Genomic DNA, 56,841 nt, shown 5'->3' with positions numbered 1-56,841 from the left:
ACCCGCACCGGCAGGCCGATGGCTTTCGCATGCTGCGCATCAAAGGCGTTGACCAGAAGGTCCTTGCGTAGAATGCCGAGGAACAGCGTGGCGAAAAGCGCGATCAGGCCGGTCTCCAGCATGTCAGAGGGCGCAATGCCCAGCATGTCGCCGAAGAGAATATGGTCGAGATGCATGTCGCTCTGCACCTTCACATAAAGCACCAGCCCCAGCCCGAACATGCCGGAAAAGACGATGCCGAGCACCGTATCTTCCTTGATGCGGCTGTTTTCCTTGATGAAACCGGTGCCGAGCGCACAGATCATGCCGGCAATGAAGGCGCCGATGGAGAGCGGTATGCCGGCGATATAGGCCACCACCACGCCGGGCAGCACGGCATGGGAGACGGCATCTCCCATCAGCGACCAGCCCTTCAGCACCAGAAAACACGACAGCATCGCCATCGGCACGGCGATCATCAGCGTGATGATGAAGGCATATTGCATGAAAGGTAGCTGAAACGGCAGGATGGCGAGTTCGAGATAGTCGCTCATGGCGTTTCCTCCAGTGCCTTGCGGGCCTTGGCGCGGGATGCGAGCAGGCCGTGCTTGGGCGCAAAAACGAAGGCTGAAAGGAAGATCGCCGTCTGCAGCACGACGATGACCCCGCCGGTCGCGCCGTCGAGGAAATAGCTGAGATAGGCGCCGACGAAGCTGGTGCCCGCGCCGATGATCAGGCTCATCAGGATCAGCCGCTCGAAACGGTCGGTCAGGAGGTAGGCGGTGGCGCCCGGCGTCACCACCATGGCGACGACGAGGAAGGCTCCGACCGTCTGCAAAGCGGCAACCGTGGAGGCAGCCAGCAGGGTGAAGAAGATCACCTTCAGCACTTCCGGCTTCAGCCCCACGGTGCGGGCATGATTCTCATCAAAGAACACCACCATGAAGTCGCGCCATTTCAGCGCCAGTACCAAGAGGCTGATGCCGCCGATCAGCGCCAACTGGATAGTGTCTTCCGCCGTGATCGCCAGAATATTGCCGAGCACGATGGTCTGGATATTCACAGAAGTGGGCGAGAGCGACACCATGAACAGGCCAAGCCCGAAAAACGATGTGAAGATCAGCCCGATGATCGCGTCTTCCTTCAGCCGCGTCTTCTGGTTCAGGAACAGCATGGAACCGGCTGCAAGGCCGCCGGAGAGGAAGGCACCCAGCGAAAAGGGCAGGCCGAGCATATAGGCCCCGGCCACACCGGGAACGATGGCATGGGAAAGCGCATCGCCGATCAGCGACCAGCCCTTCAGCATCAGATAGGCGGAGAGAAAACCGCAGACGCCGCCCACCAGCGCGCTGACCCAGATGGCGTTCAGCATATAGCCATAGGTGAAAGGCTCAAGAAGGCTGTTTATCATCGGTTTTTTCTTTCGGAGCCTGTGCCTCATGCCCGTTCTGGCCATTCTTGCCGTAGATCACGAAGGGACGCTCGTCATCGGTAATCACCTTCACCCGGCGCGGATCGGCATCGTTATGCAATTCGGCACCGCCGAGAACGAAGTGGCGCAGGCTGCCGCCAAAGGCCTTTTGCAGGTTCTCCTCGTTGAAGGTATCCGCCGTCTTGCCCGATGCCAGAACCGTGCCCTTGACGAACACGGCGCGGTCACAGAATTCCGGCACGTTGCCGAGATTATGGGTGGAGACCAGCATGACCCGGCCTTCGTCGCGCAGCGCTTTCAGCAGCACGACGATCTGCTCTTCCGTCGTCACGTCGACGCCGGTGAAAGGCTCGTCCAGCAAGATGACCTGACCTTCCTGCGCCAGCGCGCGGGCAAGGAACACCCGCTTCTTCTGCCCGCCGGAAAGCTCGCCGATCTGCCGCTTGCGATAATCGAGCATGTTGACGCGTTTCAGCGCTTCCTCGACCATATGGTGATCGCGTTTCGACGGGATGCGCAGGAAATTCATGTGGCCGTAACGGCCCATCATCACCACATCCTCCACCAGCACCGGAAAACTCCAGTCCACCTCCTCGGCTTGCGGCACATAAGCGACGAGGTTTTTCTTGAGCGCGTCCTTCACCGGCAGATCGAAAATCGAGACGGAACCGGCGGCCAGCGGCACGAAACCCATGATCGCCTTGAAAATCGTGGACTTGCCGGCACCATTGACGCCGACAAGTGCAGTGATCGTTCCGCGGGGGATGGAAAAGCTGGCGTTTCTTAACGCTGTGTGGCCGTTGCGATAGGTCACTGTCGCATTTTGAACCGTCAGGCCGCCGCCGGATTTTTTACTGCCCATTCTCATGAGGACAGTCCCTTGGCGATGGTTTCGCTGGTCACGCGCAGAAGGTCCAGATAGGTCGGAACCGGGCCGTCCGCCTCGCTCAGCGAATCCACATAGAGGATGCCGCCATAGGCCGCACCGGTTTCCTTGGCCACCTGCTGGGCGGGATCGGCGGAAACGGTGCTTTCGCTGAAGATGACCTGGATATTGTGCTCGCGCATGGCGTCGATCACACCGCGCACCTGTTGCGGCGTGCCCTGGCTATCGGCATTGACCGGCCAGAGGAACAGTTCCTTCAGGCCGAAATCGCGGGCGAGATAAGAAAAGGCGCCTTCGCTCGTCACCAACCAGCGCTTGTTTTCTGGCAGAACCGAAAGCGTATCGCGGATCGGCTGCACGGTGGCCTTGATCTTGTCCGAATAGGCCTTGGCGTTGGCAGCATAGACATCGGCATGGGCGGGGTCGATCTCGGCAAGGCCCTTGCGGATATTTTCCACATAGATCAAGGCGTTATCGGGCGACATCCAGGCGTGTGGATTGGGTTTGCCCTGATAGGCGCCGCCGCTGATCGCCATGGGTTCCACGCCCTCGCTCACCGTCACGCTCGGCACGCCGGAAAGGTTGGCCAGGAATTTCTCAAACCACAATTCCAGATTGAGACCGTTGCGCAGCACCAGATCGGCCTTGCGGGCTTTCAGAATATCGCGCGGCGTCGGCTGGTAATTGTGAATTTCCGCACCCGGCTTGGTGATGCTCTCCACATCCGCCGCATCACCCGCCACGTTGCGCGCCATATCGGCGATGATGGTGAAGGTGGTGACCACCTTCGGTTTTTCCTGCGCGACGGCAACGGCCGGCAGGAAAAGCGAAAAAGCAAATAGGGCATGGCGGATTTTATGCAGGTTCACGTCTGTCACCAATTTTTGTTGCGATTAACTCGCAATACCATCTGTTATAGAATCACAGATGTCAACGCTATTGCAAATCATTCGCAATTTAGTTGATTTCAGAAATGTCCGAAATTGGTGCGTTTTTGGCGGCGCGGTGGCGGCCGGGTTAAACTTTTTTCAATGAGAAAGCGGCACTATCGCAGGGCTCGGACAGCGACGTCCCGAGCTTGTCCCGCGTGTGTTCCTCATGTTTCGAGCCACGTTTCGGGGTGAGGGCGATAGGCGGGGTAGTTGATGGCAGGATGTTGCGGGTGAAAGCTGTATTCGGACGAATGCGGTTTTCGCGCAAACTCGTTATGATTGGAGGCGGGATCCTGCTTTTGGCGGGTGCGACCGGTTCTGCTGCCGTGTTCATCGGCAGTGATCGGCTGCTTGGTCCATCCTATGCTTCCAGCAACGGGCTTTCCTGCGACGCAGTCCAGACGGTCAACATCCGCAAGAACGGCGCCTTATGGGTGCGCAAATTCATCCGCACCGGAGGCGGAGACGGCCCCGAGCGGCTGAAGACCGCGCTTCGTGTTGCAAAGGCGGTCTACGACAAGCAGAAACCCGATCTGGTGCAGGTTTCCGTGCTGGACAAAAACGGACCGCAGCTGCGCTCGGAAATGCGCGGCCGCGCCATTGCCGCACAGGTGGTCTTCATTCCCGATCCGGCAAAAATTCCCGAAGGCGCCAACGCCCACCGTTATTCCGCCTTTTATTACGATGGCGCGGCCAATGGCAGCGGCCAGTTCTACGGGCTGCGCATCGATCTGCCGCTCGAAGATACCGAAGCCATGGCGGCAAGCCTCAGCGATTCCGCCGACTGCGCCACCCCGGCCTCGGATGCCGGCTCTGAAGGTCACGAGGGCAAGTCCGCGAAAGGCCACGGCGAAAACAAGGGCGCCGCCGGTGGCGAACACGGTGCTGCCCCGGCCGAGAACGGCCATGGCGAAGCGAGCCCGGAAACCAACGGCGAAACCCCGTCTCCCGAAGCACATGGCGAACCCGCCACCGACGAGCTTCTGACCTCGACACCGGAAGCGGAGGGCAGCAGCGTCTTCAGCCTGTCCTATCTGAAATCACTGATCTTCGGAAAAGGCTCAACGACCGCCCAGGCGGCGGAAGAGAAGACAGCCGCCGAAAATGTGCCGGCGGAAGAACCGGGCGGTGAGAAAAAGTCCACGAGCCACTAAGCACACGCCACTAACGGGAGAGGCTTCTCCCCCGAACCCTTGCAAGCCATCTTGCACCCGACGTGTCAGATATCCGGCCCGATCCGCAAACGGCCAGCCGGATTTGGAAATTTCTTGCGCTTGTTGACAATTGCCGGAGAGAAACTCTGTGAGAGGGCGGCAAAGGCGGCAATTCGGGCGATCAGCTTTTCCCGATCCCCCTTTGTCACGGCTTCGTAGCTTTTGATCTCGTCGATGTAGCTGGCCAGCCAGTCTTCGTATTTGCGTTCGCTCCACAGGTGTTGCGTCGCAAAAACCGTGTCCTCCAGCCGATCATAGGCAACAAGCGTCCGGCGCCAGCGATGCTCGTCAAAATCCAGCGCGCCATTGGCGAAAAGCGAGCCGACTTCGAGACCGTAACTCATCAGTTTTGCCGAGCGCTCCGGCGGCATGGTGAGATTTAGTCCGCCTTCTTGCTCGTCAAGAAAAACGCGGGCGATGCGCTCTCTTTGGCCCGGCATGGTGGCAAGAGATTGATCCTGCCAGTCCTTCGCCGAACTGAGAATGCTGCCGAGAAAACCGCTCATTTTTTCCATCTTGTGAACGGGTACACCTATTCCTTCGCCCGCCGCCTGCGGAATGGTAACGCGCTTCATGCTGTTGGCGACGGATTTTGGCAATTCATCGAGGCTGAGTGCGAAAGTGGGGCGCGATGGAAGCAGGGCGTCGAAAAGGTGAATGGGAAAATTGCTGCTGATGCCGCCGTCGGAGAACCATATTTTCGCCTTCATGACGGGCCGCGCGTCGCCACTGAGACGTCGAACAATATCCAGCGTGCCGCGATCATTGGTGTAGGCCGGGATGGCCTTGAAAAGGAAAGGGAAACTCAGGCTCATGCGCGTTGCGATGATGACCGGCAACTGCTCCGGCTCCGGAAAGGCCTTGAGTTCGGGAAAGGGGCCGCCCGGCATTGCGATCTGCTTCAGCCAGATCGTCACGGCAGCGGGAAACAGCTGGTTCCATTCCTTCGGGTCGTAAGCCACCATTAAATTGGTGTCAGGAAGCGTGTGCGGCCGGCGCATCGACAGGTTCGTCGTGACCATTTTCAGGTTGATGGCCTCTTCCGGCTTGCCGCCGGCGAGATGACCGAAGGTCAGCGGTGGCGCTGTCGCAGCGTCGCTGCCAAAAGCGATGTCCTGAATCGACGCATGCAGCCAGTCCGTCAGGCCGGGAACATCCGGATCGGAAACCGTCAGTCCCGAACAAAAGCCGAAGCCATCCCTCGGTAACCGATGGAAGACCAGCCACAGGATCTGGCCGAGCATTCCAGCCAGCAACCCCACCAGCCCGCCCAGAATAGAGCCGGCCCACCCGCCGCCCAGAGCCCACAGGAGGCTGGCGCCGATTAGTATGCCGGCGATGGCCGCCAGAGGAAAGGCCATCGGCAGGCCCAGAACCTTGCCCGGCCAGCCGCCGGCCTGTGCCCACAGAAGATAGCGCATCAGAGGGCGAAAATGGCGCTGTGGCTGGAAAAGCCTGTCCAGAATAGCGGGTATCGTGTCGCAACGGGCCTGCAGGCGGGTGAACCCATCAGGATCTTTTCTGACAGTGCGGGAATATTCCGCCGCAGCCGCGAAAGCGGCGGCAATCGCCCCGGCCGATGTGCCGCCTATCGAGCGGAAACGGTATTGGCGTGCCAGTTCCAGAACGGCATAGGGATAAACGACGCCGGAGGTGATGCCACCCTTCATCACTATGTCGCATTCCTTCTCAGGCGCTGCAAACATGTCGGGCTTGTATTTGGGAAGCTCATTCTCAGGCATGCGTATATCCCCCGCGGCCCTTGGTCGAAAGCCGTCAAACACAATGCGAATGATAGGGAATGGGTATCACAAGTTGAGGTTATTTCGCCAGTATATTCTACTGAAAGTTAAATAATTCACTCGCAGCCTCTGCCAAAAGCTAGGCAAACTACTTGCGCATGTCTTTATGTCGACCGGAAAACCGGGAAGTAGCAGGCGGCCTGAAGGCCGCCTGTGGTTTATTGACTCAATCCGCCTTGTTGCGGCGGGCCGGGAAGAGGATGACGTCGCGGATGGACGGAGCGTTGGTGAGCAGCATGATCAGGCGGTCGACACCGATGCCGAGACCACCGGCGGGCGGCATGCCCTGGTCGATGGCGTCGAGGAATTCGTCGTCCAGCTGCTTGTCCTTTTCGCCGCGGGCGTGCGCCTGTTCCAGCTGCTCCACCATGCGGCGGCGCTGTTCTTCCGGATCGTTGAGTTCCGAGAAGGCGTTGCCCACTTCCCAGGCGTTGCAATAGCTTTCGAAACGCTCGACGAGGCGCGGCTCACCCGGCACTTCCTTGGCGAAGGGCGAGATGTCCTTCGGGAAATGCGTGACGTGGCTCGGCTGGATCAGCGTGCCTTCCACCTTCTCTTCGAAGATGAAGGCAAGGCATTCGCCCCAGGTCCAGTCCTTCTCTACGGCGAAACCGGCAGCCTTGGCGGCGGCGCGGGCCTCTTCGTCGGTCTTGATGGCAAGGAAGTCGATACCGGTTTCTTCCTTCACGGCATCAGGCATCGGCACGCGCTTGAAGGGACCCTTGAAGGAGATCGTCTGGCCCTGGAATTCAACCTCGGTCGTGCCGTGCAGGGCAATCGCCAGCGTCTCGAACAGCCGCTCCACGAGACCCATGATGTCCTCGTAGTCGGCATAGGCCCAGTAGCACTCCATCATGGTGAATTCAGGATTGTGCCTTGTGGAGACGCCTTCGTTGCGGAAGTTGCGGTTGATTTCGAAGACCTTGTCGGAAAGACCCGAAACCAGCGTGCGCTTCAGGAACAGTTCCGGCGCGATGCGCAGATACATGTCCATCTTCAGCGTGTTGTGGAAGGTCTTGAATGGATCGGCCGTTGCACCGCCATAGACGGTCTGCAGCATCGGCGTTTCCACTTCGAGGAAGCCTTCGGCCTCCATGAAGCGGCGGATGCCGGAGAGGATCTTCGAGCGTTGCAGGAAGCGAAGCTTGGATTCCTCGTTGGCGAGGATGTCGAGGTGACGTTTGCGGTAACGCAGCTCGATGTCGGAGACGCCATGCCACTTTTCCGGCATCGGCAGCAGCGACTTCGTCAGCATGGTGATTTCTTCGGCATTGATCGTCAGCTCGCCGCGCTTGGTGCGGCGCACCTTGCCGGTGACGCCGATGATATCGCCAATGTCGATCATCGGCAGCAGGTTGCGCGCCGCTTCCGGCGTCGTATCCTTGTGGGAGAAAATCTGCACCTTGCCGGAGGCGTCATGGATATCCATGAACATGCCGGAATTGCGCGAGGAATAAACGCGGCCCGCCACCGTCACCGTATCGCCGGTCTCAACGTCGGCTTCGATATCGGCATATTTTTCCGCAAGCTCGGCATTGCTCAGCGTGCGGTGGAAATGCGCCGGATAGACGTCGCCGATCTGCTCGCGCAGCAGCGCAAGTTTCTGGCGGCGCACTTCTGTCGCGTCGGAGGAAAGGGCGGTGGTTTCGGTCTTGGTGTCGGTCATGTTTTTTGCCTTAAGCGGGCTTGTTCGTTGCGGTTACCCTTTGCGCTCGGGGCTACCCCCCTCTGTCCTGCCGGACATCTCCCCCTCAAGGGGGAGATGAGATGCCGCGCCCGCCCGTTCCATGGGCAAAGTGCCAGCCGCTTGTCAATCTCCCCCCTTGAGGGGGAGATGCCCGGCAGGGCAGAGGGGGGTACCCCAAGCAGAGGGGTATATTTCAGGATGCCGGCGTGACCGCCAACACCAAATTATCAGCTTCCGCTGCCAACCATCGTGGCCACAACGGCAATCGCTACCTTCAGTCGCTGGCGAACCACGGAGCGGCCGAGAAGCGCCATACTGTCAAACAGCGGCAGCGAGCGCGATGAACCGGAGACGGCGACGAAAAGCGGCGGCGTCACGACGCGCAGCTTCTTGCCTGTGCGTTCGGCCACATCGCGCAACTCGGCTTCGATGGCTTCCACATTCCAGTCCGGCATTTTTTCGAGGTCGGCGGCAACCGTGGTGAGGATCTCGTGGATTTCCTCCGGTTTGCTTTTAAGACCCGCAAACGAAGCCGGTGTCAGGCCAACATCGCTCGACACCAGGAAGCCGGCGAGGTTCGGCAATTCGCCGAGCCTGGAAATGCGGCTCTGGGCAAGCTTGAGGCCTTCGGTCAGGCGGGCATTTTCCATCGCCCATTCCAGCGTGCGGGAAATGAATTCTTCCGGGGAAAGCTTCTCGCGCAGCCAGCGGCCGTTCAGCCAGTCCAGCTTCTGGATGTCGAAGATGGCGCCAGCCTTTGAAAGCGCTTCCGGGTCGAATTTTGCGGCGAGCTCTTCCATGGTCAAGAGCTCTTCGCCTTCGGCGATCTGGATGAAGAACAGGCCAAGGAAGTTCATCAGCGCTTCCGGCAGGTAACCGAGCGCGGAATAATAGGAGATCGAGGTCGGGTTCTTGCGCTTGGAAAGCTTCGACTTGTCGGCGTTGCGCATCAGGGAAAGATGCATGAACACCGGCTCCTGCCAGCCGAAATAACGGTAAAGCAGGATGTGCTTCGGCACCGAGGCCAGCCATTCTTCACCGCGCGCCACATGGCTGATCTTCATCAGATGGTCGTCGATGACGTTGGCCATGTGATAGGTCGGCATACCGTCGGCCTTGATCAGTACCTGCATGTCAACCGAATCCCAGGGGATCGAGACATCGCCGTACACGCCGTCGTGGAAATCGCACGAACCTTCGGTCGGGATTTTCATGCGCACGACATTGGCCTCGCCGGCGGCAACGCGAGTGGTCACTTCTTCAGCCTTCAAGTGGAGGCAAAGGCCGTCATATTTCGGCGGCTTGCCAGCAGCGCGCTGCGCTTCGCGCATCTGCTCGAGCCGCTCGGGCGTGCAGAAACAGCGGAAGGCATGGCCTTTTTCCAGAAGCTCTTCGGCGTATGGCCAGTACATCGGCTTGCGCTCGGACTGGCGATAAGGGCCGTAAGGGCCACCGACGTCAGGGCCTTCCGACCATGTCAGGCCGGTCCAGCGCAGGGCCTCCAGCACCTTCTGCTCATATTCGAGGGTCGAGCGGGTAGCGTCGGTATCCTCGATGCGCAGGATGAACTCGCCGCCGTGTTTCTTGGCGAAGAGATAGTTGAACAGCGCGATATAGGCGGTGCCGACATGCGGCTCGCCGGTGGGGGAAGGTGCGATGCGGACGCGAACGCCGGAAGTGGTCATGAAATTCACTCGTCGTGACGTGGCAGTGACATCGGGGCGGTTCACCCTGATATCACGGAGTTTTCGTTTGGATGCGGCAGGACATCATGTCGAAAGGCGAAAGGAAAGTGCCTTTTTCATATTCCCGTTCGGCTTCGGCTTAGGCCATATTCTGCCGCAGGCGTCAAGGAAATATGGAGTCCCGAAGGGTTGGCCGGTCCCGCCGCCCGGCCTCAGTTCACCGGCCAGACGTAAAGCAGCATCGGAATGCTGGCAATGACGATCATGATCGACAGCGGCAGTCCGAGGCGCGGATAATCGCTGAAACGATACCCGCCCGGGCCCATGACAAGCGTGTTGCACTGGTGGCCGATGGGGGTGAGGAAATCGCAGCCGGCGCCGATTGCCACGGCCATCAGGAAGGCCTCCGGGCGGAAACCGAGCGTGGTGGCAAAACCGGCGGCGATGGGGGCCATGACCAGCACGGTGGCGGCATTATTGAGGAAGGGCGTCACAGCCATGGCGGTGAGCAGGATCATGCCGAGCGCCGCGAAAGGCGGCAGCCCCTGCGCCGCACTGCCGAGCCAGCCCGCGATCAGTTCACTCGCCCCGCTGGTGCGAAGCGAATCGCTGACGGGAATAAGGGCGGCGAGCATGACGAGGATCGGCCCGTCGATAGATTTATAGACCTCGGCAAGCGGGATCGCGCCGACAACGATCATCAGGAAGGCGGCGGCGAAAAAGGCAACCGAAACCGGCACCAGCCCGCTGCCGGCAGCCAGCATGGCAGCGGCCAGCACGATAACGGGCAAAAGCGCGCGGCGCTGCACGCCAAGCAGGATTTCCCGCTGGGCGAGCGGCAGCAGCGAAAATTCCTGCAGCACCTGCGGCAAGTTCTTGCGGCTTCCCTGCAAAAGAATGACGTCGCCCGCCTGCAAGGTGAGGTCGGAGAGCCGCTGGCTGACACGCTGGCCGCGGCGGCTGACGGCGATCAGATTGACGCCACGCGTGTAGGACAGGGAAAGCTCACGCGCGGAAATGCCTGACAGCACCGATTCATTGCTGATCACTGCTTCCATGGAAATGAGATCGACGGTTTTCTGGCCATTCTCCATCAGCGGCTTGCCGGATAAAAGCAGCTTCGCCTGAGAGACGATGCGGTCCAGTCCCTCCGGGCTGCCTTCGAGCAGAACGGTGTCGCCCGGTTTCAGCTTGACGTCGGGGAAGGGGGAGATGCGTCGCGGCCCGCGCAGGATGGTGCTGGCGATCACGTCGCCATCGGCCTGTTTCAAGAGTTCGCGCAACGGCCTGTCGGCAAAGGTGCTGTCGGCCGGCAGCGTTGCCTCCGCCGTATAGGCCGACTGATCGAGAGCATCCTCCACGGATGCCTGCTGGCGGTTGCGCACAGGCAGCAGGCGGTAACCGAAGGTCAGGAAGATGATGCCGATCACCGTCAGGCCCGCGCCGACGGGGGTAAAGTCGAACATGGAAAAGCTCTGCCCGGTCATTTCCTCGCGCAGCCGCGAGACGACGATATTGGGCGAGGTGCCGATCTGCGTCATCAGCCCGCCCAAGAGCGCGGCAAAGGCCATCGGCATCAGATAATAGGAAACGGGGCTGCCGGACTTGCGGGCAAACTGGAAGGCGACCGGCATCATGATGGCGAGCGCGCCGATATTCTTGATGAAGGCCGACATGATGGCGACGACGATCATCAGAAAGGCCAGCTGCAGGCTCTTGGAATGCATTTCCGGGAAATATTTCTTGATCGTCATATCGACGACGCCCGACCGCGCCACGGCCGAACTGACGATCAGCGCACTGGCCACGATGATGACGATATCGTCGGAAAAGCCGGAGAAAGCCTTGTTAAAGGGCACGACACCAAGCGTTACCGCCACCAGCAATGCGCTGCAGGCGATGACATCGTAACGGAACCTGTCCCAGATGAACGCGACCATCATGCCGGCGATCACGACGAAAGCGAGGATCTGGTCTGTCGTCATGCTTGCTTATGCTTTCGAATGAGAGGCACCGGGGGAGGGCTCTATCGGTGATGATATCGAAGAACGCGAGGCGGGGTGAAGCGGTTCCGGGCCGGAGTTGGGATTCGCCGTGTTCTCCGTCATACCGGCCTTGAGCCGGTATCCAGCCGACGCGCGTCTGCGCGGCGGGAAGAGTCTTTCCAGCCCAAAGACTTGGGCTGGCTGGATGCCGGATCGGGTCCGGCATGACGGAAGGAATGCGGTCAATGCGTCTCGCCCGCGCGCGCCTTCTTGCGGCGACGCGCATTGCGCGCCAGCATGTTGAGCAGCTCCACCAGCGCCGAAAAGGCCATGGCGGCATAGACGTAGCCCTTGGGCACATGGAAACCCATGCCTTCGGCGATCAGCGTCGTGCCGATCATCATCAGGAAGGCGAGTGCCAGCATGACGATGGTCGGATTGCGCTCAATGAAGTTGGCAAGCGGGGTTGCGGCAAGCAGCATCACGGCAACGGCGACGATGACGGCGACGATCATGATCGGCAGGTGCGGGGTCATGCCGACGGCGGTGATGATGCTGTCCACCGAGAAAACGAGGTCGAGCAGCAGGATTTGGCCGATGGCGGCGCCGAAATTCATCGCGGCCGGGCCGCCCACCATGTCTTCCTTGTGGTCTTCCGGGTCGACATTGTGGTGGATTTCCTTGGTGGCCTTCCACATCAGGAAGAGACCGCCGGCGATGAGGATCATGTCCTTCCACGAGAAGGCATGGCCGAAGATTTCAAAGACCGGCGTGGTGAGCTGCACGATCCACGCCACGGTGCCGAGCAGGCCGAGGCGCATGATGAGCGCAAGTCCGATGCCGATCTTGCGGGCTTTTTCGCGTTGTTCCGGTGGCAGCTTGTTGGTGAGGATGGAGATGAAGATCAGGTTGTCGATGCCGAGCACGACCTCCATGACGATCAGGGTGACGAGCGCCACCCAGGCAGCGGGGTCGGACAGGAGAGGGAGAACGGACTCCATCAGGGGATTTTTCCTTTCAGCAACAAGGCCACCCGAATATTCGGTGGGTGGAATTTATAGCGCAATACGCGAGAAACAAGGAGATGGCTCCTGTGTTTGGCAAGATTTCATCGAAATTTCGCGCAAGCCGCGTATCGGGCGTCATTCCGTTGCCGGCCCGTTGCCACTCAGGCCGCCCGTTGCTGAATGATCTCAGTCCCTGTCGGTTCCGTAAGCCGCCATGAATACATTGATGGCGCTGCCGATCACCCGGTCCAGTTCCTCTTCGGGAACCGGGCCTTCCAGCTCGCCGAACAGCCGCAGCTTGAAGAAGGTGCCGGTGGAAAGTTCGATATATTGCCGGGCAGCCAGCTCAGGATCATCTACCTTCAGATGGCCGATCTCGACCTGATGTTCGATGAAATCCAGGAGCACGGTGCGCACATTGTTCGGCGCGGAGAGGAAAAAACGCTGCGCCAGTTTCGGCATGCGATCGATGACGCCGATCACCGAACGCATGGCGGGGATCATGTCGGAACAGATCATCTTGTTGGCAAAGGCCTTGCCGAATTGTTCAAGCCCTTCGCGCACCTCCTCGGTGCCCTCGAGAATATGGCGCATGGAGGTGGCGAATTCGTTGCGGTGATGGTCGACCAGGGCGACGAACAGATCCTCCTTGTTGGAGAAATAGACGTAGATCGTGCCCTTGGAAACGCCGGCTTCGCGCGTGATGTCGTTCATGCTGGCCGCGTCGAAGCCCTTGCGTTTGAACACACGCCAGGCGCCCGCCAGAATCTGATCGCGTTTGGCGGGGTCTTCACCCGCCGCAAAACGCCCGGCGGTGTTACCCGGACAGCCCGTTTCCGTTTCCGTCTCCATATCCCTGTCTTCACCTGCCATCACTGATGCCCCTTAGCATCGTAATGACGTAAAAAAAATTAACCGAACGTCGAACCAATCGGTTCGATAACACTTGATATGTGTCAGGAAAGAGCTTATGTCAATCGAACCGAACGGTTCAGTTCGAAAAATTTTTCTTCAATCTATCACGGTAATCTCTCATGTCGGCCCAGAAGAATAGCGCGGTTCGCGCCGCCAACGATGCGGAAGAGGTGGATGTTTCCGCCAAGGCCGAGACCTCTCCCGCAAAGCCGGTTGAGGCTCCGCCACAGCAGCCGCCCCAAACCGTTGCAGCACCGAAGGCCAAGAAGCGTTCGCCGCTTCTGCCGATCTTCGCCCTTGCCATTCTGGCCGGTGCCGGCTGGTATGGTTACAACTGGTGGATCGACGGCCGCTTCATGGTGTCGACGGATGACGCCTATATAGAAGGTGATATCGCGGTCATCGCGCCGAAGGTCTCCGGTTACGTCGCCAAGGTTAACGTTGTCGAGAACCAGGAAGTCAAGGCGGGCGACCCGATGGTAACGCTTGACGATGGCGATTATCGCATCGCGCTTGATCAGGCCGAAGCCCAGATTCGCACCGAGGAACTGTCGCTGAAGCGCATCGATGCGCAGATCATCGGCGGCGAGGCCGCGCAGGAACAGGCCGTTGCCCAGAAGGGCGCGCTGGACGCCGCGCTTCGCGGCGCCGAAATCACCCAGAAGCGCGCCAGCGAGTTGCAGGCCAAGGACGTCGGCACGGTTGCCGCTTCCGACAATGCGCAGGTCGCGCTTGACCAGGCCAGGGCAAATGTCGTGGCCGGTGATGCCGCCATCGCCTCGGCCAAGGCCAATGTCGAACTTCTGCGCGCCCAGCGCGAGGAAGCCGAAAGCACCATCCGCTCGCTGGAGCTTTCGCGTGACAAGGCCGCCCGCGATCTGTCCTTCACGGTTCTGAAAGCGCCCTATGACGGCGTCATCGGCAATCTGGCGGTGCAGAACGGCGATCTGGTGTCCGTCGGCAAGCGTCTGGCTTCGCTGGTGCCGATGAACGAGCTTTATATCGACGCCAATTTCAAGGAAACGCAGCTTGCCCGCGTCGTGCCCGGTTCGAAGGTGCGCGTGCATGTCGACGCCTTTGACGATGCGACGATCGAAGGCACTGTGCAGTCGATCTCGCCCGGTTCGGGTTCGGTCTTCTCGATGCTGCCGCCGGAAAATGCCACGGGCAACTTCACCAAGGTCATCCAGCGTGTGCCTGTTCGTATCGTCTTCTCTAAGGAAGACCTTGCAAAGCACAATCTGCGCGCAGGCCTGAGCGTCGTGGTCGATGTCGATACCCGCACGGCGCCGGAAACCACCAGAACGGCGCAAGCCAACCCGGAAGCCAAGTAAGACGCGTCTTTGACGCACCGTTGAGGGCAAGATCATGGCGGCTACGGTTGTCGGTACGGGCGGGGCGTCCATCCCCGCCGATCCCCCGATGGACAGGCGCAGGCTCATCGCGTTCTTCGCGATGGTCTTCGGCATGTTCATGTCCATTCTCGACATTCAGATCGTCTCCGCCTCGCTGGCGGAAATCCAGGCCGGCCTTGGTGCCGGCTCGGATGAAATCGCCTGGGTGCAAACCTCTTATCTGATCGCGGAAGTGATCATGATCCCGCTCTCGGGCACGCTGGCGCGTATTCTGTCCACGCGCGTACTCTTCGCCACCTGTGCTGCGGGCTTCACCATATCGAGCGCGCTCTGCGCCACTGCCACCAATATCGACCAGATGATCGTCTATCGCGCGATCCAGGGCTTTATCGGCGGCGGCATGATCCCTTCGGTGTTTGCGGCGGCCTTTACGATCTTCCCGCCGTCGAAGCGCTCGGTCGTCTCGCCGATCATCGGTCTGGTCGCCACGCTTGCGCCGACCATCGGCCCGACGGTTGGTGGTTATCTCTCCAATGCCTTTTCCTGGCACTGGCTGTTCCTCGTCAACATCATTCCCGGCATCATCGTCACCATCCTCACCTGGAGCCTGATCGATTTCGATAAGCCGGAAAAGTCGCTCTGGAAGAAGTTCGACTGGTGGGGGCTTATCTCCATGGCCGTCTTCCTCGGCTCGCTGGAATATGTGCTGGAAGAGGGCAACAACAAGGACTGGTTCAACGACGAACATATCGTCCTCGGTTCGGTGGCCATGGTCATCGGTGCAGTGGTGTTCTTCTGGCGTGCCTTCAAGGTGGAATTCCCTGTCGTGGATATCCGCGCCTTTGCGGACCGCAACTTCTCCATCGGCTCGCTGTTTTCCTTCGTTATGGGCATCGGGCTTTACGGGCTGACCTATCTCTACCCGCTCTATCTCGGCCGGGTCAGGGGTTACGATGCGCTGATGATCGGCGAGACGATGTTCGTGTCCGGTCTTGCCATGTTCTTCACCGCGCCGATTGCCGGCAAGGTCTCCACCAAGCTCGATCCGCGGGCGATGATGGCCATCGGCTTCATCAGCTTCGGCTGCGGCACATGGATCATGACGCATGTGACGACAGACTGGGATTTCTACGAGCTGCTGATCCCGCAGATCCTGCGCGGTTTCGGCCTGATGATGTGCATGGTGCCGATCAACAACATCGCGCTCGGCACCCTGCCGCCGGCCCGTATCCGCAATGCGTCCGGCCTGTTCAACCTCACCCGTAACCTCGGCGGCGCGGTCGGCCTTGCCGTCATCAATACGCTGCTGTCGCAGCGCACGGATGACCATTATGTGCGGCTGGCCGAACATATCAGCTATTCCAACCCGAAGGCGCTGGAATGGCTGAACAGTGTGGGCGCCAACTACGATTCCTACGGGCTGGACGGCGCGTCCGTCGCGGTCAAGAAAATGGTCGGCATGGTCTCGCAGCAGGCCTGGATATTGGCCTTTGCGGATGTGTTCTTCGCGCTGACGATTTTGTTCTCCAGCCTGATCTTCATGACCGTGCTGATCCAGAAACCCAAGGCAGCGCCGCCACCAGACGCGGCGCACTGATAAAATCCCCTCCCATCCACCGCAGTGCTGGGGCCGTCGAGAATGACGGCCCCTTTTTTTGCCTTTCCTGGCAAAAGCGTGCGTGCCGAGCGCCGGAGGTTGGCAGGACAAATCCGGCTTCTTGCTGTTGATCACAATGGGCAAGCCGTGTATATCAATTCTTGAGGTACGTACCTCAAAAAACTCAGGAGCGGATGGAAACGGGGCCGGGAGGACGGTTGACCCGGGTTCAGGCCGCATGGGCGGGCAGTTCAGGGGGAGATCATGACGGCCTTGGAACGCAATTTGGAACTCAATCCAGATTTCATCATTGCGGATGAGCAGTCGCTTCGCAGCCTGTTCGAACCGACACATGCGCTGGCGATACAGAAGTGTCAGGACAGGCTTGGCGAACATGCGCAGGAATTCATAAGGCGTTCTCCTTTCCTGTGTATCGGCACCCAGAATCTGGAGGGCAAGGCCGATGTCAGCCCGCGCGGCGATCCTGCCGGATTTGTGAAGGTTCTCGACGGGCGCACGCTGGCGATCCCCGATCGGCCCGGCAATAACCGCCTCGATACGCTCAGCAACATCATCGCCAACCCCAATGTTGGGCTGCTGTTCATCGTGCCGGGTTTTGATGACACATTGCGCGTGAACGGGCGTGCGACGCTGAGTACGGATCCCGAACTGCTGAAGCTCATGAGCGTTGCGGATCGCCTTCCAAAACTTGCCATCGTCGTCAGGGTGGGTGAGGTTTTCATGCATTGCGCCAAGGCGTTCAGGCGTTCCCACCTTTGGGATCCCGCGCATTTCCAGTCCCGCTCGGAAATGCCCTCGCTCATCAAGATCATTCTGGACGAAACGACGGGTGCCCCGACGAATGGGGATGACATGCGCAAGATGGACGAGCAGCTGGAGCAGGACTACCGGCGCACCCTCTATTAGCCGCAGTTCCATTTGATGAAATATGAGGTACGTACATCATTTTTCGATTTACGGCGGCGGCAAAGCTGGATATGCAAGGGGGAGGGAGGAGCCATGAAGCCGACAGTTCACGATATCGCCGAGCGCGCGGGCGTTAGTCTTGCCACCATCGACCGGGTGCTGAACATGCGCCCCGGCGTCCATGCCGCAACGCGTGCGCGGGTGGAAACGGCCATTGCCGAGCTTGGTTATGTGCGCGATATCGCCGCCGCCAATCTGGCCAAGGGCCGAAACTACTCCATGATCTTCATCCTGCCTGGCAATGACAATTCCTTCATGGCGACATTGCGCGCCGAGGTGCGGGCTGCGGCCAGCCGCTCCCATCTGGAGCGCACGGCCATCCGTGTGATCGAAGTGCCGCCTTTTAATGCCGCGGCGCTGACCGAGGCTCTTGACGTTGCGCGGCGGGAAAAACCATCCGGCGTCGCCTTCGTCGCCACAGATTCCGAAGATGTGGCCGAAGCCGCCGACCGGCTGGCGGAAGATGGCATCGCCACGGTGACGCTGGTCTCCGACCTTTCCGACTCGCGGCGCGATCATTATGCCGGTGTGGACAACGTCGCGGCCGGGCGCACGGCGGCGAGCCTGATGGGGCGTTTCCTCTCCGGGCGCGGCGGCGATGTCGCGGTTGTTGCCGGCTCCATGCTGGTACGTGACCATCGCGAGCGTCTGGAAGGATTTCGCGCCGTCATCGAAACCGAATTTCCGCAGGTGCGGCTGCTGCCGGTGCTGGAGGGCAGGGACGATCCGCTCACCGTCGAGGCGCTGGTGCGCGATGCTCTGGGCAATGATGCCCTCTCCGGCATCTACAGTCTCGGCGCCGGTAATCGCGGTCTCATCCGCGCACTTGGGGCCGCAGATGGCGAAAGAGCGCTTTCGGTCATCGCCCATGAACTGACGGAAAACACCGCCAATGCGCTGAGGGAAGGGCTGCTCGATGCCGTGCTCAACCAGGATGCCGGCCACGAAGTGCGCAGCGCCATCCGCGTGTTGAAGGCGCGCGCCGATGGCCTGCCCGTCATCGCCGCGCAGGAACGTATTCGTATCGACATCTTCCTCAGGGACAATCTTCCCTGAGCAAACAGGCTGGAAGTGGCGCACGGAGCGCCGGAATGGAGAAATACATGTATCTCGGTCTCGATCTTGGCACGTCAGGCGTCAAAGCCCTGCTCATGGACGGCGATCAGAAGATCGTCGGCTCGGCCAACGGCTCGCTTGATGTTTCGCGCCCGCATCACGGCTGGTCCGAACAGGACCCGGCGGACTGGATTGCCGCGACGAAAAATGCCGTTGCCGGCCTGAAGCAGAAGTTTGCGAAAGAGCTTGCCGCCGTGAAAGGCATCGGCCTTTCCGGCCAGATGCATGGCGCGACGCTTGTGGATGCCGAAGGCAAGGTGCTGCGCCCCTGCATCCTGTGGAACGACACGCGCTCCCATGCCGAAGCCGCCGCGCTCGATGCCGATCCGCGTTTCCGCAAGATCACAGGCAATATCGTCTTCCCCGGCTTTACCGCGCCGAAGCTTGCCTGGGTGGCGAAGAACGAACCCGAGATCTTCGCAAAAGTCGCCAAGGTGCTGTTGCCGAAGGATTATCTGCGGCTGTGGCTGACCGGCGACTATATCTCGGAAATGTCGGATTCCGCCGGCACCTCCTGGCTCGATACCGGCGCGCGCAAATGGTCCCCCGAGCTGCTTGCCGCCACCGGGCTCGATGAAAAACACATGCCGTCGCTGGTGGAAGGCACGGATGAGGCGGGCGTTCTGCGCACTGAGCTGGCTTCCGAATGGGGCATTTCCGGCCGGGCTGTCGTCGCCGGTGGTGCGGGCGATAATGCGGCGTCGGCCTGCGGCATGGGCACGGTCAAGGAAGGCCATGCCTTTGTGTCGCTCGGCACATCGGGCGTGCTCTTCGCCGCCAACGCCACCTATCTGCCGAAGCCGGAAAGCGCAGTCCACGCTTTCTGCCACGCGCTGCCCAACACCTGGCACCAGATGGGCGTCATCCTTTCCGCCACGGATGCTCTAAACTGGTATTCGCGCCTCACAGGCCAGTCCGCTGCCGATCTGACCGGTGAACTCGGCGAGACGCTTCTGGCCCCCTCCGGCGTCACTTTCGCGCCCTATCTTTCCGGCGAGCGCACCCCGCATAATGACGCGGCCATTCGCGGCTCCTTCATCGGCCTGTCCCATGAAAGCGACCGCAAGGCGCTGACCCAGGCCGTGCTGGAAGGCGTTACCTTTGCCATCAGGGATAATCTCGAAGCGCTGAAATCCGCTGGCACCTCGATTTCCCGCGTCACCGCCATCGGTGGCGGCTCGCGCTCGGCCTATTGGCTGGCGTCGATTGCCACCTCGCTTGGCGTGCCGGTGGATATTCCCGCCGAGGGCGATTTCGGCGCGGCCTTCGGTGCGGCGCGTCTCGGCCTGATTGCGGCGACCGGGGCTGATCCGGTGGCGGTTTGCTCGCAACCGGAAACGGCGCGGACGATCGAGCCGGTGGCTGCGCTTGGCGATGCTTATGAAGAGGCGTATCGGCGGTATCACGCGGTTTATCCGGCTATTCGGGCGCTTTCGCGGTGAGACGCGGAGTGTGGGGCTTACCCCCCTCTGTCCTGCCGGACATCTCCCCCTCAAGGGGGGAGATCGACAAGCGGCTACTTCCCGCCCTCATGCGAGGCTGAGTATGGAGCGATATATAGCGTCCTGCTGATCTCCCCCCTTGAGGGGGAGATGCCCGGCAGGGCAGAGGGGGGTGAACCACACCCTCCAACCTTGAAATTTTCAAACACGATTTAAACCCACCAAGGAGGAACCACCCAATGACGACAGGCTTCTTCGGCGATATTGCCAAGATCAAATATGAAGGCCCCGACAGCACCAATCCGCTGGCCTTCCGCCATTACAATCCCGACGAGATCGTCGCCGGCAAGCGCATGGAAGATCACCTGCGTTTTGCGGTTGCCTATTGGCACACCTTCACCTGGCCGGGCGGTGATCCCTTTGGCGGCCAGACCTTTGAGCGCCCGTGGTTTGAAGACACGATGCAGGCTGCCAAGCTGAAGGCAGACGTGGCCTTTGAATTCTTCTCGCTGCTCGGTTCGCCGTTTTATTGCTTCCATGACGCCGATGTGCGCCCGGAAGGCAAAAACTTCGCCGAGAACACCAAGAACCTCAACGAGATCGTTGATTATTTTGCCCAGAAGCAGGCCGATACCGGCGTGAAGCTGCTGTGGGGCACGGCCAACCTCTTCTCCAACCGCCGCTTCATGTCGGGTGCCGCGACCAATCCGGACCCGGATGTCTTCGCCTTCTCCGCCGCGACCGTGAAGACCTGCATGGACGCCACCAAGACGCTCGGCGGCGCGAACTATGTTCTGTGGGGTGGTCGTGAGGGCTACGAAACCCTGCTCAACACCGATCTTTCCCGCGAGCTGGATCAGCTCGGCCGCTTCCTCAATCTGGTGGTGGAGTACAAATACAAGATCGGTTTTGAAGGCACGATCCTGATCGAGCCGAAGCCGCAGGAGCCGACCAAGCACCAGTATGACTACGACGTCGCCACCGTTTATGCCTTCCTGCAGAAGAACGGGCTGGAAAAGGAAGTGAAGGTCAATATCGAGCAGGGCCACGCCATCCTGGCCGGCCATTCCTTCGAGCATGAATTGGCCATGGCCAATGCCTTCGGCATTTTCGGCTCCATCGACATGAACCGCAACGATTACCAGTCCGGCTGGGATACCGACCAGTTCCCCAACAATGTGCCGGAAATGGCGCTCGCCTATTACCATGTCCTCGCCGGCGGCGGTTTCAAGAATGGCGGCACCAACTTCGATTCCAAGCTGCGTCGCCAGTCGCTCGATCCGCAGGACCTGCTGATCGGCCATATTGGCGGCATGGATTGCTGCGCCCGTGGCCTGAAGGCGGCGGCGAAGATGGTCGAGGACGGCGCGCTGTCCAAGCCGCTTTCCGAGCGTTACGCCAAGTGGGATTCCGCCGAAGCGCAGAAGATGCTGCGCGGCGAGTTGAAGCTCGAGGAGATCGCAGCGCTGGTCGAGCGCGACGATATCAATCCGCAGCCGAAGTCCGGTCGTCAGGAATATCTCGAAAACGTGGTCAATCGTTACGTTTGACGTGATTGTCGGGGTGACGGCAACGTCACCCCCTCATCGCCTCGCTGCGCTCCGGCACTTCTCCCCGGCGGGGAGAAGAACAAGTTTCCTGCTCCTTGCCACATGCGGGGGTACGGCATATTTCTTCTCCCCGCCGGGGAGAAGGTGGCCCGAAGGGCCGGATGAGGGGGCCTGTTCGCTATCTGCTCCCGAAGGTGAGCACAATTCCGCGCCACCCCTCCTTCCTTTTCAGTCACTTCCCGAAAAATACGTCCCCACTCATCCCCATCAGCTCATTTGGCCGCATCATTCCTCCCGCAACCGGAACGGAAGGGCGATACGCGCGGCGCCTTTTGCGAACCGGCTGCCGGCATCGACAAGCATGGTTCTGGCAAACCGTGTTTCGGAGAGGCATCCCGCACGGCCAGAGGCGGGAAGGGCTGATCGGATAGATGTCGTGAAAAGACTGTAAGCGAGAGGCCGTGATGATGGTCTCTATGATGCGGCCCGGTGAATGCAAATGTTTCCACCACTTCCCATCCACCCGCATTCGCCGGGCCTGCCTCTTGCGCCGCCGGCCAATTGCCGCGGCGGCTTTTGTGCATGCAAAGCGCTTTGGACTTGTTAACCGCACAGTCTGAAACGTTGTAGATTTCGCGGAGCCCGGCTGTACCTCGCAGACGACATGGTCTAAACCGCTGCTGATCTTTTTACGCTCGATGGATAGAAAGGCCCTCAGATGACCGATCCCCAAGCGCTTGCCGTCCGTTTCCCCGGTGATTTCCTGTTCGGCGTCGCGACCGCCTCGTTCCAGATCGAGGGTGCAACCAAGGCCGATGGCCGCAAACCCTCCATCTGGGATGCGTTCTGCAACATGCCGGGCCATGTCTTCGGGCGTCACAATGGCGATATCGCCTGCGATCATTACAATCGCTGGGAGGACGACCTCGATCTCATCAAGGAAATGGGTGTCGAAGCCTATCGTTTCTCCATCGCCTGGCCGCGCATCATTCCTGACGGTTTCGGGCCGATCAACGAAAAGGGCCTGGATTTTTACGATCGCCTCGTTGATGGCTGCAAGGCGCGCGGTATCAAGACCTATGCGACGCTTTACCATTGGGATCTGCCGCTGACCCTGATGGGTGACGGCGGCTGGGCCTCGCGCTCCACCGCCCATGCCTTCCAGCGTTACGCCAAGACCGTCATGGCCCGTCTGGGCGACCGGCTGGATGCGGTGGCGACCTTCAACGAACCCTGGTGCGCGGTCTGGCTCAGCCATCTCTACGGCATTCACGCGCCGGGCGAGCGCAACATGGAGGCAGCCCTTGCCGCCATGCACCACATCAATCTCGCCCATGGTTTCGGCGTGGAAGCCTCCCGCCATGTCGCGCCGAAAGTGCCGGTTGGGCTGGTGCTGAACGCCCATTCCGTCATCCCGGCTTCCGACAGCGAGGCCGATCTCAAGGCCGCCGAACGGGCCTTCCAGTTCCACAACGGCGCGTTTTTCGATCCGGTCTTCAAGGGCGAATATCCGGCCGAGATGATGGAAGCGCTGGGCGATCGCATGCCAGTCGTGGAGGCGGAAGACCTCGCCATCATCAGCCAGAAGCTCGACTGGTGGGGCCTCAATTATTACACGCCGATGCGCGTTGCCGACGATGCGACGCCGGGTGCGGAATTCCCCGCTACCACACCGGCTCCCGCCGTCAGCGATGTGAAGACCGATATCGGCTGGGAGGTTTGTGCGCCAGCGCTGCAGTCGCTGGTGGAGACCCTCTACAAGCGTTACGACCTGCCGGAGTGCTACATCACCGAAAACGGCGCTTGCTATAATATGGGCATCGAAAACGGCGAGGTGAATGACCAGCCGCGGCTCGATTATTACGCCGAACACCTCGGCATCGTCGCCGATCTCATCCGCGACGGTTACCCGATGCGCGGGTATTTCGCCTGGAGCCTGATGGATAATTTTGAATGGGCCGAAGGCTATCGCATGCGCTTCGGACTCGTGCATGTGGATTATGATACGCAGGTGCGCACGCTGAAGAACAGCGGGAAGTGGTACAGTGCGCTTGTCTCGGGATTTCCCAAGGGCAATCACGCTCCTGAAAATACGAAGCAGGAAAAATAATAAGTAAACAAAATCATCAGTCATGCTGATTTTTTCGTTGGTTACCCGGCGGTGCCTGCTTGCACCCGTCATCCCGTCCCCTATGTCAGGCAGGCTACGAAGGCGTAGCGTCCGTTTCTGCCGCCCAAGGGGCAGGACGGGCTGGTCCTCCCAAGGGAAAACGAACATGCTTATCGAAAAACTCAACTGGCGTTATGCCACCAAGAAAATGGACCCTTCCAAGCCGGTCGCGGAAGACAAGGTCGAGCGCATTGTCGAGGCGGCGCGGCTTGCGCCCACCTCCAGCGGCCTGCAGCCTTTCGAGGTGATCGTCGTCACGGACCCTGAAGTGCGCGCCAATATCCGCGAGATCGCCTGGAACCAGGCGCAGGTGACCGATGGTTCGCATCTGCTGGTGTTTGCGGCATGGGACAATTACACCGAAGAGCGGATCAACCACATGTTCGATCTGGTCAATGAAGAACGCGGCATCAAGAATGAAGGCTGGGAAGCCTATCGCCAGATGCTGCTCACCACCTATCCGCAGCGTGACCAGCAGGTGAATTTCGAACATGCTGCGCGTCAGGCCTATATCGGCTTCGGCATGGCCGTGGCGCAGGCCGCTTTCGAGGGTGTGGATTCCACCCCGATGGAAGGGTTCGATCCGGCCAAACTCGACGAGATTCTCGGCCTTCGTGAAAAGGGCCTGCGCTCCGTCACCATCCTGCCGCTGGGTTATCGCCAGCCGGAAGGCGACTGGCTGGTGAACCTGAAAAAGGTCCGCCGCCCGCTCGAGGAATTCACCAGCCGCGTGTGATTTTCATATCGTCGCGAAATCTTGACTGCCGCAGGGCCGCCGAGGCGGCTTTGCGGTAGATTTTTTCTCTCTTTTCAGATAATTGAAAAAACATCCCTGTTAAAAGGTGGCGTGTGCGGGCAAGTATGCGCCATCGAATTGCCGATCCCCGGCATTTCTGAGTGAAAGCCTGACGAAATGACCCGGAAAATCAGCTGTCATCGAATGTGCCCGAAGGCTGCATGAAGAGAGCGGTTCAGCACCGCAACAGGATTTTTTGAGACCCGATCCGTCACGCATTCCCAGAGTTCACAATGAGTTTTCCATCCAGTGCGGCCTCGCCCGCGCGTTCAGAACAGGCGGTCCCGGAAGGGGCGGCAAAGGAGCCGATGGTCACGTTTGAAGGCGTGACCAAGACCTTTGGCGGTGCCGACGGCAAGCCGGGCTTCGCAGCCCTTGCCGGTATCGACTACACCGTGCCGAAAGGCTCCATCACCGGCATCATCGGCCGCTCAGGGGCGGGCAAGTCTACGCTCATTCGCCTCGCCAACGGCCTTGAAAAGCCCTCGACCGGCCGTGTGGTCGTCGATGGCGTCGATGTTGCAGCACTCGATGAAAAGAGCCTGCGCACGCTGCGCCGTTCCGTCGGCATGATCTTCCAGCACTTCAACCTCTTGTCCTCACGCACCGCTTTCGACAATGTGGCGCTGCCGCTTGAAATCGCCGGCCTGGGCAAGAAGGAAATCGAGGCCCGCGTCGCGCCGCTGCTCGATCTCGTCGGGCTTTCCGACAAGGCGAAGCGGTATCCGGCGGAGCTCTCGGGTGGCCAGAAGCAGCGTGTCGGCATTGCCCGCGCACTCGCCACCCAGCCGAAGCTGCTCCTCTCCGACGAGGCGACCTCGGCGCTCGATCCGGAAACGACGCAGTCCATTCTCGAACTGCTGAAGCGCATCAATGCCGAACTCGGCCTGACCGTGCTGCTCATCACCCATGAAATGGAGGTGGTGAAGACCATCGCCTCGCAGGTGGCTGTCATCGACATGGGCCTGATCGTCGAGGAAGGCACGACCTTCGACATCTTCACCGCGCCGAAACATGAGACGACCCGCAGTCTGCTGTCGTCCTCGGTCGGTGTGAAGTTGCCGCACTGGGTCACCTCGGGCCTGAAGCCGCAGGCGGCGGAAGGTGACCGTGTTCTGGTGCGCCTTGTCTTCTTCGGCGAGACGGCGTTCCAGCCGCTTACCGCCCGGCTTGTTGCCGAAATCGGCCCAGACGTGAATATTCTCGCCGGCACCATCGAGGAAATTTCCGGCCAGCCCTTCGGCTCGCTCGTGGTCTCCTATCCTGCATCGGCTGAGGTCACGGCCCGCGCCGGCCGCTTTTATGCGGAAACCGGTCTTCACACGGAGGTGCTCGGTTATGTCGCCTGATATGATCTTCAACCTTCTCTTCAAGGGACTCTGGCAGACGCTGCACATGGTTGCGGTGGCCGGCATTGTCGGTTCGCTGATCGGCGTGCCCATGGGTGTGTTCCTCGCCACCAGCGGCAAGGGCGAACTGTTTCCAGCACCGATGACCAACCGCATCCTCGGCCTCATCGTCAATGCGGCGCGCTCCACGCCCTTCATCATTCTTGTCGTGGCGATCATTCCCTTCACCCGTCTCGTCGCCGGCACGTCGATCGGCACCAGTGCCGCCATCGTGCCGCTGACGGTTGCGACCGTGCCTTTCATCGCAAGGCTGGTGGAAGCGGCGATCCGCGAGGTGGACAAGGGCCTGATCGAGGCCGCCCGCGCCATGGGCGCAACACCGTTGCAGATCGTCACCAAGGTGCTGCTCGCAGAAGCCAAGCCCGGCATCACGCTGGCGCTGACGCTCACGCTGGTCAGCCTCATCGGTTATTCGGCCATGGTCGGCGCTGTCGGCGGCGGCGGGCTGGGTGACCTAGGTATTCGTTACGGTTATCAGCGCTTCATGCCTGATGTGATGCTGGCCGTGGTTCTGGTGCTGATCGTGCTGGTGCAGCTGGTGCAGAGCGCCGGCGACCGGCTGGCGCGCAGCTTCGACAAGCGGACCCGCAAGAATTAACTGCGTTTATAATAACAACCCAAGGAGACACCCATGAAGAAACTCATTCTCGCGGCTTCGCTCGCCGCTCTCTTCACCGCCGGTCAGGCGCTGGCGGAAACCATCAAGATCGGCGTCACCCCCGCCGAACACGCGCAGATCATGGAACAGGTGAAGAAGATCGCGGCTGCCAAGGGCCTCGATATCGACATCATCGAATTCTCCGACTATGTCGTGCCGAACCAGGCGCTGAATGATGGCGAGCTGCAGGCCAATTCCTTCCAGCACCAGCCTTACCTCGACAACCAGATCGCCGACCGCAAGTTCGATCTCGTCAGCGTCGGCACCACCATCACCACCCCGATGGGCGTCTATTCCAAGAAGGTGAAGAACCTTGACGAGCTGAAGGACGGCGCGACCATCGGCATTCCGAACGATCCGACCAATGGCGGCCGTGCGCTTCTGGTTCTCGCTTCCAAGGGCGTTCTCAAGGTCAAGGAAGAAGCCGGCCTGAAGGTAACGCCTGCCGACATCACCGAAAACCCGAAGAACATCCAGATCGTCGAACTTGACGCCGCCCAGCTGCCGCGTTCGCTTGACGACACCGACGCTTCGGTCATCAACACCAACTATGCAACAGCTGCGGGCCTCAACCCGAAGAAGGACGCCATCGCCATCGAAAGCGAAAAGTCTCCTTATGCAAACGTCATCGCCGTTCGTGCGCAGGACAAGGACAAGCCCTGGGTGAAGACGCTGGTGGAATCCTACCACAGCCCGGAAGTGAAGGCCTTCATTCTGGAAAAGTACAACGGCACGGTCATCCCGTCCTGGTAAGAAACTGCCGCATGGTGGAATTGAGGACCTCTCCCGTTCGCGGGGGAGGTTTTTTGTTTGGGGAAGGGCGATAACCCGTTTTCCGTGAAAAACCCCTGCCATTTCAGGGAAAGATTTTTCAGCCTCTCGCCCGGACTGTCGTTTTGTACCCGTTGTTTTTTGGGGCGGTGTTACGGGGCGGTTTAACGCCTTTTGAATGTTTCCTTCGCAAGATGATGCTTTCAAAGGGGATTTTATGCGGATTGCGCCGCGCAACATTGGGGACTATTTGCCGGTCGGGCGCAGAACCGCCGTCGGCGTCGTATTGTCTACCTTCGCGCTGGTGCTTCTCATCGTCACCGCGCTCGTCCTCTCCGCTCTCAGCCAGGTCCGCGAAAAGGCCAATCTGCTCGACAATGCCCGCTCGCGCGAGACGACGGCCGGCGCTTTGGTCACCTTCCGCGAGCAGCTTGGCGCCACGCTCAACGACTACGCCGCCTGGGACGATGCTGCCGAGTATGTCTATGCTCCTGACCGTTTCGACTGGGTGGCAAGCAATTATGGCGAGATGACGGTCAATAGCGATCTTTTCGATACGGCCGTCATTGTCGATGAGAACGGCAGCGTCCGCATGGCCTATCAGGACGGCAAGCCGGCCAAATGGGCGTATGACCGCTATTTTGCCGAGGGCCTGAAGGAGATGATCGACCGGGTGCAGGCCATGCGTCCAAGCATTACCTCGCAGGTGACCGGTTTCGTCAAAACCGAAGACGGCATCGCCGCTGCCGGTGTCGCGCTTGTGCGGCTCAAATCCGGGGCGTTGGCCACGGATGGCACTGAGCGCCGTTATCTGATCTTCGCCCGTCACCTCAAACAGGCGACGGTGGACAAGCTTGCCCGCAACTACGTCGTCGAGGGACTGGAACTTCAATATGGCGACGGACCTGCCACCAACCATGTGGATATCGTCAATCCGCTGGGGCAGGTGCTGGCGCGGCTCGTCTGGCGTTCGCATCTGCCGGGGGATGTCAGCTTTCATGAGGCGCGGCCGGTGGTCTTCACCGCGCTCGGTATTGCCGGCACGTTTTTCCTGGTGCTGCTCATCATCGGGTCGGCCACGCTCGACCGGCTGAAGGCGGATGAGGCGGCGGCGCGGGAAGAGGCGTTGCGCGACCGGCTGAGCGGGCTCGACAACCGCGCCGGGCTGTTTGCCCACCTCACCCGCATGGTCGGCAAGGCCCGCCACGACAAGACCGATATCAAGCTGCTCTATCTCGATCTCGACGGCTTCAAGGAAATCAACGATTCCTATGGCCATGCCGCCGGCGACCGGCTGATCAAGGGTGTGGCGGCGGCGCTGCGGGTGCTGGTGCCGGAAGACGCGGTGTTGGCGCGGCTCGGCGGCGATGAATTCGCCATCGCCATTCAGGGCAACGATGTCTGGTCGGAAGGCCGCAAGCTGTGTCTGGCGCTTCTCGAACTCTTCACCGAACCTTTCAGCATTGGCGAAAGGGTGGCGAGCATCGGTTGCAGCATCGGCACGTCCGTCTCACGCGCCGGCGATATCAATGGCGAGGAACTGTTGCGCCGTGCCGATATGGCCATGTACCAGGCCAAGGAGAACGGACGCGGGCGTTACGTCTCCTACGAGCTGAAGATGGATGCGCTGCGCGAAGAAAAACTGCAGCTGGAAGCGGATCTGCGCTCCGCGATCCTGAACGACGAGATACAGGTGGTTTATCAGCCGGTTGTCAGCGCCGCCACGCGCTGCATCACCGGCGTGGAGGCGCTGGCCCGCTGGCAGCGGCCGGGTTATGGTTTCGTGCCGCCGGATATTTTCATTGCCGCCGCCGAGACCAGCGGCCTGATCGACCGGCTCGGCCTGCTGGTGCTGCGCAAGGCCTGCGAGACGGCGCGGCAATGGCCGTCCATCAAGCTGTCGGTGAATATTTCCCCGGTGCAGTTCCGCAATCCGGCCTTTTCCGGTTATGTGGCGGATATTCTCGACGCGACGCAGACGCCGTCCGAAAGGCTGCGGCTGGAAATGACGGAAGGCTATTTCATCCAGCATCCGGAGCGGGCGAGTGCGGCGATCGACAAGCTGAAACAGCTCGGCCTGCACATTGCGCTTGATGATTTCGGCGCCGGTTTTGCAAGCGTCGGTTATCTGCGCCGCTTCGGTTTCGACCGCATGAAGATCGACCGTTCGCTGATCATGGCGCTCGATAGGGGCGGCAGGTCGCTGGAAATGCTGCAGGCGACCGTGGCGCTGGCGAAATCGCTCGATATTCCGGTGACGGCCGAAGGCGTCGAGACGGAAGAGCAGGCGGCCATCCTGCATCTGTGCGGCTGTGATGAATTGCAGGGTTACCTGTTCTCGAAGCCGGTCGCTGCAGACGAAATAACAGCCATGCTGGATGGGCAGGATGCACCGCTATTCGCTCTTCGGGCGGGGGCGTGAGGCTGATTACTTCCACCGATTCTTGATCACCTAAGGGTGCGGTCCATTTCTTCTCCCCGCCGGGGAGAAGGTGGCCCGAAGGGTCGGATGAGGGGGCTAGGTTGCCGGATTTCGGAAAGCTTGCCTCCTCATCCCGCTGCCGCGGACTTCTCCCCGGCGGGGAGAAGAAATATGCGGCACCCGCTCGATCCAAATGCAAATGCAGTCCGATAGCCGAGCCGGCTTACCGCCCCAGATGCCGCTCGCCGCGCGTCTTTGCCAGTTCGATCTGCTGCTGCCGGTCGCGGAACCGCTGGCGGTCTTCTTCGCTGCGTTCGTCGTAACAGCTCGGGCAGGACACGCCTTCTTCGAATTTGGGTGACAGGCGCACTTCCGGCGTGATCGGGTTGCGGCAGGCGTGGCAGAGCTGGTGGTCGCCTTCGGCAAGGCCGTGCACCACGGAGACGCGCTCGTCGAACACGAAACAGGCGCCTTTCCAGAGGCTCTCTTCTTCCGGCACCTCTTCCAGATATTTCAGGATGCCGCCCTTGAGGTGATAGACCTCGTCGAAACCCTGTTCCTTCATGAAGGCGGTGGCCTTTTCGCAGCGGATGCCGCCGGTGCAATACATGGCGATCTTCGGCTTGTTGTGCAGGCCGGGATTGTTCTTCACCCAGTCGGGAAACTCGCGGAAGGTTTTCGTCTGCGGATCGAGCGCGCCCTTGAAGACGCCGATGGCGGTCTCGTAATCATTGCGGGTATCAATGACGATGGTATCCGGATCGGAAATCAGCGCGTTCCAGTCTCGCGGATCGACATAGGTGCCGACGATGCGGTTCGGATCGATGTCCGGCACGCCCATGGTGACGATCTCTTTCTTGAGCTTCACCTTCAGGCGCACGAAAGGCATGTGCGAAGCACGGCTTTCCTTGTGCTCCAGTCCGGCAAATTCCGGCTGGGCGCGCAGGAAGGAAAGCACCGCCTGAACGCCCGCATCCGGCCCGGCAATCGTGCCGTTGATGCCTTCGGCGGCGAGCAGCAGCGTGCCCTTCACGCCGTTCTTCTGGCAGAGTTCGAACAGCTGCTCGCGCAGGCTCTCGAACCGCGGCAGGCGGGCGAAATGATAAAGCGCGGCCACAAGGAAATCACCAGAGACTTCCGGGCGGGGGAGAATGGTCGTGTCGGTCATGGGCGCTGAAATACAGCGACGGCGGGCGCAAAGCAATATTTATCAGCGGATAGCGCTATTTTGAAAATCGTCAAATATCCGACGGAAAGAGACAAATGGGGTGCGGTTCGTGCGTCAACTGCGACATTGATGAGGAAGCAAGACCTCTCTTCCGTCATCCTTGGGCCTGTCCCAAGGATCTAATCACGTCCAACTCAATCGAGACGTGGCAGATCCTCGGGACAAGCCCGAGGATGACGTCTGCGATGGTGGGACCGTTTCCCGCCTGTCAGCCTACTTCGCCGCCTGCCGCCACAGCAGGCCGACGATGCGGCTTTCCGTGCGGGCGGATTCGGAAAACACCTCGTCGGCCAGTTCAAGGCCTTCGGCACGCAGCGCCTGCTGCCGTTCGATGATTGCAGCAAGCAGCAGTGCCAGCCGTTCGCCATTTCCGAAACGCTCCGGTTCCCGGTCGGCGACGGCGGCGAGCACGGAGAGATCATGCTCGTGGCCGAGAATATCGACCAGCCGCTTGGTGTCGGCGCGCTTGGCGCGCATGGCAGACGGCCAGAGGCGGCGCATCAGGCCAAGATGCATCCAGTAGGTCTGGCCCGCCTTGCGCAATTCGTGGAAATGTTCGACATCCGCCTGCTCGCGACAACAGGAGAGCGCCTTGCGCGCTTTGACCCTCTGTTTCGCCCAGCCGGTCCTCACCAGTCTTGCGGTCTTGTTCAGGTCATCAGGCAGGGAAAGGTCCTCCAGCCTTTCGCGTCCTGTTTCGCAGCCGGTGATGGCCGCCGCAATCGCCTCATCGAGACCGGCTTCGTGGTCAAGGGCATCGTCGCGGCGTTCGCGCAGCATCACGGTGACGGACCGCAATGCCTCGCCCTGCGTGTCGGAGAGCGCAAAGGCCTCGAGATATTCCGCGGTTTCCACGAGCGCCGTTGCATCGCGCGCAAAGGCGAGCGAGCGGGCGATATCGCGGAAGCGGGCATTTTCCTCGCGGGCGAAATCGGGCGTTACCCTGCGGATCAGGCGGTAGAGCGCCCGCAACCGCTTGAAGCGCTTGCGGGCTTCGTGCACGGCCTCATGCGATCCCGATGGCTGGTCGCGCAGGATGGTAATCGCATCGCCGATCAATTCTCGCCCAGCCCGGCGGATTTCATCGCCGAAAGGCTTTTTCGGATCAATTCTGAAGGGCATCCGACAGGTCTCCGTTCGGACAGTCCATGGCAAGCGACTGGTTGGAGAAGCGCTTGTCTCCCGTTACTTCCCTGCCCAGCCAGGACGGCAGATCGGGATTGGCATTCTCGTCATTCATCTCGACTTCGGCCACGACCAGCCCGCGATATTGTCCTTCGAAAACATCCACCTCCCAGGTGAAGCCGCCATGGTCCACCGTGTGGCGCGTCTTCTCGATCACCACGCCCGGTGCGCTCGCCATCAGCTCTTCCGCGTCTTTGAGGGGAATGGAATATTCATATTCATCGCGGACAAGCGCGCTTGCGCCGATCTTGATGGTCAGTGTGGCATCACGCCCGTCGACGATCCTGACCCGGACCGAGCGATTTTCCAGCGAGGCGACATATGCCTGCCGAAAAGCCATGCTATATGTCACCTCATCGCGCCATTCACCACCTGCAACAAGAAACTTCCGTTCGATTTCCTTGGCCATGCTGTCTCCGCAAACTGGGGGGCCAGATTATCGCAAGAGAGCTTCATGAAGAAGCGAATTGATTGAAGTATCTGGATAAAAAATGGCCCCGCCATGCCTCGACATCAAAGCCGGGGCAGGCTAATCGGTAAACGGGATTTCAATCGTTTCAATCGCGCAAGGAGGCTCGTCTTGGCCCAGGATTCCGAAAAACTTCTCTCCATCCTCAAACTGCAGCCGGTCGTGCCGGTGCTGATCGTGGATGATGCCGCTTCCGCCGTTCCCCTGGCGCGCGCTTTGGTCGCAGGCGGCCTGAAGGCAATCGAGATCACCATGCGCACGCCGGCGGCACTCGATGCCATCCGTGCGGTTGCTGCGGAAGTGGAAGGCGCCCATGTCGGCGCCGGCACCATCCTGAACGCTAAGGATTTCGAAGCGGCGGCTGAAGCGGGCTCCACCTTCATCGTCAGCCCCGGCATCAACAAGAGCGTGCTGGAAGCTGCGCGCGGTTCCAAGGTGCCGCTGCTTCCCGGTGCTGCCACCGCCAGTGAAGTCATGGCGCTGCGCGACGAAGGCTACAAGGTGCTGAAGTTCTTCCCGGCCGAACAGGCCGGTGGCGCGCCTTACCTCAAGGCGCTGTCTTCGCCGCTTGCCGGCACGGTATTCTGCCCGACCGGCAGCGTGTCGCTGAAGAATGCCAATGACTACCTGTCCCTGCCGAACGTCGTCTGCGTCGGCGGCTCCTGGGTTGCCCCGCGCGAACTGGTGGCGACCGGCGACTGGGCGGGCATTACCAAGCTTGCCGCCGAAGCGGCTGCTCTGCGCGGCTGATTTTGCGTAACTGATGTGCGTTCTGTCAAACCCGTTCACGAAGGCGTGAGCGGGTTTGACATTTGTATTCGGCCCACGGCTTCCTATCTCCCCTGTAGATTTGACCTCTACAGGAGATTTTGATGTTCGACGCCAAGAAGCTTCTTGAACAATTCCTCGGCTCTCAGGTGCCGGGCCTTTCGGGAAGCGTCCGTGACAGAGCCGGGCAGGCCGCCGATATCGCCAAGAATAATCCCCTGAAGGCCGGTGCCCTTGCCGCTGCCATTCTCGGTACCAAGACCGGCCGCAAGCTTGCCGGCAATGTCGCCACCATCGGCGGTGTCGCCGCCATCGCCGGCCTCGGTTATCTCGCCTACAAGAATTACAAGTCCGGACAGGCCCCGGAAGCCGCGCCGAAACCCGAACCGGAGCTTCTTGCCCCGCCGGCCGATTCCGCCTTCCACCCGCAATCTCCGGCCCTTTCCAATGATTTTGCGCTGAAACTCATCCAGGCGATGATCGCCGCCGCCAAGGCCGATGGTCATATCGATGAGAAGGAGCGCGCCAATATCATGGACAAGGTGCAGATCTCCGGTCTCGACACGGAAGCCGAGCGGTTCCTGGAAAAGGAACTCGCCGATCCGCTCGATATCGATGCGCTGGTGGCTGCTGCCCGGACGGAAGAGCAGAAGGTGGAGCTTTATACGGCCTCAAGGCTTGCAATCGAGGCGGATACGCGTGCGGAGCGGGGGTATCTCGACCTTCTTGCCGGGCGTCTGGGGCTGCCGGATGCGCTGGTGGATCATATCGAGGCGACCGTGGTGGCGGCGAAGGTGTAAGTCGGAGTTTGGGGTTCACCCCCCTCTGCCCGGCAGGTAACGCTCGCTCACTCGCAACGTTGAGGATGGCCGAGAGGCCGCCTCAGGTCGATCTCCCCCCTTGAGGGGGAGATGCCCGGCAGGGCAGAGGGGGGTGAGCGCCACCCACCAAGAACGCCGTATCCACTGTTGTCATCCCGCCCCGCTTGCCCTAATCCTTCTCCCAGCAAATGGGGAAGAGAATGCGCGATCTGAGTGATTTCAAAGGATGTCCGGCGCCCAAGCCGGTGGTGCTGAAGGGCCGTTACGTAACCGCCGAGCCGTTCGATCGCGAAAAACATCTCGAAAAGCTCTGGACAGCACTTGGCGGCGAGGGCGTGAATGCGCTGCTCAAATATTTCCCGCAAAGCGCCTTTCCCGATGCCGATGCCTTTGGTGACTGGCTCATCGGCGCAGGCGAAAAGCTCAACTGGGTCACGCTGGTCTTTGTCGAAAATGCCACCGGCGACGTCGTCGGCATGGCGAGCTACATGCGGCCCGATCCCGCCAATGGTGTGGTCGAGGTCGGTTCTGTCGCCCATGGGTCGAAGATGAAGCGCTCGCCGCTTGCGACAGAAGCCCATTACCTGATGGCGAAACATGTGTTCGAGGAGCTGGGGTATCGCCGTTACGAGTGGAAATGCCACAATGAAAACGAGCCTTCCAAGATCACCGCGAAACGGTATGGCTTCACCTTCGAGGGCGTTTTCCGCCAGCACATGATCTCCAAGGGGCAGAACCGGGACACGGCGTGGTTCTCGATGATCGACGGTGAATGGCCGCTGATCGGCAAGGCCTTCGAAGCCTGGCTTTCGCCTGACAATTTTGCCGCCGATGGCAACCAGAAGCGCAAGCTCGAGGATATTCGCGCGGAGCTGACCAATGCCAGCGCCTGAGAAACCGACGTCTGCAAAGCCGACCAGCGGCAAGAAGGATTGGTCGCCGGCCATCGCCGCCGCCCTTATCATCATCGGCTTCGGGATCGTCTTCTTCGTCATGCCGAAGATCATGTTGTGGCTGGGCGATTATTCGCCATGGCTCGCCGCAGGATTCGGCGCGGTTGCCGTGCTGTGTTTTTTCCTGCTGTTCTGGCTGCGGGCGCGGTACCAGCGCCGCCGCGATCATCAGAGCTGAAGCGACGCGCCGAGCAGCAACAAACCCATGATCAGCACGAAAAGCGCGCCGGCGATTTCGATCGCGTGGCTGATGCCGGCGGCCTTGCGGCTGCCAGGGCCGGCGAAGCGCACGGCAAGCCCCTTGGCGGAAACGGCCATGATGGCGAGAGCCGATACCGTGATGGCGGTGCCGAGCGACATGGCGAGCACGGAAAGCACGCCGCCGAGATAAAGCCCGTTCAAAAGTGCAAAGCTCATGACGATGATCGCGCCAGAACAGGGCCTTAGCCCCACGGCGATGATGGCCGACCACGCTTCGTGCAGGCTGAAATTCTTGCCCTTCAACAGCATTGGGTCGGGCGCATGGGATTTGCCGCAGGCGGTGCAGAGATCGCCGGTGCCGTTGTGATCATGATCCGCGAAGACCGGTTTGCCCTGGAACCGCAGCCCCGTGCCCATGCCGGTGGTTCTCGCCACCGGGGCCTCGCCCGCCGTGGCGAAGACGGGAACCGGGCCGCGCCGGATGCGCAGCGACCAGAGCTTTCGCACCAAGAGCCAGGCGCCGAACAAAGCCACCATGGCGAAGCTGGCGATCTCCATCGCCTGCGTCGCCTTGGTCATGGTGATGGAGGTGCCGCGCAGCACCAGCCAGGCAGCACCTACAAGGCCGATGGCCATCAAGCCCTGAATGAGCGCTGAGACGAAGGAAATCAGGATGCCGCGTCTCAGCTGCGTTTCATTGGCGATCATATAAGACGAGATGACGGCCTTGCCGTGACCGGGGCCGGCGGCATGGAAAACGCCATAAGCAAAGGAGAGGCCGATCAGCGACCCGAGCGCCCAGCCATCCTCACGCATCGCCTTCAGCGCGCCGGTCAGCGCCCGGTAGAACATCTGCTGGTGCACGTTGATCCACTGCATCAGCGGCGCAAAGGGCCCGCCGACGGAAAAGGACGGCTCGGCCGAACCGATGCCGAGCGGCGACTGTGCATGGGCCGCGCCGGCCACCGCGATGAGGCCGATGGCGATGGCGGCAAGGCTTGCCCTGCGGCTCAGCATGATATTTCCAGCCGGGTGGCGAAGAGCTTGGTCATGTCGGTGCCGGTCGGATCGTTGAAGAAGGCATCGGTGAGCGAACTCTGGTTCTGCGAGATCACCTCGTCGGGATCGGGGCGCACGATATGGTGCTTGCAGGCATTCAAATCCTTGCCTTCAGTGGCGATATCGCCATCTTTGGCAAAATCGATCGCCGTATACATGGTCGGATCCCAGGCGCCGAAGCTGAGCTTGCCCTTTATGGCCAGAGGCTTGGTCGGCTTCACGGAAAAGAACATCAGGATCTGCTGATCCTTGTAGTCCACATGAATGGCGTCGGGCTTGCCAAATTCCACCGGTTTGCCGTTGGCGGTGATGAAGGTGTAATAGGAATATTCGGCAAGCGATTCCTTGACCGTATTACCGATCTCGGCCAGTTCGTCCTTGTCCAGCTTCAGGTCGCTGTTCTTGTCGTAATCCATCACCACGCTTGCCGAGAACATCTCGTCGAAACGCCAGATATTGCGCACCTCCTGGATGGTGCCGTTCGGCCCCTCGACGATTTCCATGCGGGCTTCCGCAAAGATGTGCGGATGCGCCGAAGCGGCAAGGGGAATGGAGGTCAGGCCAGCCGCAAGGAGCAATAGTCGTCTGTTCATTATCCCGTCTGTCCTGCCTTCGAATCTCGAAGGCCCGACTCTAGCAGAAATTGGGACCGAATTTCGACCTGATCCCGCGCCGCTCCCGGGAGATGTCAGAAGGTGCCGCTGAAACGCGATGTGATGCTGGAGCCGTCATAAGCAAGGTCGGTATCGCGTTCGCCATGCAGCAGGCGATTGAATTCCAGTTCCAGCTTGCTGTTCTTGCCGGTATCGAAGGTCAGTGTGGCGACCAGCCTGCGCTCGCTGCTATCGTAATTGTAATAGATCCAGTCTTTCTGAACGCGCCGCAGGGCAAGATCGAGCCCGACTTTTTCGGTCAGCCTGCTTTTCATGACGAACTGCCAGCGGCGGTGAAATTCGGCGATGGAATCGTCCGGATCAAAAAGCGCATAATCCTGCGAGTAACCGACGCCGAAGGCGAGGCGTTCGGAGGCTTTCATCTCTGCTTCGGCGCGCAGATAAGGCCGGGTGCGTTTCACCTTGTCGCTTATCTCGTCGCCGGAGATGTTGGTGAGACCCGCCTCGGCCAGAACCGCGAAACGTTCGGAAAACTTGTAGCCATAGGCCAGCGAGCCGCGCAGCGTTTGGGCCGGGAAGCGCTCATATTTTTCCTGCTGCCCTTCCGGTACGAGAATGCGGTCATAGGCAATGGTCAATCCCGCCTCGCCGCCGGCGAGCGGCCGCACATGTTCGGCCTTCAGCGATAAAAGCGCCTCGTTGGCTTCCAGCCGGGTGGGCATGAAATAGGCCGGGCGGAACCGTGCTTTGCCTTTCATCAGGCTGGCGTAACTTGCCTTCAGCGTGTTCTTGCCGCCGAGAGCGAGGATGCCGAGCTGGGAGGAGGCTTCCAGCTTGTGATCCAGCCGCCGGTAACCGATGTCTTCTTCCGGCAGATGCAGGAATATATCGCCCGCATCGCTGCGGGTGCCGCGCAGCTCGACGGCCCATTCCAGCTTGTCGGAAAAGCGTTTCGTCAGCCCCAGCGCGGCGATGGTGTTATGCTCATTGGCGAAGCTGTAGCGGGGGAGGCGGACCTCCTCATGCTCGAGCGAATAACGCAGTTCCGCACCCTCAAGCACGACCTTGCCATTGAGCCCCAGACCGGCACGCAGCGAAATTGCGCTCAGCCGGTTGGTGTCGGCGAAATAATTGCTGTCATAGGCGATGCCGGACTTGTAGGTGACATTATGCTCATCGGCGCTTTCACCCGCCCGCGCAGCGGAGGCACAGGCAAGCCCGAGAACAAGCGCGATATATCCCCCCAGCCGCATTCGCATCTCCGGTCTCTAATTAAGCAATATCTTATATTTGGATGGTTAATAAAGTCTCCCCCGCCATTTTACTGTCGCCTCGTCACTGCTGGACACCAACGCGGTAATAGAGGCGAAACGAATGAAAGTTAGATACATAAAATTCTATTAAAATCACCAGTATTAAAGTTAATTATTTATTGTAATATTAGCCTTTGCTTGAATTAGAATCCTCTAAATATACAGTTCAGTTACGCCAGATGGCGTGATCAAACATAAGAGGAGAGAGAAATGATTGCTAAATTTGCTTGTGTCGCCGCTATTCTTACTGTCGCTTCCGTTGGTCAGGCCAATGCGGGCGGTCTTCTGGGCGGCATCCTGTCCGGTAACAGCAACAAGGGCGGCGCCCTTGTCGTTGTCTCGCCGAGCATCGATCTCGGCGTCAGCGGTATCCTGTCCAATAACGGGATTCTGAACGGCAACAAGACCGGTATCCTGAACGGCCTGCTGAACGGCAACAAGACGTCCGTCGATGTCATCGACAACAAGAATGACGGCGGCAAGAAGCGCCGGCACTGAGGGACGAAGAAAGGGATGGCGAAACCCCTGGCTTTCGCCATCCCGCTCTGAAGCAATGGCTCGGGAATCGACAGGGATTTTCGACGCAGACGATGTGCGCAGGACAAGAGCCGGCAAAGACCCGAGTTGCGTATGTATGGCGCATGGCGCTGCCGGCAAGAACAAACGGCGCATCGCATGACTGCAAGGGGGCCTTTGGGCTCCCTTTTTTTGTTTGCGTTGCCGCCGATGACTGCACACATAAAAGTGCGGGATGGCCACTACTCATGATGGTTTTTATGACGCGATGGCAACCACTCTATGTCACGGCGGACAGCCCAGGATCATTCGCGTGAATTCTAATTTATATTTGGTGAATATTGAAAATATTAATCGGAATACGTTCGGCAAGTGTCTTTTTGTCTAGGCCGTTTACGTGAACTTAACCATGATGTTCTTCAATCTAGGGGTGCGTCAACCCCGTCATCACGCTGCGTTTCTGGTCGCGAAAACTCGCATCACGCAGGTGACGGGATGGTATTTTCAAGGAGCTATCGCATGTTGAAACAATCTCTTCTCGCCCTCGGCCTGCTCGGCATCCTTTCCGGCGCTTCCGTTGCCGCCGACGCCGTTGGCGACATTCCGGCAGCACCCGTCGTCAATGACGTTGCGCCTGCCTTTTCCTGGGACGGCGTTTATGTCGGTGCCTCGGCCGGTTATGGCTGGAACCGCGTGAAGTCGACCACCTTCGGTGTCACGACCAAGCACGAATTTGACGGCGGCCGTTTTTCCGGTTTCGCGGGCTATAATTTCGAAGTCGCGCCCTCCGTCATTCTCGGTGTCGAAGGCGATCTCGGTTATGCCTGGGGTGACAAGACCATCGTCACCAGCGAGGTTTCCGCAGGCCTGAACGGTTCTGCACGCCTGCGCGCCGGTTATGCGATCGACCGGGCGCTGATCTACACCGCAGCCGGTTACACCGCGACGGACAGCGAAGTGAAGGCACCCTTCGGTGAGGACAGCAAGGTACTGCACGGCTGGACTGTCGGCGCGGGTATCGACTATGCCTTCACCAACAACCTGTTTGGACGCGTCGAATATCGTTACAACGACTTCGGCAAGGCGACCTACCATACCGGTCCGATCACCTCGAAAGGTGACGTCAGCGAACATGTCGTCAAGGTTGGCCTTGGCGTGAAGTTCTGACGGTTATCCCGTTTTCGACAAGGGGCGGCGCAGGCATTGCGACGCCCCGAGACTACTAGGGGAATGGCAAGGGAAGCACACGCGCCATGTGTCCTGCTTTGCAGGCAGTGAAAACACACATCGCCTTCCGCCCGGGCTTGAACAGAAGACCCTTTTGATGTGATGGTGGCTGCAATCCACTCCCGCTGCCAGTCTCCAGTCGATTCCCATGTTACAGAAAAGCACGTCGCCGGGCGCTTTTGATCGTCAGGCCTATCTGATCGCGCTGCTGGTTTTCATCGCCGGCAGCACCAATGCGGCTGTCGTGCCGTTTATCGGGTTTTATATCATTCAGGTGCTAGGCCACCCGCCGGCCACGCTTGGTCTCTACAGCGTGACGGCGATGGTGGCGTCGATCATCGCCAGCCGTTTCTATGGCGAGCGCGTGGATGCCGGCGTGCGGGTGCGGCCGCTGCTGCTGCTCTCTGTGTTCGGTGCATTTGTCGCAGCGGCGGCGGCGACCTCCGGGCACCTGGCATTGCTGGTGGCGGTGACGGCAACGGGAATGGGGCTTTCCAATGCCGCCAGTACCCTGATTTTCAGCTATGGTCGCTACTATGGCCGGGTGAACGCACTGGATGCGCCTTCATATAACGCCTTCCTGCGCACGATGGTATCGCTGGCATGGATGCTGCTTCCGGCCGCGGCCTACCTGATCCTCGATCTTGCCGGGGCGAAAGCGGTTTTTATGAATGCCATGATGATGGCAGTCATCTGGGCCGGGCTGGCGCTTGCCATCGTGCCGCGCGGCCAGACCTGCCCGATGGAACGGCGGGCAGACGGTGATGCCGATACGCGGCGCAACCTGCCGCTGCTGATGGCGGCGGCGGCCAGCTTCTGCATGTCTTTCGCCCACGCGCTCTGCGCCTCGGCCCTGCCTGTGTTTCTGGTGCGCGAAGTCGGCCTGCCGGATTACGTGCCGGGTCTGTCGCTCAGCGTCAAATGTGCCATGGAGGTTCTGCTGATCCTGCTTGCGCCGAGGATCATGCGCCGGGTCAGCGCCCGGGTCCTGCTTGGCGTCTCGGCGGTGATGGCGATCATCGCTTTCAACATCATCGCTTCGGTTCAGACTTTGCCGGCCATGCTTGTCGGTGCGGCAATGGAAGGCGCCTATTACGGGTTGTGCGCCGGCACCTGCCTGACCTTCGTGCAGGGCTTTGCGCGCGGCCGCACGGCGCGGGCAACCGCGCTCTATATGAACTCCATCTTCCTTGCCGGCCTGTTTGCGGTGCCATTGATGGGGTTCGTGTCGCAATATGCGAGCTTCGGTACCTCTATCCGGCTGGCTTCTGTTGGTGCGGGTGCGGCGCTGTTGCTGCTGTTTCTGACGCGACGGCAGGTGAGTGAATAGGGTTTTGCTGAGGATTGACTGTGGCCGCGGCATCGCGGACTGGAATCAGCCCGCTGCACGGTCAATCACACTTTTAAGCCGAAACATCAATAATCCCGCAATCGCCCGCTTCCGAGGCAAAGGCGAGCAGGTTGCCGGTGGCGCTCCAGTCCATGCTGGTAATGGCACCCTTGCCGGGGCGGCGCAGCAGGGCTTCCTTGCCGTCCGCGAGCCGCACGCCAAGGATCATGCCGTCGATGAAGCCGATGGCGAGCACGTCTTCCACCGGGTGGAAGGCGACGTTGGTGGCCATGATGTTGGCGCGGCTGCCGAGTTCTTCCGGGGCCTTGCCCATCGGGCCGTCCTTGCCGGAGAACGGCCAGACGATGGCGGCCGGCGCGCCTGATGAGGCGAGCCACTTGCCCTTCACCGACCATGAGATGGACTTCACCTTGGCGGGATAACCCGTCATGCGCATGTGGCGGGCTTCCATGCCGCCCTTGGTGGCTTCCATCTTCCAGCCATGCAGGGCATTTTCCTGCATGGTGGTGACGAGGAACTTGCCGTCGGGCGAGAAGGTGACGCCGGTATGGGCGCCCTTCCATTCGAGATCGACGGGATCGCCTGCTGTCGCCACCCAATGCAGCGTCACGCCGTTATAACGGGCAACGGCAATGCGCAGGCCCTTCGGCGCAAAGGCGATCGCCTCCACCGTACGCTCTTCCTTGAATTCCTTGACCGTGCCGTCCGACAGCCGCACGAAGCTGGACTTGCCGACACCGTAAGCGACCGCCTTCTGCGGGCCGCCGGCAACGACGCCCACCCATTTGCGCGGCACATTGGCGATCTCGCTGATGCTGCCATCATGGCCGATGCGCAGCACGCGCCCGTCTTCGCCGCCGGAAAGCAGCGTGGCGCTATAGGGGTCACGCACGCAGGTCAAAAGCCCGTCATGCGCCTCAGTCACCTTCTCGCCGCCATCCAGCCGGTGAATTGTGCCGGCGGCGGTGGCAAACAGCGGAATGTCGCCGAGAAAATGGGTCGAGACCACGTGGCCTTCGATATCAAGCGGGGCAACAGTCGGCATGGGGCATCGGTCTTTCATATCTGTGTCAGATGGCGGGGAGGTCATTCCCGCCGGCTGGCATGGTTCTAGATCATTTCCGGTGAAAGCGGAACCGCTTTTACGTTTGCACGATTCGTGAAATCAAGGGGATAGAGCGCTCTGCGGTCGAGGAACCACCCTACACGACAGTTAAAATCATCGACGCTCCAGCGCTCCGGGCTTACCCCCTCTGTCCTGCCGGACATCTCCCCCTCAAGGGGGGAGATCGTTCCGTGGCGAGGTTTCGCAACTCTCGACGGTCGAGAATGAAGTGACAAGAGAGCGTCTTGCCGATCTCCCCCCTTGAGGGGGAGATGTCCGGCAGGACAGAGGGGGGTAAGCCCGGAGCGCTGGAGCGTCAGTGATTTTCAACTGTCGTGTACAGTGTCAAAGAACGCGCCGCGCGGACGCACGTTGGGCGGATGACGGACGCAGCCGTACCCTGGCCTGGCGCCAGGGTGACGGAGGATATGGGATCAGGCCGTGGCGAGGCAGGCGTTGAAGCTCTTTTCCAGCTTCTCGCGGTCCAGTTCGCGGCCGATGAAGACGAGGCGGCTTTCGCGCTTTTCGTCTTCCTTCCACGGGCGCTGGTGATCACCCTCGATGATCATGTGCACGCCCTGCACCACGTAACGCTCGGCATCGCCCTTGAAGGCGATGATGCCCTTGAGGCGCAGGATATTCGGGCCATCGGTCTGGGTGACCTTCTGGATCCACGGAAAGAACCGCTCGGGGTTCATCTCGCCGCCGCGCAGCGAGACCGACTGCACCGTGACGTCATGGATCGGCGAGACCGCGCCATGGTGGTGATCGTGGCCATGGTCGTGCGCATGGTCATGATCGTGATGATGATGCCCGTGGTCATGGTCGTGATGATCGTGCCCATGATCATGATGGTGATGGTCGCAATCGGGGCCGCAGGCATGATCCTCATGGCCGTGCTCGAGGAAATGCGGATCGTTTTCGAGCGCACGCTCAAGGTTGAAGGCGCCCTGATCGAGAACCCGGGCGAGATCGACGCCCGAGCGGGTGGTCTTGTAGATTCGAGCGGAAGGATTGATGGCGCGCACGATATCTTCGATGCGGGCCACTTCCTCCGGCGAAACGAGATCGGTCTTGTTGACGACGACGACATCGGCAAAGGCGATCTGGTCTTCAGCCTCGCGGCTGTCCTTCAGGCGCAGCGGCAGGTGCTTGGCGTCAACGAGGGCAACGACGGCGTCAAGCTCGGTCTTGGCGCGCACGTCGTCATCCATGAAGAAGGTCTGGGCGACGGGCACCGGATCGGCAAGGCCTGTCGTCTCGACGATGATGCCGTCGAAACGGCCCGGACGGCGCATCAGGCCTTCCACGACGCGGATCAGGTCACCGCGCACCGTGCAGCACACGCAGCCATTGTTCATTTCGTAGATTTCCTCGTCGGATTCGACGATCAGATCGTTGTCGATGCCGATCTCGCCGAATTCATTGACGATGACAGCGTATTTCTTGCCGTGGTTCTCGGAGAGAATGCGGTTGAGAAGCGTCGTCTTGCCGGCGCCGAGATATCCCGTCAGGACGGTGACTGGAATGGGCTTGGCTGTTGCTGTTTCGGTCATGGAAACCTCGTGTGGAGCAAGGCCGGTTGCGGCCTTAAGGAGAAGTGTCGTCGTCCATATAGGCGCGATATCAGGGCAGTTCAAAGGGATTCTGGCCGGTTTCGGCTGAGTTTTTCAAATTTTGTTATGAAATAACGTTATGTCAAAAGCGTGGACATCTTCAAGCAGTTCGAGAAGGCCGTTGACCGCGTGGGAAATCAGCCTTTCGCCCTTTTCCTGAGAGGCGGCGGCGGCGTTTCCGGCAACGCCATCGGGGTTCAAGTCGCTCATCAGCCAGCCGAATGCGTGGGGGCCGTAGGCACGCAGATGCCTGAAACGGCTGGCGAAATCGCTCTGGCGAGAGGGAAAGTTGCCCGCCTTTTCCATTGCCACCCGCTCCGGGCAAAGTGCCAGCATGACCGACGTCTCGATATCGCCGCCATGAATATCGACCGCCTTGTCCTCCGGCCTCACGATATCGGCCGGCACCCCGAAACGGGTCCAGCTGGTGGCAACCGCCAGCATGCCGAAACGGGCTCGGGCCTCGGTGGCGACGATGGTCATCAGCGGTGAATTGCCGCCATGGGCATTCAGCATCACGAATTTGCGCACGCCTTTTTCATGCTCCGCCTTCGCAATGCCGAGCCAGCGCTCGATGGCTTCCTCGTAACGCAGGGTCTTCGTGCCCGGCACATCCATGTGCTCGATGGAATAACCGACGGGCTCCACCGGCAGGAAGGAGACAGGCAGATGCGCCGGCAAAACCGCGGCGAGGCGGGAGACGATGCCCGCCGCAATCAGCGTATCGGTCTCGAAGGGCAAGTGGGGGCCATGCTGTTCGTGCGCGCCGAGCGGCAGGACAGAAATTGCGCCTGTTGCGCGAAGATGAGGGTCTGTTACGTTTTCGTCGTGATAATGCGTGTATGAGTTTGGCATCTGGCAGTCCGCGCGTGCATTCGGTAAGGATTTCCAGCAACATATATCGGTTCCGCCACAGGGTAAAAGGCACTCGCATATGAGCAAGGACAAATCCGGGCATAAGGACAAAAGCGCCAAGAAGGAAAAGGGCAGCAAAAAGGTAAAGGACGTCAAAAAAAGGGATGAGAATTTCAACCCCGAGGAACTGGCGCAATCCATCACCCAGGCCGCCCGTTCCATGCGCACGGCGCTGAGCCACAGCCTTTCCGAAAGCGGGCTTTATGCGGGCCAGGACGGCGTCATTCTGGCGCTGGCGCAGGAAGGCAGCCTGACACCCGGGCAGATCGCCCAGAAACTCGGCGTCAAGGCGCCGACCATGACGCGCACCATCGGCCGCATGGAAGCTCAGGGTTTTGTGGAACGCAGCGGTGACGATGAGGACGGTCGTGTGACGCTGGTGAAGCTGACGGAAGCGGGTTTGCAAAGCGTCGAGCATATCAACACATCAATAGCGGATTGCGGGGCAAGGGCCATAGAGGGGCTTTCGGCCAAGGATATTCGCAACGTTGTTAAACTTCTCAAGGCAATCGACGCCAATCTTCAATAATTTGTTGAAATTTTTAAATGCGCCCTCTGTTTTTATGGGCATTCCTTAAACAGGTTGCGGATTTTGTTTAAATTGTTTAATTGCGATTTAAACAGGGACATCCGTCGCTGACATGCGTTTGGGGAGGAATGCCATGGCACAAAAGGTTAAACTGTCGACGATTGCCGAGAGCCTTGGTCTTTCGACCGCCACCATTTCGCTGGCATTGCGCGACAGCCCGCTGGTTGCTTCCGATACGCGTGACAAGATCAAGGAACAGGCGCGGGCGCTGGGTTATATCTACAACCGCCGCGCCGCCAGCCTGCGCACCTCGCGCTCCGGCATTGTCGGCGTGGTGTTCCACGATGTGATGAACCCGTTCTATGGCGAAATCCTGAAAGCCATCGAAAGCGAGCTGGATCGCAGCCGCCAGACCTTCATCCTGTCCAACCATTATGATTCGGTGGAAAAACAGCGCACCTTCATCGAAACGCTGCTGCAGCTCGGCTCTGACGGCATCATCATGTCGCCGGCCATCGGCACACCGATCGAGGATATGACGCTGGCCGAAGAAAACGGCATGCCAGCCATTCTCGTGGCCCGTTCGATGGACGGCGTCGACATGCCGACCTATCGCGGCGACGACAGCTACGGCATTTCGCTGGCCACCAACCACCTCATCAGCCTGGGCCACCGCACCATCGCCATGGTCGGCGGCACCGACCAGACATCGACGGGTCGTGACCGTTACCAGGGTTACGTCAATGCGCTGCGCAAGGCGGGCATCGAGGTTGATCCGAACCTGCGCATTCCCGGCCCCCGCTCCAAGCAGGGCGGTTTCGAGGCCGCCGTGCATTTCCTGTCCTTGCCGCAGAAGCCAACCGCGGCCGTCTGCTGGAACGATCTCGTTGCCATCGGTCTGATGAACGGCATTTCCCGCGCCGGTCTGGTGCCGGGTGTCGATATTTCCGTCACCGGCTACGACGATCTGGAAGAAGCCGCCATCGCTACCCCGGCGCTGACCACCGTTTCCAACGGCCAGGCCGAGGTCGGGCGCCTGGCGGCCCGCGCGTTGCTGGACAGGCTGGCGGGCAGTCACGAGCCTGATGGGATTCACCTGATCAAACCGGAAATGCGTATCCGGCAATCGACGGGGCCGGTACGGCCGCGGGTTTGACTACATCGCCCGGGAGTATGGATGCGGCAGGCTGCATGTTTCTGGTTGTTCGCGATGTTTCCTTCTTCCGTCATTCCGGCCTTGAGCCGGAATCCGGCCACCGGGTGTTTACGCGATGATAAAGACTCTCTCAGCCCAAGGACTTGGGCTGGCTGGATGCCGGATCAAGTCCGGCATGACGGTGAGGGCGCTTAAAAAAATCGGCATGAAACTTCCGTCTGCCCCCATAGCATCCTCTTATTGGCCTTTTCACGGCCGCCGTTGTTTGGAAAGATCGCCGCCCAGAGGAGTGGGGATGGCGAGCGGTTCGCCTGAAACCCGCTCCTGATATCGGAATGTTATCTGGAGGAATATCCGCTCATGTCTGACAAAAAGGCCGTCGTTCTCGTTCCCGGCAATATAAACCCGCGCGTTCTCGAACGCCTTGAAGGCAAGGTCGAGATCGTGGCCGTGCCTGCCGGTGCCGAGCCGGTTCTGCCTGAGGGTGCGGCCGAGCGCATCAATGCCATCGCCGTTTCCGGCGTCGTCAATGCCAAATGGATTGATGCACTGCCGAAGCTCGAGATCATCGCCAATTTTGGCGTGGGTTATGATGGTGTGGACGCCAAACACGCCGCCACGCGCGGCATCGTGGTGACGAATACGCCTGATGTGCTGAATGACGAAGTGGCCGATACGACGATTGCGCTGTTGATCAACACTGTGCGCCGTCTTTATCAGGCCGAGAGCTGGCTGCGCGACGGCAAATGGGTTGGCGAAGGTGCATTCGCCCTGTCGCCGTTTTCGCTGCGCGGCCGCAAGGTCGGCCTCTTCGGCATGGGTCGCATCGGCCAGGAAATCGCCAAGCGGCTGGAGCCTTTCAAGGTGGAGATCGGTTACCACACCCGCAGCAAGCGCGACGAACTCTCCTACACCTATTACGGTTCGCTGAAGGAAATGGTTGAGGCCGTCGATACGCTGATCTGCATCGTGCCAGGCACGCCGGAGACGCACAAGGCGATCAATGCCGAAATCCTGACGGCGCTGGGGCCTGAGGGCGTGTTCATCAATGTCGGCCGCGGCTCCAGCGTCGATGAGGATGCGTTGTTGCAGGCGCTACAGAGCGGTGCTCTGGGTGCTGCCGGTCTCGACGTGTTTTATGCCGAACCGAAGGTGCCGGAAGCCTTCCTGTCGCTGCCGAATGTTTCCCTGTTGCCGCATGTCGCCTCCGCCTCGATTCCGACGCGCAACGCCATGGCCGATCTGGTGGCGGACAATATTCTTGGCTGGTTCAGGGACGGCACAGTGGTGACGCCGGTGCCGGAGACGCCCGTTAAGGGGTGAGGTTTGGGGCCGCCACACGGCCGTCACCCCGGACTTGATCCGGGGTCCAGCGCGATCAAGTTCTTGATCGCGAAAAGACTCTTCTCACGGCGCAGATGCGCCGTGGCTGGATACCGGCTCAAGGCCGGTATGACGGAAGAGAGGTTTTGCCCTTTGTCGGCACCCCTATTCCGCAATCTCCTCCGCTCTTACCCATCGCCCTTCGGCAAACGACCGCGCCATGGCGTGAATGCTGCGCTCGATCTTCAGCCCTTCCTCGAAATCGATGATATGGGCCTTGTTGCCCTCGATCGCCGCGATCAGCTCACGGCATTCTATGACCTTCAGATCGTTGAAACCGAGGCCGTGGCCGGGGGCGGGGATGAAGCGGTCATAGGGCTTGTGATGGGGGGCGGTGAGGATGGTTCCGAAACCCTGTTCTTCCGGCCGTCCGTCCGTGGTGTAGAGCTGGAACTCGTTCATCCGCTCCTGATCGAACAGGATCGAGCCGGTGGAGCCATAGATCTGGATGGCGATGCGGCCCTTGCGGCCCCAGGCGGAACGGTTGGCGATCAGCACGGCGGAAATGCCGCCTTCGAGCTTCAGGAGAACGCTGGCGAGATCATGCGTCTCGACCGCGCGTTCGCCGCCGCCGGCAAGCGGGCGGGTCTCGTAAGGTTTCACCATGTCCGTGATGGCGCTTTCGGCGTGGCCGAACAGGGCATAGAGCAATGACAGCGGATGCACGGCAAAATCGTCCAGCGCGCCATAACCGGAGGATGCCTCGCTCTTCCAGTAGAAGGGCTGGGTGGCATCGGCCATGAAGTCCTCGTCCATTTCGGCGCGGACGTGATAGACCTTGCCGATCGCGCCTTCGTCGATCAGGTGGCGAATATGGCGGATGACTGGGTTCTGAATATAGTTGTAACCCATCGCCGCGGCCTTGCCGGACCGGCGGGCGGCATCGCGCATCTTCACCGCATCGGCAAAGGCAGGCGCCATCGGTTTTTCACACCAGACATGCTTGCCTGCCTCATGGGCGGCAATGGCCATTTCCGGGTGGAAGGCATTTGGCGTGGTGACTGAGATGACGTCAATCTCCGGGTCTGCCAGCAGGTCGCGCCAGTTGCCTGTCGAGCGGGCAAAACCGAACTCGGCGGCTTTCTTCGCCGCCAGCTCCGGGTTGACTTCCGCGAGCGTCACAAGACGGGGGCGTTCCACATCGCCGAAGACGCTCGTGACGTTGTTCCACGCCAGCGCGTGGCATTTGCCCATGTAACCGGTGCCGATAAGGCCCACGCCAAGAGCGGCCATGCTATTCTCCTCCCGAGAGTTTTAGAATGAAATCAACGTATTGAACGTTTATTGAAATGTGGCAGGCGAAACAAAGCCCCTCCGCCCTCATCCCTGTGCTTGTCACAGGGATCCAGCCAGCCCAAGTCCTTGAGCTGGGAAGACTCTCCCCGCCGCGCAGACGCGCGTCGGCTGGATTCCTGTGACAAGCACAGGAATGAGGGACGTCGTGCGTCTCAGGGATTATCCCGCTTGAAAATCCAGTCGTGATCCGGGTGGTTCTTGAAGCGCCATTTGCGCATCGGCCCCGCCATCACGTTCAGATAATACATCTCGTAACCATAGGGCGCACCGCAGGGGTGGTGGCCCCTTGGTACCAGCACGACATCGCCGTCCGACACAGCCACGGTCTCATCAAGCGAGCCGTCCTCGGTGAAGACCCGCTGGAAGCCGAAACCCTGCGCCGGGTTGAGGCGATGATAATAGGTCTCTTCCAGATAGGTCATGTCGGGGTAGTTATCCTCATCATGCCGGTGCGGCGGATAGGATGACCAGTTGCCCGATGGTGTGAAGACTTCCGTCACCAGCAGGCTGTCTGCCACATCGCGCTCTTCCATGGCGATGGGGAAGATATACCGTGTATTGGCGCCCTTGCCACGCTCCGTCAGTTGCACACCGGCCGGGCCGATCTGCTGCGCCTCGCGGCTGCCTTTTTCACCCGGCGCGGTGCAGACGCCGACGGTGCAATCCGTCGTGGCCGTCAGCGACCATTCGGAACCGGCCGGAACATAAACGCAATGCGGCGGCTTGCGCTCGAAGACGTTCATGCGGTCGCCGAGTTCACCGAAGTCTTTGCCGCCTGCGGAAATCGTCGCCTTGCCTTCGACAAGCACGAGGATGACTTCCGTATCGCCGGTGTTTTCCGCTGCCGTCTCGCCCGGTTTCAGGCGGTAGAGGCCGAAACCGACATAACCCCAATCCGCGCTTTGGGGCGTGATATCGTGCACCTTGCCGCTTGTCGCGACCGGCTTGCGCAGAAGTGAGGTCATGGTGGTGTTCCTTTTTGTAGGTAACGCAGACATGTCATTCAGTAGTTTCGCGTATTTCCGTCACCCCGGACTAGATCCGGGGTCCAGCCGACGCGCGTCCGCGCGGCGGGGAGAGTCTTTTCAGCCCAAAGACTTGGGCTGGCTGGATTCCGGCTCAAGGCCGGAATGACGGGCGCGGGGAAGGCCGCGCCCGTTCGTCAGCTCAGTTCAAGCAGCCTGAGCCTTATCCAACCCCGCTTCGCGCGCAAAAGCCTTCAGCGATTTCAGCCCGAGGCTCTGATATTCGAACGGGTTGCGCACGTCAGGGTCCTGCTCGGCCTCGATCACCAGCCAGCCGCTATAACCATGCTCGGCCGCCAGTTTCAGCACCGGCGGGAAGCTCACGCCGCCCTCGCTGTCGCCGGGAACGGTGAACACGCCGCGGCGAACGCCTTCGAGGAAGGAAAGCCGCTCATTGCGCACCTGATCGGCAATGACCGGACGCACGTTCTTGGCGTGGATATGGCCAACGCGGCCCATGTATTTCTGCGCGACGCGGACGGGATCGCCGCCGCCGAACAGGCAATGGCCGGTATCGAGCAGCAGATGGGTCTTCGGCCCGGTATGCTTCATCAAGAGGTCGATCTCGTCTTCGCTTTCGACCACCGTGCCCATGTGGTGATGATAAACGAGGGTAATGCCCTGTTCTGCGGCAAAGGCGGCAAGCGCCTCGACACCTGCGCCGAACTTCGCCCAGTCCTCGGCCGCAAGGCGTGGACGATCGACCAGCGCCGTGTCATCGGCACCGTGGATGGCGTTGGAGGTTTCGCAGACGATGATGACCTTCGAGCCCATGGCTTTCAGGAGATCAAGCGCCGGCTGCATCGCCTTCTTTTCAGACTCGATGTCGTCGGTCAGGAGGTTCAGCGAATGCCAGCCGGAGACGAAGGAGAGGCCGCGCGGCGAAAGCACGCCCTTCAGGCCTTCCGGGTCAGTCGGGAATTTGTGCCCCTTCTCGATGCCGTCGAAACCGATCTTCGCGGTTTCATCGAGGCATTGCTCCAGGCTGATATGCGCGCCGAGCGTGCGGTCGTCGTCGTTGGACCAGGCAATCGGGTTGGTACCGTAACGGATCATCTTACTGTCTTTCCTTGACATGGTTTTCATAACGGGCGCGGGCCGGGCCGATTTCGGCGCGGTCGGAAACTTCAGGCACCGCGACATCCCACCAGTGACCACCGGCCTGCGGGGTCGGATAAGGGTCGGTATCGATGACGATGACGGCGGTGCGACTGGAAGCGCGGGCGGCGGCGAGCGCCTCTTCCAGCTCGGTTATGGTGGAAACCTTGCGCGCATCCGCGCCCATCGAACCGGCATGGGCCACGAAATCGATGGCAATCGGGTTGACGTTGGTGTGGGCGTAGAGATTGTTGAACTCCGCGCCGCCGGTTTCCATCTGCAGCCGGTTGATGCAGCCGTAACCCCTGTTGTCGGTGATGACGAGGGTGATCTTGACGCCCATGGCAACCGATGTCGCAAGCTCGGAATTCATCATCATGTAGGAGCCGTCGCCGACCATGACGATCACGTCGCGGTCCGGTTCCGCCATCTTGATGCCAAGGCCGCCAGCCACCTCATAACCCATGCAGGAGAAGCCATATTCCATGTGATAGGAGAGCGGCAGCTTGGATTTCCACAGCTGGTGAAGCTCGCCCGGCATGGTGCCTGCGGCGCACATGACGACGGTATTGTCACGCGACTGGCGCTGTACGGCGCCGATCACCTGCATGTCGGTGGGCAGGCTGTTCACATGCTCCTCGCCCGGTGCGGCGGTATCGGCATCGGCCTTTTCGAACCATGCTGCCTTGAGGCGGGCATCCGGCGCCGCGTAACGGTGGCTGCCGAGGGCGGCGGAGAGTTTTTCAAGGCCGATCTTCGCATCCGCCGTCAGACTGATCGCATCATGCTTGGCGCTGTCATAGGGCTGCACGTTGAGCGCGAGGATCTTGCGGTTCGGGTTCTTGAACAGCGCCCAGGAACCTGTCGTGAAATCCTGAAAGCGGGTGCCGACGCCGAAGACCAGATCGGCCTTCTCGCTGACGATATTGGCGCTTTCCGCGCCGGTAACACCGACCGGGCCGAAATTCAGATCGTGATCCCAGGCAAGCGCCGATTTGCCGGCCTGTGTTTCAACGACGGGGATGGAATGGGTTTCGGCAAAACGTTTCAGCGTCTCGGTGGCACCGGCAAAATGCACGCCGCCGCCGGCAACGATGATCGGGTTCTTCGCCGCCTTCAGCGCGGCGACCGCCTCTTCGAACTCTACGACATCTGGCTCAGGGCGGCGCTGCCGCCAGATGCGCTTTTCGAAGAAGCTGACCGGATAGTCATAGGCTTCCGCCTGCACGTCCTGGCAGAAGGCGAGCGTGACGGGGCCGCAATCGGCCGGGTCCGTCATGGTGCGCATGGCGCGGGGAAGGGCCGTCAGCAACTGTTCCGGCCGCATGATGCGGTCGAAATAACGGCTGACCGGGCGGAAGCAGTCATTCACTGTCATCGTGCCGTCGCCGAAATCTTCGAGCTGCTGTAGCACGGGGTCGGGGCCGCGATTGGCAAAGACATCGCCGGGGATCAGCAGAACCGGAAGGCGGTTGACATGCGCCAGCGCCGCCGCCGTCACCATATTGGCGGCACCCGGGCCGATGGAGGAGGTGACCGCCATGGCGCGTCGGCGGCGCAGCTGTTTCGAATAGGCGATGGCCGCATGAGCCATGGACTGCTCGTTCTGGCCGCGATAGGTCGGCAGTTCGTCACGGATGCCATAAAGCGCTTCGCCGATACCGGCGACATTGCCATGGCCGAAAATGGCCCAGACACCGGCAATATAGGTTTCGCCGTGTTCATTCATCTGCGCGGCGAGGTAACGAACCATAGCCTGCGCAGCCGTTAATCTAATTGTCTTCACGCTGCCTCTCCCTTTTTGGCGCGCGCCTCATCCCATATGCGGCACAGGCTGGTATAGCGCTGCGCCATGTCCTTCACCGCTTCCTCATCGGTGATCTTGCCACCGAGCCAACCCCGCGCGGCGTCGGCAAAAATCGTGCGACCGACGGCGAAACCTTTGACCAGATCGAAGCCTGCGGCAAGGCGGAAGCTTTCTTCCAGCTCGCTCTGCGGTGCGTCGAGGCCGAGAACGACGATGCCCCGCACATAGGGATCATTGCGATGCACGGCGTCGCAGGCGTTCTTCCATGCGGCACGGGTCTTCATCGGCTCCAGCTTCCACCAGTCGGGGTAAACGCCGATCTCGTAAAAGCGCTCGATGATGCGGGCGGCGGTCAAATCGTCGGTGGGGCCGACCTTGGAGGGGATGACCTCCAGCAGCATTTCCAGTCGGTTGCGCCGTGCTGCCTCGAATAGCCGCATCACGGTCTCTTCCTGTGCGGCGCGCATCTCCTCGGTGTCATCGGGGTGATAGAAGCAGAGAACCTTGACGACGTTTTCAAGCGGCCATTCGGAGAGCCCGCCGAAATCCTTGCCAAGCTCCGGTTCCAGCGTCAGCGGGCGCGAGCCCGGCCATTCCACGGGACGGCCGATCCAGAGGCCGGAGCCGCTGGCGGCAAACAGCGCATCGCGGCCAAGACGGCCGTCGCAGAGTATGCCGTAACCCGCCTCGCCGCCGGAAACCTTCTGCGCCGCCTGAAGGCAGAGCTTCTTGAAAGCGCCGATCTGTTCGTGCTTCACGCCAAGCTCGTCGGCGATGGCTTCCAGCTGCATGCGGTGGTCGAAGGCGAAGACGCGCATCGTCTCCCAATCGCCCTTGCGGTTGGTGGACCAATGCACCTGCTCCAGCGCCTCGTCCTTGCGCAGCGCCTTGTTGCGAATGCCGGCCTTGAAGAAATATTGCAGTTCTTCCCAGCTCGGATAGGCGGGCGTGCAGCCATGGCGGGAGACGGCGAAGGCGCCGCAGGCATTGGCGTATTTCAGCGTCGTCGGCCAGTCTTCGCCGCGCAGCCAGCCGCGGAACAGCCCGGCCATGAAACCATCGCCGGCGCCGAGAACGTTGAAGACCTCAATCGGGAAACCTTCGCCCGTTTCGCCATCGTCGAGGCTGGCAGGAATATCGCCGGCGAAAACCGAAGCGCCCATCGGACCGCGCTTGCACACCAGCGTCGCATTCGCGACCTTGCGGACGGCGTTGAGTGCGGTCAGCGTATCGGTGGAGCCGCCGGCGATGTGGAATTCCTCTTCCGTGCCGACGATCAGGTCAAAGAGATGCAGGGTGGATTGCAGCTTGGCGGTGACCTTCTGCGATTCCACGAAACGGCTTTCGCCATCGCCATGGCCGGCCACACCCCAGAGATTGGGGCGGTAATCGATATCGAGCGCGGTCTTTGCGCCATTCTCGCGGGCGAGTCTCAGCGCCTTCAGCACGGCTGCTTCCGTTTTCGGATGCGACAGATGCGTGCCGGTGGCGCAGATGCAGCCGGCCTCGGCAATGAAGGCGGGATCGATATCGTCTTCGCTGAGCGCCATGTCCGCACAGTTCTCGCGATAGAAGATCAGCGGAAACTGGTTCTGGTCGCGAATGCCGAGCAGCACCAGCGCGGTCAGCCGCTCCGGGTCGGTCTTGACGCCGCGCACATCGACGCCTTCGCGCACCAGCTGTTCGCGGATGAAACGGCCCATATGCTCATCACCAACGCGGGTAATGACGGCACTGTTCAATCCAAGGCGCGCAGCACCAGCAGCGATATTGGTTGGCGAACCACCAATATATTTGGCAAAGGAGGCCATGTCCTCCAGACGGCCGCCGACCTGTGAACCGTAAAGGTCAACAGACGAGCGCCCGATCGTGATAAGATCAAGTTTTTTCAAAAGGTTTCCTCCTTAGCACCGCACGCTGGCGCGGTCTGCCTCATGTGTGTCGAGCGGATCAGGCAACCATGCCGCTAGCTATCGCCATCCCGCTCCGGTGAGCCTCCTCCGCTCACTTGTCCCGTCACGAGACGGACAGTCGTGGAATGCCCGTTTCATGGATTTGGATCATAAATTCTATTTTTTTCATTTTCAATAAAAATATTCAGGCTGTCTTGCGTGTTCCCACAGCAACCGCCAGCGTGATGGCGAGACAGAGCGTGGCGGAAAGCGAGCGGAAAGCGCCGAAATCGATCTCCGTCACGGTCAGCAGCGTCGCGCCGGATTTGCGGAGCGGATTGACCGCGGAATCGGACAGCGCCACGACGGGAATGCCATTGGCGCGGGCGTTTTCCGCCAGTTCCAGCGTCTCAGTGGAATAGGGAGAGAAGGTGATGGCGATCAGCGCGTCGTCGCGGGAGATGGCGCTGATATTGCTGAGCCCGCCGACTGCGCTGTGCAGAACCGCCGGCACTTTCATCTTCTCGAAGGCATAGGCCAGATAGCTGGCGATGGGGAATGAGCGGCGCAGGCCCATAATATGCACGGTGCGCGCCTTGGAGAGCGCCGAAACCGCCTCGTCAAGCTGCTTCGTATCGACTGATTTCAAAAGCATTTCGAGCGAAGAACGGCCAGCTTCCACGAATTCCGCCAGCAGGCCGGAGGCGCTCTCGTCGCCCTTTTCACGCAAGTGATCGAGCCGCGTCGCATAGTCAGGCCAGCCTCCGACGTAGGAATCACGGAACAGGCGCTGCATTTCCGAAAAGCCGGAAAAGCCCATGATCTGACAGAAACGCATGAAGGCCGAGGGCTGCACGCCGGCGCCATCCGCCATTTCGGCGACGGTGGAAACGGCGATGCGATCCTGATTGGAGGCGACATAATCGGCGCATTGCCGCAACCGCTTCGGCAGGCCCTCCGCCACCTGGAGCAACCGCTCCTCAAAAGCCTTCACCGAATCTGGCGCCTCGATTGCCGTCATTGTCATTCCTTTGTGCAGACTGAAATCGTGTGCACTTTAGCCCCAATGGAATTTTTATTCCATTGGGTTTTTTGGAAGCCGACGAATGAGCGACTGTCTTTGATGTCAAGCGTTTTGCCATGGTTTGTTGTCTCTGATGATGGCGTTTAGGATTGTCAGGAGCTTTCGCATGGTTGCGACGACGGCGACTATTTTAGGCTTTCCTGCCTGAACGAGGCGATCACGAAAGATTTTGAGGGTCGGGTTATGCCTGATGGCGACGAGAGCTGCCATGAACAGCACCGCCCGGACCTTGCCCCTGCCACCACCGATGAAGCTCTTGCCTTTCCATGTTCCCGATTGCCGGGTCCATGGCGCCAGCCCCGCCAGAGAGGCAATCTGACGCCGGTCGAGACTGCCCAGTTCCGGCATCTCGGCAAGCAATGTGCGGGCGGTTGCGGGACCGACACCGGGTACCGACGTCAGCAGCTGCCTCTTATACCCATCTGACGCTGCC

Annotated in this window: 49 protein-coding genes (1 of these 49 only partly in view); 23 read left to right on the top strand and 26 right to left on the bottom strand. The window is 60.3% G+C overall.

Annotation, left to right across the window (positions count from 1 at the left end; translation table 11 throughout):
* The 4 genes in view from O8B93_RS05020 to O8B93_RS05005 are tightly spaced (each overlapping or abutting the next) and all read right to left on the bottom strand, a layout consistent with a single transcriptional unit that may run on beyond the window.
* On the bottom strand, positions 1 to 533 hold the 5' portion of the coding sequence (locus O8B93_RS05020; RefSeq protein ID WP_269708704.1) for a metal ABC transporter permease. It extends 322 nt beyond the left edge of the window; 533 of the gene's 855 nt are visible here — the first part of the coding sequence; the start codon lies at positions 531 to 533; its stop codon lies beyond the left edge, outside the window.
* The gene (locus O8B93_RS05015; RefSeq protein WP_269708703.1) at positions 530 to 1,390 is read right to left on the bottom strand and encodes a metal ABC transporter permease; all 861 of its coding nucleotides are present in this window, start codon (positions 1,388 to 1,390) and stop codon (positions 530 to 532) included. Before O8B93_RS05015 ends, O8B93_RS05020 begins: the two co-directional genes overlap by 4 nt.
* Positions 1,371 to 2,279 carry a manganese/iron ABC transporter ATP-binding protein gene (locus O8B93_RS05010; RefSeq protein WP_269708701.1) on the bottom strand — a complete coding sequence of 303 codons (909 nt, stop codon included), beginning with the start codon at positions 2,277 to 2,279 and terminating at the stop codon, positions 1,371 to 1,373. Before O8B93_RS05010 ends, O8B93_RS05015 begins: the two co-directional genes overlap by 20 nt.
* The gene (locus O8B93_RS05005) at positions 2,276 to 3,166 is read right to left on the bottom strand and encodes a metal ABC transporter substrate-binding protein (RefSeq protein WP_269708700.1); all 891 of its coding nucleotides are present in this window, start codon (positions 3,164 to 3,166) and stop codon (positions 2,276 to 2,278) included. The genes O8B93_RS05010 and O8B93_RS05005 overlap by 4 nt, the downstream gene beginning before the upstream one ends.
* A 284-nt stretch (positions 3,167 to 3,450) precedes the next feature.
* Here O8B93_RS05005 and O8B93_RS05000 point away from each other — a divergent pair, with 284 nt between their 5' ends.
* Positions 3,451 to 4,383 (top strand): hypothetical protein, encoded by a 933-nt coding sequence (locus tag O8B93_RS05000; protein WP_269708699.1) that lies wholly within the window; start codon positions 3,451 to 3,453, stop codon positions 4,381 to 4,383.
* 65 nt (positions 4,384 to 4,448) lie between these two features.
* Here O8B93_RS05000 and O8B93_RS04995 read toward each other — a convergent pair whose 3' ends face one another.
* The 6 genes from O8B93_RS04995 to O8B93_RS04970 form a co-directional block, all read right to left on the bottom strand.
* The gene (locus tag O8B93_RS04995) at positions 4,449 to 6,185 is read right to left on the bottom strand and encodes a patatin-like phospholipase family protein (protein ID WP_269708698.1); all 1,737 of its coding nucleotides are present in this window, start codon (positions 6,183 to 6,185) and stop codon (positions 4,449 to 4,451) included.
* Between the two features lie 226 nt (positions 6,186 to 6,411).
* The gene (gene lysS / locus O8B93_RS04990) at positions 6,412 to 7,911 is read right to left on the bottom strand and encodes a lysine--tRNA ligase (RefSeq protein WP_269708697.1); all 1,500 of its coding nucleotides are present in this window, start codon (positions 7,909 to 7,911) and stop codon (positions 6,412 to 6,414) included.
* Positions 7,912 to 8,159: 248 nt separating this feature from the next.
* Positions 8,160 to 9,617 carry a glutamate--tRNA ligase gene (gene gltX / locus O8B93_RS04985; RefSeq protein ID WP_269708696.1) on the bottom strand — a complete coding sequence of 486 codons (1,458 nt, stop codon included), beginning with the start codon at positions 9,615 to 9,617 and terminating at the stop codon, positions 8,160 to 8,162.
* Between the two features lie 212 nt (positions 9,618 to 9,829).
* The gene (locus O8B93_RS04980; protein WP_269708695.1) at positions 9,830 to 11,602 is read right to left on the bottom strand and encodes an SLC13 family permease; all 1,773 of its coding nucleotides are present in this window, start codon (positions 11,600 to 11,602) and stop codon (positions 9,830 to 9,832) included.
* A gap of 242 nt (positions 11,603 to 11,844) precedes the next feature.
* A complete protein-coding gene (locus O8B93_RS04975; protein ID WP_269708694.1) occupies positions 11,845 to 12,603 on the bottom strand; it encodes a TerC family protein in 759 nt (252 codons plus the stop codon).
* Between the two features lie 192 nt (positions 12,604 to 12,795).
* On the bottom strand, positions 12,796 to 13,482 hold the full coding sequence (locus O8B93_RS04970; protein WP_269708693.1) for a TetR/AcrR family transcriptional regulator: 687 nt from the start codon (positions 13,480 to 13,482) through the stop codon (positions 12,796 to 12,798).
* 161 nt (positions 13,483 to 13,643) lie between these two features.
* On the opposite strand from O8B93_RS04970, the gene O8B93_RS04965 reads away from it, so the two are divergent.
* The 12 genes from O8B93_RS04965 (at position 13,644) to O8B93_RS04910 (ending at position 29,797) form a co-directional block, all read left to right on the top strand.
* Positions 13,644 to 14,858 (top strand): HlyD family secretion protein, encoded by a 1,215-nt coding sequence (locus O8B93_RS04965; protein ID WP_269708692.1) that lies wholly within the window; start codon positions 13,644 to 13,646, stop codon positions 14,856 to 14,858.
* A 34-nt stretch (positions 14,859 to 14,892) separates the two neighbouring features.
* Positions 14,893 to 16,476, top strand: coding sequence for a DHA2 family efflux MFS transporter permease subunit (locus tag O8B93_RS04960; protein WP_269708690.1), 1,584 nt, complete (start codon positions 14,893 to 14,895; stop codon positions 16,474 to 16,476).
* A 264-nt stretch (positions 16,477 to 16,740) separates the two neighbouring features.
* Entirely contained in the window at positions 16,741 to 17,403 is a 663-nt protein-coding gene (locus O8B93_RS04955; RefSeq protein WP_269708689.1) for a pyridoxamine 5'-phosphate oxidase family protein, read from the top strand.
* A 93-nt stretch (positions 17,404 to 17,496) separates the two neighbouring features.
* Complete coding sequence (locus O8B93_RS04950; protein ID WP_269708688.1) at positions 17,497 to 18,519, top strand: LacI family DNA-binding transcriptional regulator; 1,023 nt, start codon at positions 17,497 to 17,499, stop codon at positions 18,517 to 18,519.
* 47 nt (positions 18,520 to 18,566) lie between these two features.
* Positions 18,567 to 20,021 carry a xylulokinase gene (xylB, locus tag O8B93_RS04945; protein WP_269709028.1) on the top strand — a complete coding sequence of 485 codons (1,455 nt, stop codon included), beginning with the start codon at positions 18,567 to 18,569 and terminating at the stop codon, positions 20,019 to 20,021.
* A 239-nt stretch (positions 20,022 to 20,260) separates the two neighbouring features.
* Complete coding sequence (xylA, locus tag O8B93_RS04940; RefSeq protein ID WP_269708687.1) at positions 20,261 to 21,571, top strand: xylose isomerase; 1,311 nt, start codon at positions 20,261 to 20,263, stop codon at positions 21,569 to 21,571.
* Positions 21,572 to 22,289: 718 nt separating this feature from the next.
* On the top strand, positions 22,290 to 23,681 hold the full coding sequence (locus O8B93_RS04935; protein WP_269708686.1) for a GH1 family beta-glucosidase: 1,392 nt from the start codon (positions 22,290 to 22,292) through the stop codon (positions 23,679 to 23,681).
* Between the two features lie 166 nt (positions 23,682 to 23,847).
* Complete coding sequence (locus tag O8B93_RS04930) at positions 23,848 to 24,477, top strand: NAD(P)H-dependent oxidoreductase (protein WP_269708685.1); 630 nt, start codon at positions 23,848 to 23,850, stop codon at positions 24,475 to 24,477.
* Positions 24,478 to 24,770: 293 nt separating this feature from the next.
* Positions 24,771 to 25,886 (top strand): methionine ABC transporter ATP-binding protein, encoded by a 1,116-nt coding sequence (locus O8B93_RS04925; RefSeq protein ID WP_269708684.1) that lies wholly within the window; start codon positions 24,771 to 24,773, stop codon positions 25,884 to 25,886.
* Positions 25,876 to 26,544, top strand: a complete 669-nt coding sequence (locus O8B93_RS04920; protein ID WP_121691811.1) for a methionine ABC transporter permease — start codon at positions 25,876 to 25,878, stop codon at positions 26,542 to 26,544. Before O8B93_RS04925 ends, O8B93_RS04920 begins: the two co-directional genes overlap by 11 nt.
* A 33-nt stretch (positions 26,545 to 26,577) precedes the next feature.
* The gene (locus tag O8B93_RS04915; protein ID WP_006316668.1) at positions 26,578 to 27,357 is read left to right on the top strand and encodes a MetQ/NlpA family ABC transporter substrate-binding protein; all 780 of its coding nucleotides are present in this window, start codon (positions 26,578 to 26,580) and stop codon (positions 27,355 to 27,357) included.
* 196 nt (positions 27,358 to 27,553) lie between these two features.
* Positions 27,554 to 29,797: a bifunctional diguanylate cyclase/phosphodiesterase gene (locus tag O8B93_RS04910; protein ID WP_269708683.1), complete on the top strand. Its 2,244-nt coding sequence runs from the start codon at positions 27,554 to 27,556 to the stop codon at positions 29,795 to 29,797.
* Positions 29,798 to 30,020: 223 nt separating this feature from the next.
* On the opposite strand, the gene trhO is transcribed toward O8B93_RS04910, so the two are convergent.
* From trhO to O8B93_RS04895, 3 genes are all read right to left on the bottom strand, one after another.
* Positions 30,021 to 30,965: an oxygen-dependent tRNA uridine(34) hydroxylase TrhO gene (gene trhO, locus O8B93_RS04905; RefSeq protein ID WP_269708682.1), complete on the bottom strand. Its 945-nt coding sequence runs from the start codon at positions 30,963 to 30,965 to the stop codon at positions 30,021 to 30,023.
* Between the two features lie 273 nt (positions 30,966 to 31,238).
* Positions 31,239 to 32,147 (bottom strand): CHAD domain-containing protein, encoded by a 909-nt coding sequence (locus O8B93_RS04900; protein ID WP_269708681.1) that lies wholly within the window; start codon positions 32,145 to 32,147, stop codon positions 31,239 to 31,241.
* Positions 32,131 to 32,619: a CYTH domain-containing protein gene (locus O8B93_RS04895; RefSeq protein WP_269708680.1), complete on the bottom strand. Its 489-nt coding sequence runs from the start codon at positions 32,617 to 32,619 to the stop codon at positions 32,131 to 32,133. The genes O8B93_RS04900 and O8B93_RS04895 overlap by 17 nt, the downstream gene beginning before the upstream one ends.
* 171 nt (positions 32,620 to 32,790) lie before the next feature.
* On the opposite strand from O8B93_RS04895, the gene O8B93_RS04890 reads away from it, so the two are divergent.
* The 4 genes from O8B93_RS04890 (at position 32,791) to O8B93_RS04875 (ending at position 35,399) form a co-directional block, all read left to right on the top strand.
* Positions 32,791 to 33,429: a 2-dehydro-3-deoxy-phosphogluconate aldolase gene (locus tag O8B93_RS04890; protein ID WP_080829796.1), complete on the top strand. Its 639-nt coding sequence runs from the start codon at positions 32,791 to 32,793 to the stop codon at positions 33,427 to 33,429.
* Between the two features lie 122 nt (positions 33,430 to 33,551).
* The gene (locus O8B93_RS04885) at positions 33,552 to 34,247 is read left to right on the top strand and encodes a tellurite resistance TerB family protein (RefSeq protein ID WP_269708678.1); all 696 of its coding nucleotides are present in this window, start codon (positions 33,552 to 33,554) and stop codon (positions 34,245 to 34,247) included.
* Between the two features lie 221 nt (positions 34,248 to 34,468).
* Positions 34,469 to 35,161 (top strand): GNAT family N-acetyltransferase, encoded by a 693-nt coding sequence (locus O8B93_RS04880; protein ID WP_269708677.1) that lies wholly within the window; start codon positions 34,469 to 34,471, stop codon positions 35,159 to 35,161.
* Complete coding sequence (locus O8B93_RS04875) at positions 35,148 to 35,399, top strand: hypothetical protein (RefSeq protein ID WP_269708676.1); 252 nt, start codon at positions 35,148 to 35,150, stop codon at positions 35,397 to 35,399. The genes O8B93_RS04880 and O8B93_RS04875 overlap by 14 nt, the downstream gene beginning before the upstream one ends.
* Here the strand turns inward: O8B93_RS04875 and O8B93_RS04870 are convergent.
* The 3 genes from O8B93_RS04870 to O8B93_RS04860 form a co-directional block, all read right to left on the bottom strand.
* The gene (locus O8B93_RS04870) at positions 35,390 to 36,439 is read right to left on the bottom strand and encodes a nickel/cobalt transporter (RefSeq protein ID WP_269708675.1); all 1,050 of its coding nucleotides are present in this window, start codon (positions 36,437 to 36,439) and stop codon (positions 35,390 to 35,392) included. The genes O8B93_RS04875 and O8B93_RS04870 overlap by 10 nt on opposite strands.
* The gene (locus O8B93_RS04865) at positions 36,433 to 37,074 is read right to left on the bottom strand and encodes a DUF1007 family protein (protein WP_269708674.1); all 642 of its coding nucleotides are present in this window, start codon (positions 37,072 to 37,074) and stop codon (positions 36,433 to 36,435) included. The genes O8B93_RS04870 and O8B93_RS04865 overlap by 7 nt, the downstream gene beginning before the upstream one ends.
* A 95-nt stretch (positions 37,075 to 37,169) precedes the next feature.
* The gene (locus O8B93_RS04860; protein WP_269708673.1) at positions 37,170 to 38,348 is read right to left on the bottom strand and encodes a hypothetical protein; all 1,179 of its coding nucleotides are present in this window, start codon (positions 38,346 to 38,348) and stop codon (positions 37,170 to 37,172) included.
* Positions 38,349 to 38,618: 270 nt separating this feature from the next.
* Here O8B93_RS04860 and O8B93_RS04855 point away from each other — a divergent pair, with 270 nt between their 5' ends.
* The 3 genes from O8B93_RS04855 (at position 38,619) to O8B93_RS04845 (ending at position 41,481) form a co-directional block, all read left to right on the top strand.
* Positions 38,619 to 38,906 carry a hypothetical protein gene (locus O8B93_RS04855; RefSeq protein ID WP_003505460.1) on the top strand — a complete coding sequence of 96 codons (288 nt, stop codon included), beginning with the start codon at positions 38,619 to 38,621 and terminating at the stop codon, positions 38,904 to 38,906.
* A 537-nt stretch (positions 38,907 to 39,443) separates the two neighbouring features.
* On the top strand, positions 39,444 to 40,091 hold the full coding sequence (locus O8B93_RS04850; protein WP_269708672.1) for an outer membrane protein: 648 nt from the start codon (positions 39,444 to 39,446) through the stop codon (positions 40,089 to 40,091).
* Positions 40,092 to 40,299: 208 nt separating this feature from the next.
* On the top strand, positions 40,300 to 41,481 hold the full coding sequence (locus O8B93_RS04845) for an MFS transporter (RefSeq protein WP_269708671.1): 1,182 nt from the start codon (positions 40,300 to 40,302) through the stop codon (positions 41,479 to 41,481).
* A 73-nt stretch (positions 41,482 to 41,554) separates the two neighbouring features.
* On the opposite strand, the gene O8B93_RS04840 is transcribed toward O8B93_RS04845, so the two are convergent.
* The 3 genes from O8B93_RS04840 to O8B93_RS04830 form a co-directional block, all read right to left on the bottom strand.
* Positions 41,555 to 42,547 (bottom strand): WD40 repeat domain-containing protein, encoded by a 993-nt coding sequence (locus O8B93_RS04840; RefSeq protein ID WP_269708670.1) that lies wholly within the window; start codon positions 42,545 to 42,547, stop codon positions 41,555 to 41,557.
* 494 nt (positions 42,548 to 43,041) lie between these two features.
* Positions 43,042 to 44,163, bottom strand: coding sequence for a CobW family GTP-binding protein (locus O8B93_RS04835; RefSeq protein ID WP_269708669.1), 1,122 nt, complete (start codon positions 44,161 to 44,163; stop codon positions 43,042 to 43,044).
* Positions 44,164 to 44,277: 114 nt separating this feature from the next.
* Positions 44,278 to 45,078, bottom strand: a complete 801-nt coding sequence (locus O8B93_RS04830) for a creatininase family protein (protein WP_269708668.1) — start codon at positions 45,076 to 45,078, stop codon at positions 44,278 to 44,280.
* Positions 45,079 to 45,157: 79 nt separating this feature from the next.
* On the opposite strand from O8B93_RS04830, the gene O8B93_RS04825 reads away from it, so the two are divergent.
* The 3 genes from O8B93_RS04825 to O8B93_RS04815 all read left to right on the top strand — a co-directional run bounded on the left by O8B93_RS04825 (position 45,158) and on the right by O8B93_RS04815 (position 48,146).
* Positions 45,158 to 45,667: a MarR family winged helix-turn-helix transcriptional regulator gene (locus O8B93_RS04825; protein ID WP_269708667.1), complete on the top strand. Its 510-nt coding sequence runs from the start codon at positions 45,158 to 45,160 to the stop codon at positions 45,665 to 45,667.
* Positions 45,668 to 45,800: 133 nt separating this feature from the next.
* Positions 45,801 to 46,823 carry a LacI family DNA-binding transcriptional regulator gene (locus O8B93_RS04820; RefSeq protein WP_004433466.1) on the top strand — a complete coding sequence of 341 codons (1,023 nt, stop codon included), beginning with the start codon at positions 45,801 to 45,803 and terminating at the stop codon, positions 46,821 to 46,823.
* A 360-nt stretch (positions 46,824 to 47,183) separates the two neighbouring features.
* Positions 47,184 to 48,146, top strand: a complete 963-nt coding sequence (locus tag O8B93_RS04815; protein WP_269708666.1) for a 2-hydroxyacid dehydrogenase — start codon at positions 47,184 to 47,186, stop codon at positions 48,144 to 48,146.
* 165 nt (positions 48,147 to 48,311) lie between these two features.
* On the opposite strand, the gene O8B93_RS04810 is transcribed toward O8B93_RS04815, so the two are convergent.
* The 7 genes from O8B93_RS04810 to O8B93_RS04780 form a co-directional block, all read right to left on the bottom strand.
* On the bottom strand, positions 48,312 to 49,439 hold the full coding sequence (locus tag O8B93_RS04810) for a Gfo/Idh/MocA family protein (RefSeq protein WP_269708665.1): 1,128 nt from the start codon (positions 49,437 to 49,439) through the stop codon (positions 48,312 to 48,314).
* A 215-nt stretch (positions 49,440 to 49,654) separates the two neighbouring features.
* Positions 49,655 to 50,467, bottom strand: a complete 813-nt coding sequence (gene iolB / locus O8B93_RS04805; RefSeq protein ID WP_269708664.1) for a 5-deoxy-glucuronate isomerase — start codon at positions 50,465 to 50,467, stop codon at positions 49,655 to 49,657.
* Positions 50,468 to 50,674: 207 nt separating this feature from the next.
* The gene (iolE, locus tag O8B93_RS04800) at positions 50,675 to 51,583 is read right to left on the bottom strand and encodes a myo-inosose-2 dehydratase (protein WP_269708663.1); all 909 of its coding nucleotides are present in this window, start codon (positions 51,581 to 51,583) and stop codon (positions 50,675 to 50,677) included.
* A gap of 1 nt (position 51,584) precedes the next feature.
* Complete coding sequence (gene iolD, locus O8B93_RS04795; RefSeq protein WP_269708662.1) at positions 51,585 to 53,411, bottom strand: 3D-(3,5/4)-trihydroxycyclohexane-1,2-dione acylhydrolase (decyclizing); 1,827 nt, start codon at positions 53,409 to 53,411, stop codon at positions 51,585 to 51,587.
* Positions 53,408 to 55,324: a bifunctional 5-dehydro-2-deoxygluconokinase/5-dehydro-2-deoxyphosphogluconate aldolase gene (locus tag O8B93_RS04790; protein ID WP_269708661.1), complete on the bottom strand. Its 1,917-nt coding sequence runs from the start codon at positions 55,322 to 55,324 to the stop codon at positions 53,408 to 53,410. The genes iolD and O8B93_RS04790 overlap by 4 nt, the downstream gene beginning before the upstream one ends.
* Positions 55,325 to 55,529: 205 nt before the next feature.
* A complete protein-coding gene (locus O8B93_RS04785; RefSeq protein WP_080829815.1) occupies positions 55,530 to 56,345 on the bottom strand; it encodes a MurR/RpiR family transcriptional regulator in 816 nt (271 codons plus the stop codon).
* 105 nt (positions 56,346 to 56,450) lie between these two features.
* Positions 56,451 to 56,841: transposase (locus O8B93_RS04780; protein ID WP_269708660.1), on the bottom strand; the 391-nt coding region annotated here is incomplete at its 5' end.

The organism is Martinezella rhizogenes (assembly GCF_027460065.1).
Taxonomy (GTDB): domain Bacteria; phylum Pseudomonadota; class Alphaproteobacteria; order Rhizobiales; family Rhizobiaceae; genus Agrobacterium; species Agrobacterium rhizogenes_C.
This window is presented reverse-complemented; position numbering and strand designations above follow the sequence as displayed.

What these genes read in the sequence shown, in the direction of transcription:
- O8B93_RS04875 (WP_269708676.1), top strand. Translation starts at nt 35,148, where the DNA reads ATGCCAGCGCCTGAGAAACCGACGTCTGCAAAGCCGACCAGCGGCAAG.
- O8B93_RS05015 (WP_269708703.1), bottom strand. Translation starts at nt 1,390, where the DNA reads ATGATAAACAGCCTTCTTGAGCCTTTCACCTATGGCTATATGCTGAAC.
- gltX (WP_269708696.1), bottom strand. Translation starts at nt 9,617, where the DNA reads ATGACCACTTCCGGCGTTCGCGTCCGCATCGCACCTTCCCCCACCGGC.
- O8B93_RS04840 (WP_269708670.1), bottom strand. Translation starts at nt 42,547, where the DNA reads ATGCCGACTGTTGCCCCGCTTGATATCGAAGGCCACGTGGTCTCGACC.
- O8B93_RS04980 (WP_269708695.1), bottom strand. Translation starts at nt 11,602, where the DNA reads ATGACGACAGACCAGATCCTCGCTTTCGTCGTGATCGCCGGCATGATG.
- O8B93_RS04855 (WP_003505460.1), top strand. Translation starts at nt 38,619, where the DNA reads ATGATTGCTAAATTTGCTTGTGTCGCCGCTATTCTTACTGTCGCTTCC.
- O8B93_RS04815 (WP_269708666.1), top strand. Translation starts at nt 47,184, where the DNA reads ATGTCTGACAAAAAGGCCGTCGTTCTCGTTCCCGGCAATATAAACCCG.
- O8B93_RS04910 (WP_269708683.1), top strand. Translation starts at nt 27,554, where the DNA reads ATGTTTCCTTCGCAAGATGATGCTTTCAAAGGGGATTTTATGCGGATT.
- O8B93_RS04820 (WP_004433466.1), top strand. Translation starts at nt 45,801, where the DNA reads ATGGCACAAAAGGTTAAACTGTCGACGATTGCCGAGAGCCTTGGTCTT.
- O8B93_RS04885 (WP_269708678.1), top strand. Translation starts at nt 33,552, where the DNA reads ATGTTCGACGCCAAGAAGCTTCTTGAACAATTCCTCGGCTCTCAGGTG.
- O8B93_RS04860 (WP_269708673.1), bottom strand. Translation starts at nt 38,348, where the DNA reads ATGCGGCTGGGGGGATATATCGCGCTTGTTCTCGGGCTTGCCTGTGCC.
- O8B93_RS04845 (WP_269708671.1), top strand. Translation starts at nt 40,300, where the DNA reads ATGTTACAGAAAAGCACGTCGCCGGGCGCTTTTGATCGTCAGGCCTAT.
- O8B93_RS04955 (WP_269708689.1), top strand. Translation starts at nt 16,741, where the DNA reads ATGACGGCCTTGGAACGCAATTTGGAACTCAATCCAGATTTCATCATT.
- O8B93_RS04930 (WP_269708685.1), top strand. Translation starts at nt 23,848, where the DNA reads ATGCTTATCGAAAAACTCAACTGGCGTTATGCCACCAAGAAAATGGAC.
- O8B93_RS04965 (WP_269708692.1), top strand. Translation starts at nt 13,644, where the DNA reads ATGTCGGCCCAGAAGAATAGCGCGGTTCGCGCCGCCAACGATGCGGAA.
- lysS (WP_269708697.1), bottom strand. Translation starts at nt 7,911, where the DNA reads ATGACCGACACCAAGACCGAAACCACCGCCCTTTCCTCCGACGCGACA.
- O8B93_RS05000 (WP_269708699.1), top strand. Translation starts at nt 3,451, where the DNA reads ATGTTGCGGGTGAAAGCTGTATTCGGACGAATGCGGTTTTCGCGCAAA.
- O8B93_RS04835 (WP_269708669.1), bottom strand. Translation starts at nt 44,163, where the DNA reads ATGACCGAAACAGCAACAGCCAAGCCCATTCCAGTCACCGTCCTGACG.
- O8B93_RS04810 (WP_269708665.1), bottom strand. Translation starts at nt 49,439, where the DNA reads ATGGCCGCTCTTGGCGTGGGCCTTATCGGCACCGGTTACATGGGCAAA.
- O8B93_RS04825 (WP_269708667.1), top strand. Translation starts at nt 45,158, where the DNA reads ATGAGCAAGGACAAATCCGGGCATAAGGACAAAAGCGCCAAGAAGGAA.
- iolE (WP_269708663.1), bottom strand. Translation starts at nt 51,583, where the DNA reads ATGATCCGTTACGGTACCAACCCGATTGCCTGGTCCAACGACGACGAC.
- O8B93_RS04925 (WP_269708684.1), top strand. Translation starts at nt 24,771, where the DNA reads ATGAGTTTTCCATCCAGTGCGGCCTCGCCCGCGCGTTCAGAACAGGCG.
- xylA (WP_269708687.1), top strand. Translation starts at nt 20,261, where the DNA reads ATGACGACAGGCTTCTTCGGCGATATTGCCAAGATCAAATATGAAGGC.
- O8B93_RS04865 (WP_269708674.1), bottom strand. Translation starts at nt 37,074, where the DNA reads ATGAACAGACGACTATTGCTCCTTGCGGCTGGCCTGACCTCCATTCCC.
- xylB (WP_269709028.1), top strand. Translation starts at nt 18,567, where the DNA reads ATGTATCTCGGTCTCGATCTTGGCACGTCAGGCGTCAAAGCCCTGCTC.
- O8B93_RS04975 (WP_269708694.1), bottom strand. Translation starts at nt 12,603, where the DNA reads ATGGAGTCCGTTCTCCCTCTCCTGTCCGACCCCGCTGCCTGGGTGGCG.
- O8B93_RS05010 (WP_269708701.1), bottom strand. Translation starts at nt 2,279, where the DNA reads ATGAGAATGGGCAGTAAAAAATCCGGCGGCGGCCTGACGGTTCAAAAT.
- O8B93_RS04900 (WP_269708681.1), bottom strand. Translation starts at nt 32,147, where the DNA reads ATGCCCTTCAGAATTGATCCGAAAAAGCCTTTCGGCGATGAAATCCGC.
- O8B93_RS04830 (WP_269708668.1), bottom strand. Translation starts at nt 45,078, where the DNA reads ATGCCAAACTCATACACGCATTATCACGACGAAAACGTAACAGACCCT.
- O8B93_RS04880 (WP_269708677.1), top strand. Translation starts at nt 34,469, where the DNA reads ATGCGCGATCTGAGTGATTTCAAAGGATGTCCGGCGCCCAAGCCGGTG.
- O8B93_RS04970 (WP_269708693.1), bottom strand. Translation starts at nt 13,482, where the DNA reads ATGGCAGGTGAAGACAGGGATATGGAGACGGAAACGGAAACGGGCTGT.
- O8B93_RS04915 (WP_006316668.1), top strand. Translation starts at nt 26,578, where the DNA reads ATGAAGAAACTCATTCTCGCGGCTTCGCTCGCCGCTCTCTTCACCGCC.
- O8B93_RS04995 (WP_269708698.1), bottom strand. Translation starts at nt 6,185, where the DNA reads ATGCCTGAGAATGAGCTTCCCAAATACAAGCCCGACATGTTTGCAGCG.
- O8B93_RS04785 (WP_080829815.1), bottom strand. Translation starts at nt 56,345, where the DNA reads ATGACGGCAATCGAGGCGCCAGATTCGGTGAAGGCTTTTGAGGAGCGG.
- iolB (WP_269708664.1), bottom strand. Translation starts at nt 50,467, where the DNA reads ATGACCTCACTTCTGCGCAAGCCGGTCGCGACAAGCGGCAAGGTGCAC.
- O8B93_RS04950 (WP_269708688.1), top strand. Translation starts at nt 17,497, where the DNA reads ATGAAGCCGACAGTTCACGATATCGCCGAGCGCGCGGGCGTTAGTCTT.
- O8B93_RS04920 (WP_121691811.1), top strand. Translation starts at nt 25,876, where the DNA reads ATGTCGCCTGATATGATCTTCAACCTTCTCTTCAAGGGACTCTGGCAG.
- O8B93_RS04895 (WP_269708680.1), bottom strand. Translation starts at nt 32,619, where the DNA reads ATGGCCAAGGAAATCGAACGGAAGTTTCTTGTTGCAGGTGGTGAATGG.
- O8B93_RS04850 (WP_269708672.1), top strand. Translation starts at nt 39,444, where the DNA reads ATGTTGAAACAATCTCTTCTCGCCCTCGGCCTGCTCGGCATCCTTTCC.
- O8B93_RS04935 (WP_269708686.1), top strand. Translation starts at nt 22,290, where the DNA reads ATGACCGATCCCCAAGCGCTTGCCGTCCGTTTCCCCGGTGATTTCCTG.
- O8B93_RS04960 (WP_269708690.1), top strand. Translation starts at nt 14,893, where the DNA reads ATGGCGGCTACGGTTGTCGGTACGGGCGGGGCGTCCATCCCCGCCGAT.
- O8B93_RS04870 (WP_269708675.1), bottom strand. Translation starts at nt 36,439, where the DNA reads ATGCTGAGCCGCAGGGCAAGCCTTGCCGCCATCGCCATCGGCCTCATC.
- trhO (WP_269708682.1), bottom strand. Translation starts at nt 30,965, where the DNA reads ATGACCGACACGACCATTCTCCCCCGCCCGGAAGTCTCTGGTGATTTC.